This is a genomic window from Candidatus Margulisiibacteriota bacterium (assembly GCA_041658645.1).
Lineage (GTDB): Bacteria > Margulisbacteria > WOR-1 > O2-12-FULL-45-9 > XYB2-FULL-48-7 > JBAZZV01.
The window spans coordinates 1-57,671 of record JBAZZV010000002.1; the positions used below are offsets into that span (position 1 = coordinate 1).

The following is a 57,671-nucleotide window of genomic DNA, read 5'->3' on the forward strand; positions in this document are numbered from 1 at the left end:
GAGGGGGGATTTGACATTATGAGAGAAATATTCTAAAATGGTAACATTATGAGTCGAAAGTGTTTTATCTGCGCTAAAAAACCGATCGTCGGCCACACGGTCTCGCATTCCAACCACAAGACCATCCGGTTGTTCAAGCCTAATCTGCAGTCAATCAACATCCTGGTCGAGGGGAAAAGACGGAAAGAGAACGTCTGCACCAAATGCCTGAAAGCGGGGAAGGTCCAAAAAGCTTTAGCGCGCGGCTAATCTCTTTTCATTACTCTTGATCCCGAACAAAGTGATCGTCTTTGCTTCTTTATCTCCCAGCCAGACAAAACCGCCGCCGGTCGTACGGTAACCCGCCAGGTCGCAACCGCCTGTATCAAGATTAACGGCCGAACCGACGTTGGGCAATTTCGCAACAATGCTCCCCAGCTCGAATAAATCGACATAGGAGTTTACCTGTACAATCCCATACTGCCCCTCTCCACCAGTCAGGAGAACCCGGCGCCGGTCGCGGCTGGGGCTTGATTCCTTATCGGGAACGAGATTCTGGCCGCCGTCGACGATCAGGTTTGTCTGGAACATGGAAACACTGCTTCCCGGCGCCAGTGCGGCACTGATGATCGGCAGAGGCGGTTGAAGCTTGATATTATTTATCTTCGGCCGGCCGTTATCTATCGTTACCAAACCGTGCATTTGCGGCGCCAGGAAAAGATTGCGCGGTTTGCCGTTGACGATCGATAAAGTGGCCGGAATATTATCGACAAAATCGGAGGCATAATTGGCCGAGGAAAACAAAATAAAATCTTTGGTGCTTTCGCCATAGTCATAGCCGGTATAATCCTGCTGATCGTAAACCAGGTAACTGGCGGAAACCGCGGCCTCCGGCGGGACCATCAGGACTTCGCCGATCTTTTCGTTGTTCAAGTGCAAAGCAAAGTTTTCCACGCCGCCGCTCAACCGGTTGCCAGTTGCAGTCAGCTCTACACTGCCCGAAATATACTCCGGCCGATGGCCGCCCTTGCCGACATTTTCCATAATTTTTCCCAGCGCGTGACTGGGATTATAATAAATTTGAGAAGCGATATGGCCAGCTTTTTTTGATCTGGAAATTTTGTTTGGAATATGGATACCTAACGAGGCAGCGGTATCGGCAAATGGCTCCGGGTTTAATTTTTCGTAAATAAACGCGACATATTTGACGGCGGTCAACTGGCACTCCCGGGCCAATGACTGGTCATTCTTCTCGATCGCTTTTTTGAAAATTTCCGCTAAAATCGTTAAATTTTGCCGGGTATTTGACTGGCTGGGCAAAAGATTATTAATTCGGGCGACTTCCGACCGCTCCAGCCGCTCCAGCCGCTCCAGAGCGCCCGAAGGCTCGATTTTGGCTTCCGTACGGGGCTGATTAATACGGTTGTTTACTCGCTCGATTTCAGCCTGAACGTTAACATTGCTGTTGCGGGCGAGAACATAAGCATCTAAAGCTAAAGTTAACAGTGAAAACTGGGTGTCACCCATAGCGCACCTCTACCAATATTATCGATATTGGAGCGCTTTTTCTTGCGTTCCCAACAATTGTTGGGTTATTGGAGGGCGATCTTTATGAAATAAGCGGGGATAGTTGGGTCGCCAAATGATACTTGTTTTTTGCCGTCATTATAATAAATATAAGACGAGGGCCCCCCGTCAAGGTTGAGGGCGTAACTGATATTTCTCACCACTCTGGCAACAATATACTGACTGACGAATAAGGAAACGGGCGTTTTTAATACAACTAGATGAGCGCAACCGGCCCGATCAAGGGCGATGATCGTTCTCGGCTGCCTGTTCAGGTCGTTTCTGACGATGCCGAATCTTGGGCCGGGCTCAACCAGCATTGGTCCATTTTGGACTGCAAAAGAAATGCCGGGATCGGCAATATAATCACCCGACCTTATCATTTGAAACAGCCCGTTTTTGACCATAAATGTCCCGGACATCAAAGCCCGATTGGATAAGGGGGCCCGCTGTCTGCCGCCCTCGATCAACAAGCCGGTCGGCGATCCGTCCGGCTCAAAAAAACCGCCGTTAACGATCAGGCAGGTTTTTTGGCACTGCATATTGCTTTGTAATTGGGGCGATTCAATCACGCTGATTGAAATGTTTACCGGAGAAACTGTAGCGTGCTCATAATTAACGCCCTGTATAGTACCCTCTTCCAGATCCAGCCGGCTAGCGGGGGGCCGGGAGTATTGCCTAAGCAAAGGGGCCGTTAATAATAGGATGTTTTCGATCATAAGCCTGCTGGTTTATTATCTTCTGGTAAGCTTAAAGATTTCAGTCTACTTTCCCGCGCTTAAATCTTTGCGTCGCGATCTCGTCCATGAACTTCGTCTCTAGATCGTTCATGATCTTCTTGTATTCTTCCAACTTTTTTTCCTTGTGCTTCTCCATGATCTTCTTGTCCTTCATCGCCTCGACCAGGTGGACCCGTTGCTCTTCCAGCTTCTTGCTCGCCTCGATCACCCGCTCGACTTGCTGGTCAAGATCGTCTTTCAGCACGTCAAGGTGGGCGCGGCGGCGCATCACCTTGGAAAAATCAGAGATCGGCCCTTTCCGGAAAACGTTGCGCAGGTCCTCTTCCTTGCCGCGCTTCTCAGCCGCCAGTTTGGCCTCCTGCTCTTTCTCCTTGACGTAGGCCTGGTTCTTTTCGGCGAATTTCTCCTGTTCTTTGCGCTCCTTGATCTCGCGCACTTTCAGGACGGCCGTGAGGTCGTATTTAAATTTCTTGCCAGGTTTTGGTTTAGCCATGGGTCATGCTCCTAATGGAAAATTGCCAGCAGGCGATTGACCGTGTCCTCAAAGGGGACTTGTTCAAAGGTCCCCTGCTTCAGGAAATCGTTCACCTGGTCGATCTTGGAGAGGGCATAATCGATCTTCGGATTGCTCCCTTTGACGTAAGCCCCGATATTGATCAGGTCCTCGGCCTCGGCGTAGCGCGCCAGTACTTCGCGCAGTTTGCCGGCCGCCGCCTTTTGCTCGTCGGAAACCAGGTTGGTCATAATTCTGGAGACGCTGGGCGGCACGTCGATCGCCGGATAGTGGTTGCGGGCCGCCAGGTCGCGCGAGAGGATAATATGGCCGTCGAGGATCGACCGGGCATGGTCGGCGATCGGCTCGTTGAAATCGTCCCCTTCGACCAGGATAGTGTAAAAAGCGGTGATGCTCCCCGCTTCCGAAGTGCCGGAGCGTTCCATCAGCCGGGGGAGCAAGGCAAAGACCGACGGGGTATAACCTTTGGTCGTCGGCGGTTCGCCGGCCGCCAGGCCAATGTCGCGCTGGGACATGGCAAAACGGGTGACCGAATCCATCATCAAAATGACGTGTTTGCCGGAGTCGCGGTAGAACTCGGCGATCGCCGTCGCCACAAAGGCCGCCTTCATCCTGATCAGCGGCGGCTGATCGGAGGTTGCCACAATAACCACCGACTTGCGCAAACCTTCCTCGCCCAGCGATTCTTCGATAAAATCGCGCACTTCGCGGCCGCGCTCGCCGACCAGGCAGATCACGTTGACCTGCGCCTCGGCATTGCGGGCGATCATCCCCATAACGGTCGATTTGCCGACACCCGAACCGGCAAAAATACCGATCCGCTGGCCGCGGCCGATCGTCAACAAGCCGTCGATCGCCCGGATACCGACCCGCATCACTTCGGTCACGCGGGGCCGTTTGACCGGATCGGGGGGATTGGCATCGAGCGGATAATCGGTTTCGCCGACCAGCGACCCTTTGCCGTCGATCGGCTCCCCCAGCCCGCCTAAGATCCGGCCCAGCAGGTCCCAGCCGACCCTCACTTTTAAGGGGTGTCCGGCGGGGACGACCTGGGAGCCGGGCGAGATCCCGGAGGTGGAACCGAGCGGCATCAGCAGGACGCGGTTCTCCTTGAAACCGACCACTTCGGCAAAAGAATCGCGGTTTTCTTTTTCGATGCGGATACTGCAGAGGTCGCCAACGGAGACGCCGCCGACCTGCGCCTCGATGATCAGCCCAACCACCTGGACGACCTTGCCGATCACCTTGACCATTTCGGCTTTTTCCACCGCGCGTTGGTATTTACCGAGATCGAGCGCCGGGCTCATGCCGTCTCTTCCGAGTTGACCTTCTGGAGCACTTCTTCGATCGAGCGCAGTTTGGTCGCGATGCGGGCGTCGATAAAGCCGAGGTTGGTCTCAATGACGCAGCCGCCCGGCTCGATGTTGGCATCTTCGATCACGGAAAAACTCTTGACGCCGTCGAGCATCCCGGAGAGGCGGTCCTTGTAGCGCTTGATGTATTCGGCGTCTTCGCGATTGACCCGGACAATGATCTGTTCCCGGTCGGAAACGCGGCTGATCGCTTCGGAAACGATATTGAGCGTCACGTCGCGGTGCATGGAGACCTCGGAGCGGATGATCTGTTCGGCGATCTTGAGGGAGAGGCGGAGAAGCTCGCTCTCCGCGTCTTTGATGATCTTTTTGCGCTCCGTGACCGCGGCATTTAAAGTGGCCAGCGCTTCCTCGATCCGGGAGGCGGCTTCTTCCCGGCCCGCCAGGCGCCCTTCTTCCTTGGCCTGCTCGCGCAGTTCGTTCGCCTCGTTATAAGCATCCTCGATCAGTTTCTGCGCTTCGCTTTTGGCCCTGGGGAGGTCATCAGCCGTGATCCCGGCCAGCGTGGCCGCCACCGGGGCGACGCGGTGCTCCCGCTTGGGAAGCTCAACCGGGGCGCGCTCGATAACGAGCACTCCCCGCTCTTCCAGTTGGTCGCGCTTGATCAGTCCCATAAATTAATTAAAATAATTTCCCCGCGAACATTGACCGCATTCTGGCCTCAAGCTTGGGGCGGAGGGAGGTTTCTTTCAGGTTAAGAATAAGTTCTTCCACTACCTGCCGCTCGCGCGGGATCGCGCCGAGCGCGGCGGGACGCTCTTCGTCCGGGAGCAAGGAGATCAGGAAGGCGGCGACCTGCGGCCGCTCGTACATCAAGACGCCGTATGACCTGACCGGGGCGACCGGCCGCGGCAAAGCTTCAGTGCGCCTCTCCGGCAGGGCGAGAAAAGAGTGGAACTCCCCCATCACCTCCGCCAGCGCTTCCGGCGATGGGGTCGGCAGGTGGTTTATCCCGGAGGCGATCAGGTCGGCCAGCTCGCCCGGCAAATAGCGCAAGATCCGGGAGGAGACATCCGCCCCCAGGATCGAGAGGAAGATCGTCGCTTTTTCCCGGCCGGTCAATACCATATTATTCACTCAACCATTTTTTCATAAGTTCGGCGATCTGTTCAGGATTATTCTCCGCCATGGTCCGCATTTGCTCAAGCTTTCCGCCACGCGGCCCCGGGGCCCCTTCCGGAGCGGCCACGCTCGGCGCGGAAAGCGCCGCTTGGCTGGAAGAACGCCCGCGGCGCCAAGCCGCGGCCAGCCAGACAAAAATGATCAAGACGACCAGGCCGCCGCTCAACCAAACGATCCGGCGAAAGGTCAGGAAAGATAATCCGCGGCCCGGCGCCGCGGGCGTGGCCACCCCGGCCGGCCTGATCGGGTTCTTGATCACGATCTCCGGCGCCGGCGTCGCCAGGTGGAACGGCACCCGCTGGATGATTATCTTGTCGCCGCGTTTCTTGTTATAACCGATGGCGGCCGCGATAGTCGAGAAGGTCGCCATCTTCAAGTTCGCGCTGAAATCGACGCGGTTGTCGATCAGGACGATGGCGTTGACCCGCTTGACTTTCAGCTCTTTCGATTTGAGCTCGTTATCCTTGGCCGGTTTGACGTCGAGGGCCACTTTGACAATGATGCTGTTAATTGGATAGAAACGGTTGACCAGTTCCTGCGCCTTGCCGGAGAGATCCTGTTCCAGTTCTTTCTTGGTCTGGACCTTGAGGATGATCCTTTCTTCGGCCGAGAGGGTCGCCAGTTGGGTCAGTTTCGCCTCCAGCCTGGCCTGCGCTTCGGCGGTAATGTTGACCGGCCCGGTCTTGGCGACCGTGACTTCCGGACTGACCGGCCGGACCTTGGTCAGAATGATCTCCGGCGCGTTGGCCGGTGTTTCCGGGGTGACCATCTCCGCCAGGCTCTCGGCCGGCGGCGGCGCCATGGCGGCCGGCTTGGCGATCGGCACCATCGGGCGGACGGTCAGGATCCGGCCGGTGTCGTCGACCACGGTAACATTCTCCGGTTGGAGGTTCTCCACACTGCTGGCCACCAGGTAAACGATCCCGTTGATCTTTTCCGGCGCCAGGACAAAACCGGGGCGAAGCCGGAGCAAGACCGCCGCGGTCACCGGCGCCGTGGTGGCGGCAAAAAGTTTGGTTTCCGGGATGACCACCTGGACCCGGCAATCATCGACCCCTTTGATCTGGCGGATGGTCCGGCCCAGTTCACCGGAGATCGCCCTGATCAGCTGGATCCGCCGGTCAAAATCGGTCGCGCCGAGCCGCGCCTCATTGAAGATCTCCCAGCCGACAGAGCCGCCGGTCGGCAAGTTCTTCTCGGCCAGGCCCATGCGCGCCAAATCGGCCTTTTCTTTTTGCACGGCAATGGCGCGCCCGTCGTCCCTGATCTCGTACTGGATGTCCAATTCTTTAAGGCGGGTAATAACATTGGCGGCATCTTTTAATTCCAGGTTGGAATAGATGACGGTATAACCGGGTTTTCTCGCCGTCGGCCCGCCGGGGGCGCAGCTGCGAAAAATAAAGAAGAGGACCGAAAAAATGACCACAGCCAACACCCCGGCCGTCAGCAATAATCGGCGCAGGTCAAAACCGCCTGGTTCCGCCATGGTTCATCCTTTCACAATAAGATTAGATCTGCATCTGGGTGATCTCTTTGAGCGTGTTGACGGCCGCATTCACGGTCGTGACCGCCAACTGGGTCGCCACGGTCATCTTGGCCTGGGCGACCATCACATCCTGGAGCTCCGCCTGTCCCCGGGTATACTTGTCGATCAGCTGGTTGGCATAAGCCTCTGTCTTGCTGATATCGTTCAACGAGTCGATCGCCCGGGCCAGCATGTCGTCAAAAGCGTTGCCGCTGAATTCCGTCTTGGTGGCGGCGGGCGGGGCAGCCGGCGTCGGCCAGCCGACCGAGGGTGGCGCCTGGGCCAAAAGGTCACCGTCCCCCAACAATTGGGCCAATCTCAGATCTGCGTTGATCGGGCCGATCGCTTGCACCATTTAACCCCTCCTGACTACTGTAATTGTAACGTGTCCTGCATCATCTTCTTGGTCGCGTTAAAGGCGGTTATGTTCGCCTCGTAAAGTTTTGAGACATAGACCATGTCGACCATTTCGGTCGCCATGTTGACGTTCGGCATCAGCACATTCCCCTGGGGATCGGCGTCGGGATGGCCGGGATTGTAAACCTTCTGGAAAGCAGTCTGGTCCTCGACCACATCCAGCACGGAAACCCCGCCTCCGCTTAGGCCGGGGGCCAGTTTCCCCTCCGCCCGGGCCAGCTCATCCTTGAAGGAGAGCGGTTTCTCCGAGAGAAGGGCGATCCGCCGGCGATAGGGTCCGCCATAGATCGTCCTGGTCGTGCTGATATTAGCTATGTTGGAAGAGATCAATTCCATGGTCCGGCGCTGGGCCTCTACTCCGGAAACGCTGATCTCCAGGGCTTGGTCAAGACCCATGGCTCACTACCTCCTTCCCTGCGTCACGATCGACTTAAGTAGGCCTAACTTCCCCGTCATCATCTTCAGATAGGCCGAATATTTGACCGAGTTTTCCGTCAATAAAGCCATTTCCTGCTCCAGGTTGACCTGCTTCTGGTCCTGCCGCTCGACCGCTTGCATCAACTCCGAGTCAAAATCTTTCGGCCGGTAGCCGGGGGTCTTGGCATTGGCGATATTATCGGCCAGGACGGCCTGCCGCCTGGTCGCGACCGTCATCGCTTTTTCCAGGTTACCGAACGTCTCGTCAAATAAACCGACCGGGTTAACCGTCATTTTACCTTCTTTTTCAATCCTTCGATCGCCTTGGCCAGGACGCGGCAGACCTTGGGCCGGGAAAGGTTCAACTTCTCCGCGATGGTCTTCTGGTTGACCCCTTTATGGAAAAAGAGCTCAACAACCTGGCGCTGCAGCGGCGGCAGGTCGAAGACCGCGCCGCGGATCCGCTCTTTCAGCTCGCTGAAATCGGCTTCCGATTCCGGAGTAACATCACCCGTCACCTGCGGCTCCACCCCGGTCGCCCCCATCTCCTCGATCGACAGTAAGTACATTAGCGCCGAAGCGGAAACGATCTTTTTGATCCGCTTGAGGGCGTGCTTGAACTCTTCTTCTGACAGTTCTTTTTTCGCCAGGAACTCATCGTCCTCCTGGTCTTTGCGGCTGGTGACCGACTTGACCCCTCTTTTGGCCAGATCGCGGACCATCACCTGGACCCGGTACGGCACCGGGTTATAGTTCTTCAAGCCGTCGAGTATCTCGCCTCTGACCCGGTAAGAGGCATAGGTCTCGAACTTAACGCCCCGCTTCGGGTCAAAGTTATCCCAGGCCTTCATCAAGCCGACCGTCCCGTCGGACACCAGGTCATCATACTCGATGTTGGGCGGCAACCCCTTGCCGGAAACCATGGAAGCGATCGAATGGACGAGCGGCAGGTACGCTTCGACCGAACCGTGCGTCGTCACAACTTTTATTGTTTTGGCTGGAGGTTTCGTCACTGGGCAAATCCTTCCCTGGAGGCGGGCCAGGCCTGGCTGGCGATCGCCGTTTTGGCCATCTGTTCGGCCAACTGGTCGATCAGCATATCTTGGTTCAGGTTCGAGGCAAAATTGGTCTGGTCTTCTTCGCTCAGCGGGCTCAAGTTCGGCGTTTTAAAGACTTGTTTCAGCATTTCTTTGTAAAAGATCGCCATGAACTCGTTCTGGGCCCTTGCCCCGGCCGCCGTCCTGGCCGCCGGCAGGAGTTGGGCGTAACTGCTGGCCGAATGGACCAGCGGGTTGATCTGTTCAACCATCAGATGACCTCCAATTCAGCTTTGATCGCCCCGGCTCTTTTCATCGCCTGGATGATGGCGACCAGGTCTTTCGGTGAAGCGCCGATCGCGTTCAAGGCCCGGACCAGTCTGGAGAGGGTCGGTGCCGCCGGGATCACCTTGAGTTGTCCCTCTTTCCTCTTCAACTTCGCCTGGCTGGAAGCATGATAGGTCACATCATCCTGCGGCGCGTCGAAATCGCCCGTCCCCTGGGAAAAGAGCGAGATATTGCTGATGTAGACGTCGATCCCGCCATAGGTCACGGCGACCGGCGCGATCGAGACATTCTCCCCGATGACGATCGTCCCGGTCCGCTCGTTGATCACGATCTTGGCGATGGTATCAGGGGTCACGGTCAGGTTCTCCAGCCGCGAGATCAGGGCGACGGTATCCTCGCCGGCGTAAGGGACGACGATGGTCCCGCCATCCGTGGCGGTCGCGTCCAGTCCGGCCCGCTTGACCGCCGCCACCACCCGGTTGGCCGTGGTAAAGTCGGCGCTGTTGAGGACAATGGTCACGCCCCCCTTGCCGACCAGGGTAACAGGGACTTCTTTTTCGACCAGAGCCCCGCCCGGGATCCGTCCGACCGTGACCTGGCGCTGCTTGGCATAGGGGACGCTGGGCGAACCCGGATCGACCCCGACCAGCAGGCTTCCCTGGGCGACAGAGTAGATCTGGTCATCAGCCCCCTGCAACGGCGTGATCAGCAAGGTCCCCCCTTGCAGTGAGATCGAGTCGCCGACCGAAGAGACGGTGACGTCGAGTTTTTGGCCAGGCTTGGCGAACGGAGGGAGAACTGCCGTCACCATCACGGCCGCCACGTTACGCGACTTGAAATCGATCGATTGCGGCACGACCCCCATGCGGGAAAGCAAGTTGGTCAAAGCCTGCTGGGTAAAGCCGGTCTGGCTCTTGTCGCCGGTATTATTGAGGCCGACGACCAGGCCGAAACCCATCAGCTGGTTCTCTCTCGCCCCCAGGATAAAAGCGATATCTTTAAGCCGGGCCGGCGGCGCCGCGGCAAAAGCCGCGGAAGAACTAACAATTAACAACAAACAACTAACGACCGCCAGTCGCCAGCCATTAGCGAAAAACTCACGCATGTTCATTCCTTTCGTTAGAAAAGCCAATTGAATATCCTGGTCAACCAGCCCGGAGCGCTGGCGTCGCCGACCGCGCCGGTCCCCTTGACCATCAAGTTGGCATTAGCGACCTGATAAGAGTAGATGGTGTTGGCCCCGCTGATATCTTTGGGCCGGACCGTCCCAGTCAGGCCGATCGCCTGCATTTCATCATTGACTTCCACTTTGTGGACACCTTTGATCGCCAGGTTGCCGTTCGGCAGCACCTCGGTCACCCAGGCCGCGATCCGGGCGGTCACATTGCTCCCCCGGCTGGTCGCCCCGTCGCCGGCATAGCGGTTAGAGACCGCGCCGCTCACCTGGGTATTGGCGCCGATGATCGGGGTCAGGCGCTGCAGGGTGTGGGTCAATTTGGCGCTCAAATCATCCTTGACGTTCGACGTGGTCCCCGCCAGGTTCTTCGCGCTCGAGCTTTCCAGGATGATGATGTTGATAATGTCGCCGACCTTGTAAGCTTTTTGGGTCGAATACGGGGACGCGCTGTTCTCGTTCCAGATCGCGTCAGCCAGAACCGCGCCGCTGACGATCAACAGCAGACAGCTTACGGCCAAAAACTTTTTCATTCGACATTCACCTCTACTTCCGCCGCTGAAATGACCTTCCCTTTGAGTACTTTGTTGGCGTCGAGACGTTTGACCTGGATCAGCTCGTCAAGGTAGCCGTCGGACAGGGCCTGGCCTCTCGCCTTGACCGTCAACCCGGCCGCGTTCGCGACCAGTATCACTTCCTGGCCGCCGCGCACCAAGGGCGGCGGGCCGACCATCCACTCAAAAATGGTACTGTTCTCGGGAATAGCGATCTTGGCTTCCAGCGCCTGCAACTGCTCCGGGGCGATAAAATATTTTTGCGGCAGGAGGGCGACATCGCGCTCTACCCAGCTCAAATCAGCGGCCTCGATCTTTTGTCCTTTTTTAATAAGTTTCGCGGCCGCCGCTATCGGCTTGAGGACCTCGACCTTGGCCCGGAGGAGGAACTTGACGCTGCCGGTGACGGAGGTCGCCTGCAAGGGAAAAATAACATTGCCGGCCGGTTTGAATTCGGGATAAGCCTCCAATATCTTGAACTGGGCGTCAGCCGGGAGGTCGGCTAACTGGGCAAAGGTCTTGGCGGCCGTTTTATAGGTCACTTTGATCTCGGTTGGCGACCAGGCCGGATTTTTGGCCAGGATAAACTCCTTGATGACCGCCGTAACCTTGGCTTCCGGGTTATCTAACGCCCTAGCGGCATTAACCTCCAACCTCAAACCTCCAACCTCAAAACAAAAGGCAAGAACCAAAAGGCAAATGACAATAGGTTTGGATATTGTATTTTTAGATTTGGTATTTGTTTGGATGTTTGAAGTTTGAAGTTTGAAGTTGTTCACGTTTATTGTTTCATCTGCTCCAGCTTGGCCAGCATCCCTTCATAGCTCGAGACCGCTTTGGTCACGGTATCAAAGACCCTCTGGACCATGACCATCTTCATCATTTCCGAAATAACGTCGACGTTGCTCTGTTCGACCGAGAACTGGTTGACCGAGCCGTAACCGGATTGGTTCGGCGCACTGATCGCCGGATCACCCGAGGCCTCGGTCGCCGTATATAAATTTTGGCCCAGCGAACGCAAGCCGGCCGGATTGGTGAACCTGGCCAAAGCCAGCTGGCCGACCTCGTTCTGTTCGGTCGCGTTGTCGATCGAGACGAGGATCGTCCCATCCTGCCGGATAACGACCGAGGTCGTCCCCTCCGGTATCTGGATGGCCGGTTCGAGCATCCGGCCGTTCGGGTCAACTATGTTCCGCTCATTGTCCAGATGAAAGTTGCCGGCCCGGCTGTAGGCCATCGTCCCGTCGGCCATTTTCACTTGAAAAAATCCCTCCCCCTGGATGGCCAGGTCAAGGGCATTATTGGTCACCTCGATCGCCCCCTGGGAAAAATCCTTGGGGGTGGCGGCGACGCGAACCCCGGTGCCGTGCTCAACATTGACCGGCGGCTGGTCTATCCCCGACATCGCGTCACTAAGCGTATCCTTGAAACTCTTCTCGACAAAAAAGAGGCTCTCCATCTCCGCGCGCGACTTCTTGAAAGCGACCGTTTTGGCGTTGGCCAGGTTATTGGTAATGTTCAGGATCTCATCCTGCATCGCCGAGAGGCCGGTCGCCGCGACATAAAGCGGTTGGAACATTTTATCCTCCTTTTACCCTAAGCCTAGCGCGGAACTATTGAGTCGGCCGTCCCATCTCCATCGCCCGGGACAGGTTAGCGTCCCGGGTCGAGATGATCTTCGCGTTAACGTTGTAGGTCCGCTCGACCATGATCATCTCCATCATCTGGTCGATGACATTTACATTCGATGACTCAACGTAACCTTGGATGACCCTCGGGTTTTCCACTTCCTGCAGTCCGGAAGCGGCCTCGCTCCGCTTAAATATGGAGCCATTAAGGGGGGTTAAGGCATCCGCTTGCTCCGGATTGATGACCCGCAGTTTATCAACGACGACCCGGTCAACCCGGACCTCGCCGTCCTGGGTTATCTCCACGTCGGCACCCGGGGTCACGACCAGCGGGCCGGACTGCCCCAGCACCGGATAATTGCCGGCGAGAGTGATGATCCGGCCGTCCTTATCGAGTTGAAAGCGGCCGTCGCGGGTATAGCCGTCGCCCCAGGGACCGGAGATAACAAAATATCCGTCGGTGCCCAGGGCGACGTCAAGCTTGCCGCCGGTCTTGACCAGCGCGCCCGGGAGGTTGCTGTAATGGGAACTTTCGACCTGCGGCCGGACCGGACCGAGCCGTTGAGTGGCGGATTCGAGTTCCAGAGGAAAACCACGGATGACCGCTTCCGATTTTTTATAGCCGGGGATATCGGCGTTGACCATGTTGTCCATTAGTTTCCGGACGCGCTGGTCAGTTGACTCTAAGCCGGCACTTCCGATCTCCAAAATGCGGTCGGTCATTGTGAAAAAATTATATTCTTGAATAGCCCCATTGTCAATCGATAAATTAAGAAATTTTTCCGCCGTTCGGCAGTTCTTTATCGATCGTTAGAACAACGACCTGGCTTTTGTCTTCATTGGCGGCCGCTAGCAGCATGCCGCGCGACTCAACCCCCCGGATGGCCCGCGGTTCAAGGTTGGCCAAAACGACGATCTTTTTCCCCAGCAATTCCTCCGGCGCGTAAAAAAGCTTGATCCCGGCGACCAAAGTGCGCGTCTCCTCCCCCAGGTCAACGGTCAGCTTATAGATCTTATCCGCCCCTTCGATCGCTTCGACCGTCTTGATCTCGCCCAGACGCAAGTCGAGTTTCTTAAAATCGTCATAAGTGATGTTGTCCACATTTTCCTCCTCGGTTTATACTGAATTTACATCTGATATTAATTATACAACAGTCGTGATATAATTTCAGCCATGGAAATGATCGCCATCATTCTCTCCGCCCTGACCCTGGCCGTCGTCGCTTTCGTCGTCCTGAAACTGAACGGGTTGAACGGGGCGCCGCAAAACGACCGGGCGATCGACATGATCCAGAAACAGATGGAAGAGATCCGCGGCTCCGTGACCAAACTTTACTCCGATAACCAGACGATCCTGCAGAAGGTCAACACCGATTTCGTCCAGACCATCCAAAACCTCGACAAGAACACCAACGCCCGCCTTGATAACGCCGCCAAGGCGATCAAGGACGTTTACGGACGGCTCGGCGAGGTCCAGGAATCGACCAAGAAAGTGACCGAGCTCGCCCAGAGCATCTCCTCGCTGGAAGAGATCATGAAAGCGCCTAAACTGCGCGGCGGCATGGGGGAGCTCTTTTTAAGCGACCTGTTAAGCCAGATCCTCCCCGCCCCCTATTATGAACTGCAATATCGCTTTAACAGCCGGGAGACGGTCGACGCCATCATTAAGTTAAAGAACCTCATCATCCCGATCGACTCCAAATTCCCGCTGGAGAACTTCAAGAAGATAGTCGAAGCGGAGACCGACAGCGACAAGCTGGCCGCCAAAAAGCAATTTATCCGCGACGTCAAGAAACATATTGACGCGATCAGGAAAAAATATATCCTGCCGGAAGAAGGGACCTCCGATTTCGCCCTGATGTATATCCCCGCCGAGAACGTCTATTACGAGATCATCGTCAAGGACGAGAACATCGACGACGACAAGGGGGTCTTCCGCTACGCGCTGGAGAACAAGATCTACCCGGTCTCACCCAACTCTTTTTACGGCTACCTGCAGACCATCCTGCTCGGCCTGAAAGGGATGAAGGTCGAGGCGCAGGCGCAGGAAATATTGAAAAAGATGTCCCAGCTGGCCGGTGATTACATGAAGGTCCTGGAAGATTTCGAAAAAATGAGGACCCATTTAAAGAACCTATCGGTCAGTTTCGAATCAACCGACAAACGGCTGACCAAGTTCGGCGACAAGCTTGATACGCTCGAGGTTCATTCGGAGACTCCACTTCTCCCTAACCCCTAATTCGCCGCGCTTGGGCAGATCTCCCGATACGGGCAATAACCGCAGGCGCGATAGCCGGGAGTAGCGTGCCAATCGGCCGCGCGGATCCCGTCAGCCACCTGCTTGATCTCCGCCCAAACCTTGGCCAGCGATTTGGCGTTCGGCGTGAGCGAACCGACCAGCCCGCTCTCGATGAAATTCAGCTCCAGTTTCTCCGGCAGCCGCCCATGTTTCTTTTGCCAGGCGAGCGCGTAGATCGCCAACTGCCGGCTTGACTTGACCTTCTTGTCCGCCTGCGCCTGTTCCCTTACTTCAGTCGTCTTAAAATCAACAATGTAAATTCCCCCAGGTACCTGGTCCCTGGCCCCTGGTCCCTGTTCCACTAGATCGTAACGTCCCTTCAACTGGATCTTATCTTCGACTACGGCAAATTCATCCTCGACCGCGATCGGTCGCCGTCCTCGTTTTGGTTCAGTCTTAAAAAAGCGGGTCAAAGCGGCCACGCCGCTGGCGTAACGCTGCGTCTCATGCTCCCGGGAGATAAAACCCTCCGACGACCAATTCCGCTTAAAAACCGCCAGCAACTCTTTGAGGGGCAGCTTCTTCTTGTTCAGTTTCGCGCTGAAATAAGCCTGGACCGCTTGGTGAACGGCTGAACCGAAGATTATCTGGTGGTTGGGGAGAAGCGGCACGCGCAGGACGTGGACATATTTGTATTTCAGCGGACAGGTCAGGTAATCTTCGATCTGGTAGTGGGAAAGCAAGACGACCGCGTCAGGTGACCGCGGCTTGGCCGACGCCGGTAACGGGCCCGCGCCGGAAAAGAGCTCGATCTGGTCGAGAACGGGGCTCTTGAGCATGGTTATGTCCGCCAGCGGCAGGTCGAGCGCTTCCAGGACAAAGCGGGAAACCTTTCTCCCCCGTTTGCCGCCGTAATCGACCGCCGAAGTAAAATATAGTTCCCGCCTGGCCCGCGTCATCCCGACATAGCACAACCGGCGCTCTTCCAATAAATGCACATCACCCGGCGGAACTTCTTCTTTGATCAACTCGTCCGGCAATTCGATCGGCTGGCGGCGGGAACGGACCGGGAATTTATCCCCGACCAGGCAGACCATAAAGACGACCGGAAACTCCAGGCCCTTGGCCTTATGGGCCGTCAGGACATTGACCGCGTCAACGTCGCTATCGGGCTGGGCGGAGGCCGGATCATCCCCCGACTCTTTCAGGATGTTAAGATACTGGACGAACTCGGCCACCCGGTCAACCTCGGCCACCGCTTTGAACTCACGCACTTTCTCGAAAAAGCGGGCCAGGTTCCTGATCCGGTCGTCCTTCTCCTCGCGAGCCAGTTTAGCCAGGTAGCCCGACTGCTTCAGAAAATGATACAGGAGCTCACCGGTACTCTTCCCCCTGGCGAAATCAAGGTAGTGCCGAATATCCTCCATGATCTTGGCGACGGCCGCTAAAGTTCCTTCATTTATGTCCGACAGAACCTGGAACTCGGAACCCGCCACTCGCGACTCCCCCAGATGCGTAAAGGCATGGTGCAAAGTGTAATTGCGCCGCTTGGCAAAGGTGCTGATCTTCTGCAAATCCAACGGACCAAGCCGATAGACTTCGGAGAGGGCCAGTTCATAGAGCGAAACGGAATCGGCCAGGTCGCCGATCACCCGGAGGAACGAGACCGCCATTTTGATCTCCGGAAAAACATACAACCCTCCCCCGCCCGAGAACTGGTGCGGGAGCCCGAGCATATTCAGCGACTGGCGGAACGGCTCGGCGTCGGCGTTTGACCTGACGAGGATGGCAAAGTCGCTTAACTTATATTCTCCCTTGTCGAATTTCTCCTTGATCGTCTTGGCGACCCAGTCGGCCTCCGACTGCACCCGATCGAAGTGCTTGTGGAGCGGCAGAATCTGTTTCGGAACCTGAGACTGAACGTCTCGGTTCCTCAACTTGTTGGAACCGCGAGGTTCACTCGCAGGTTCCAACATTGAAACCAATCTCTTATCAATTCCCGACTTGACTTCCAGCCGCTCCGGATCGTTATGCCGGATCAGGCGGCGGGCGGCATCGAGGATCGCCTGGGTCGAGCGGTAGTTATCGGTCAAGACGACTTTAGAACATTTTTTGTAGATCTTCTCAAAATTAAGGATATTGGAGATCGCGGCGCCCCTAAATTTATAGATCGACTGGTCATCGTCGCCAACGACCGTAATATTGGCCCGCTTTCCCGCTAAAAGCTTCAACAGCTCGAACTGGGCGTAATTCGTATCCTGGAACTCGTCGACCAGGATGAACTTGTAACGTCCCTGGTACTCTTTCCGGATCGCCGGGTTATCGCGAAAAAGTTTTAAAACAAGATTGACCTGGTCGCCAAAATCAACCAACCCGTGCTTCAGCTTCAACTCCTGATACTTTTTATAAACTTTGGCAACTTCCAATTGCTCTCTCCGGCCACTGATACCTGGTACCTGGTACCTGGTACCCTTCTTCTTCGCCCAGCGCAGATACTCCTCCGGACCAATATCTTCATCCTTAGCCCGGCTAATGACCCCGAGCAAAGCTTCGACATGTTTGGTCGGGTCGGACAACGACTTGTAATGTTTGAGCGGGAACTCAAAAATGTGTTCGCGGAAGAAAATGACCTGCTCCGCCTGGGAGAGGACCCGGTAATCGGGGCTCAAGCCAAGGTCGATAGCGTGATCGCGCAAGACCCGGTCGCCAAAAGCGTGGAAGGTCGCGATATTAACGTCGATATAACCGTAGGGGACCAGCAGATCGACCCGCGACTCCATCTCCTCGGCCGCTTTATCGGTAAAGGTCAGCGCGAGTATCTCTCCGGGGTTAGCCAGTTTTTGCTCGATCAGCCAAGCGATCCGCCGGGAAATTACGGTCGTTTTGCCGGTGCCGGCCCCGGCAATTATTAAAAGAGGACCTTTTTTATGGGTAACGGCCTGAAGTTGATCGGAATTCAAACCAGAGAGGATGTCGGTGCTTGGCATGGGGGTATTATACCACCTCACCTTCCGTAGCCCATAACTCACCCCCGCTATAGCTAGGCAAGCCCCCCCCTCTCTTACTAAGAGAGGGGGGACGGGGGGGGTGAGTTCGGACACAAGTTTTACCCCTCATTCCCCGATAATATAGATGAGAGTCGTCTATATGACCTTTCAGTTTGCCTGTTCCTGATCGTGTCATTTTTATCATAAATAAGCCCGAAAAAAACAGGTCCGCCGAAGGCGGATTTTTTGTTGATAGGAGGAGAAAAAATGGCAAATCAGATCCAGTCTGATTCATTAAAATATGTGAAATCAAATATGGCTCTTGTCCAGAAGTTCAAAGAGATGGATAAGAATGGCGACGGCAAGATCGATAGAGCCGAAGCCCAAAAAGCCGGAATGGCAAAAGAATTCGACGCCGTCGCGGCCAAAGATGGTAACAGCGACAGCATTTCTCTTTTCGATCTTGAGTCGACAATAAACAAAGACTCGGTTTCGATCTCAAAACCAAAAATATTTACTACCGCAGAGCTCGCCTCCGCCCAGAACTTGACCCCCGAAGGGACCAGGAATTTTCTGCGCAACGCCAAAGTCAATCCGGACGGCTCCATTACTGTGAACGGCAAACAATATAATCAGGAAGGATTGCAATTATATGCCAATGGTCAGGTTAAAAGCGGTTTCCTCGCCAAAGATACCAAGATCGACGGCATCAATTACGCCGTCGACTACGAAGTTTCATATCATCCCAACGGCAAGGTTGAGAAGGGATATACGGGTGACGAGTCAGTTAAGTTTGGGAAAGGCAAGCTTGAGCTTAACGGAATTGCGGAGATCACGCGCGATGAAGCAAGTAAAGTCGTAACGGTAAGTTCCAAGGCCCCGTTTGAAGCTCTAATGCGCAAACAACCCGTGCAGGTAACCGAGTTCCATTTAACTCCGGGCGGTTACTATGAATATACCCTGGCCGCCGCGACAGAAATTGAATTAGGGGGCCAAAAGATCACCCTGCCCGAAGGGGCAAAAGTATCGGCCATCCCCGGTGATGACGGCACCGACCGGCGGCCGATCGGCCGTATCGATATTCCGGACAAGAAAATCGTCTCGATCAACGGCGTTGATTATAAGCAAGGCGTCGCTTTATACGACAACGGTCAAGTGTTGCGTGGCCGGCTGGCTGCTGATACAACTATCAACGGCGAACCTTTAATGGCGGGTTCGGTTATTGAATATAACAAGGGCAGCAATCAGCTGGCAAAAGTTACAACGCCCGAAGGCCGCATTTTAAAATCCTATGATTTTCGCCATAACGAGCCGGCGGTAGTCGCTGCTGCCAAACCAAAACCTGTTACTTCGGTCACAGCCAAGCTGGTCGAACCCACCGACGAAGAAATCAAAATGGTTGAACTCCGGAACGATTCAGCGGAAAATCCTGTCGTTGCCGAACCGGTATTAAATCCGGAGATCAGGGTCTCTACCGATCCAAAGCGCACCAGCTTGATCAGGGAAACAAACGAAAATAAAGCTATTAAAACAGCCGAAAACAAACCGTCAACGGCTGTTGATGAAGGGGCCAAGCTTCCTTCGTCCCCGGCAAGAATGGCGGAAGCGCCAAAGCTGGCGCCGCAAAATGCGCAGCCGAAAAATCAGGTCAAGCCAAACAGTGTAGCCAAGGCACAGCCAAAGGACAAAAAGGACGAGTTTTCTAATAATCCTTATTTCCATCAGGACGGACCTCTGGCCCGCTGGGGGAACAGCCCACTACCGGCAGCCTCACAATCATCGAAGACTTATGTTGCTTCAAATAACTGGGATTGGGCCAGGCCAGTTAAGCCGGCAGTGAAACAACCTGTTCAACCAACAAATATCGCTCAGCAAAAGCCCAAAGCCGCTCCTCCGTCAAACCTGACAGTGGCGGGGGCTAAAACCGCCGGCCAGGCAATTCAAACACCCGACTGGAAAGACGGCCGTCTAACCTTCAGAAATATTGCGGGTCAAACCGACGCGATACCAAAAGATAATATTAGTTTGGACGAAATCAATCAAAAGTTTGGCGACGGAATGGATAAGAAATTTGACGGTTTTATTTCGACCAATATTTGGCCGTCGGACTTCGGCGCAACGCGCGGCTCCCTCCGGATCAGTGAGATTGTTGTCAGCGGCAACAACTGCACCATTAAATTTTCCGACAAAATTAAAGTGGCCGGTTATGGCGATGGACCGATAGACAATCCAAGCGCAACGTTCTCATTATCCACCGGCAATACTATCGGCCTGACTAATGGACATGGCGAGAAAATAGAAACCGCATCAGGAACACGTGCCGGCACCGGTCTAGCCGGGATTGGCAATACGGGCGGAGGAGAACTCAGCTCGATAGAAATTACTCCCCCGCAGGTTACTGTTCCGGTCGGCGGGTCTGGATCTGGTCCGCAAAGCGCTTACCGCACCATCGCCGCCAAAACCGAACAATGGAGAACGACCGGGACGAATTTTAATCGTCTTCTGGGCCTTGCCCCCAACAATAAAATCAATATCAAGGTAACTATTATCTCGAACGCCAGCGAGATCGCCGGCAACAAAGATCAGCTTACGGTCAGAGAGGCCAGAATCTCTTTTCTTGACGATCGCGGTCGGCCGATCAATTCTCCTCAAGCCGCGACTCTCGGCCGTGAACTAGGCTCTCACTTATTGAAAGAAGTTGGCCCGACCCTGAAAGTTGATTCATTCACAAAAGAATCTGGATCAGGCAGCAACAAAATAACCAACATCGATAATGGCTTGGTTTGCACTGTCACCTACAACATCACCAGAAAATAATTATTTACTGAAATTCTTAACTATTAACTGCGACAACTAAACGGCGAATTTAACTTGCCGTTTATGTTTAAAACAACCAGAATACTACCGTTATTGCTGACACTTTCCCAAGTCGCCTGTTCTCAAACGAACAGGCCGTCAAAACTAATCCCTGCCGCTGCCGAAATCAACCCCGGCCCCGTCATTTCTCATCACGCCAATATCGCCGCGGCCTTTCGCCCGCTAATGGCGCGGCTGGCGGCGGAAAGCCGGCGCAAACCATTTGTTCTGGCGATTGGCGGCGCGCACGGCGAAACTCGCGCTGGACATTCGACCAACCAGCACATCGCCCGGGAAATATTGCCGGGGCTGGCCGAATTCAACAGCCGCATAATTGTCTGGGAATATCTGCAGTTTGGTAATGAAGCCCATCAATCTATTGAGACATATAAGAAAACCGGACGGTATGATGAACAGCTCGCAAAATGGTTGAACATTTTTTCTGAAAATCAAGGCCTGGATGAATTCATGGCGTCAGTCCGGCAATACGGGTTTATCCTGTTCGGCTCAAATCTTATTGATCAGGCCGAGAAGGATGCCTATCCCTATGTGGCAAGCCGTGGTCCTCTGATCAATCAGCGCTCACGCGACACGATCGACCGCCTGGTCGCCCGCGGCCTTAGCGTCGTAGCGATCAACGGCTACATTCATAATGACACTGCTCCGCTGGCTGGCTGGGAACCATATAATTATGGGGCCGAATTTTCACGAAGAGCTGACATAAATTATCTTGAGCTGGACATCATTATTCCGGAATTCTTCGACGACTTTACGGACGAGATCGTTAGGGTGAACAACTGGAAAACTTACGTGCCGAAGGACGGCGTAACTCAAGTTCATTATCCCCGGGAAAACCGATACGTCTTCATCCTGCCCCGCCAATAGGCTGAAATTTCTCCGCCAACGCTCCGACAACTAAACGTGACCATAACAAGACTAGTTAGACGTTATTTTCCTTTAGCAGCCATTCCGATTGCCATAAAATTGGCCGGCTGTTTGACGGCCGACAGGCCCGTAGTGATAAATCGGCCAGAGCCGGTGAATGTTCCGGAAGAAAAAAACATTGTAACGGCTTTCCCCATACTGCATTATAGCGACCTCCAATCAGCCATTCTGCCGATCATGGCCAACTGCCCAAAATGTGTTCTGGCTGTCGGCGAAATTCACAAAAAAGATCCGTCGACCCTCGTTTCGACCGCCGAAATTTTCGCGGCCAAAGTCATTCCTATCCTGCCGGCGTTTGGCCGCACCACCCTTTTGACCGAATTACTCCCCTACGGCTCACGGGAGCAGATCAACCAGTTCAATCAAACGGGCAAAATTGAGCCGAATTCCCTGCTCGACCGCTGGCTGACCAATGTCATGTCTATCGATTATTGCGGGACGATAAAATTCCTGCAAATAGCCAGGGACTCGGGGGTCATGCTCTACGGCACGAATGTCAGCACGCCGGAGGAGTACGTGATTAAAAGGACGGCCGGCAAAAATGATGAGGAACTCTCCCGGATCGTTAAGGAAAATACCCTGAAAGCTCTGCGAGAACTGACCATTGAATCAAGAACCAAAGATATTCCGCTTACAGCTTATAACGGCGCGCGGCAAAATAATGTTACTCCTTTGCCCGGCGAAGAAGAACACAGCTTTGGCCAACTCTTTTCCCCTTCGGAATATTTGGAAGTAGACATCTATCACGGGAATCTGCTTGAAAAAATTGAGGATAAGAGATATATCGGCCTCGACGATTACGGCAGCTACGTTCCCACTAAAGGCGTCAATGTCGTTAAGGTTGACAACCGCGTCATAATAATTTTACCGCCGTCCCAGCAACCGATCAGCTATTCCGCCGAACAAAGGCCCAACTGTCCTTAGTTTACTTGTTTTTTTGGCTTTATACCAACAAATATACGCGCTTATTTCCACTCATATTATCCATAAATCATGCAAGTTTTATCTTCCCCCATACGATTATATAAGTGATAGGTAATTGACTCCGTTAAGCGGAATCACTTCGATGGTCGATCGGGGTTTTTTGCCGGAAAGAATAGATAAGAAGTCAGCATTCAGAATATCAGGAGGTAAAATAATATGGGAGATCCAGCCGGAAAAGTTCCAGTCAATTGTATTCAGTCATATGTCGGGTTAGGTTCGATTAGGAAAGGCGCGCCTCGAAATTTCGTGTGCGATGATGTTGAACAAACATCAAACGCTCCCCGACAGGGAACTACAGAGAAATTAGACAAAAGCGACTCAAGTGATCAAGTCTGGGCATACAATACAACTGCTGATGAGGCGAGAATAAGCAAAGCTGCCAAGCAGGAATGCACCACTGCGATCCAGATGGTTGAAAGCGACGAAGGGTTAATAACTTCCACCACTGTTTCAACTTGCGGTTCTGAAAAAAATAAGGTGGTGGTTGATCCTCTGCGCGCTCAAGAATTGTATACAGACGCCGCATTAAAAGGCAACGGTAGACCAGCGACGGCAGGAGTGATCGATCCGAAGCGCGAGGCAAAATCCAACGCGGCTCTTGCCCAGGCCACAGTTCAACTGCCTAAAAAGCCGGAAGATGCAAATCATAAACCCGTTAAAACCTCATCGGGATTAGCCTCTGTGGGAAATCTTCAAGGAGAAGAAGCGAGTGCTGGTAAAGCTACTGTGGTTCATGGGCCAGTCGCCAATTCAACTGGACCGTTAGTTCCCGAGACGTCGCATCGATCCGCAATAGGAGAACAGCAAGCCGCAAAAAATGCTCACATAGTTAACACTACCAAGTAATTAAAAGGTAGGTCGAAAAATAAGCAAAGCCCCCCGAATTATCGGGGGGCTTTTGTTTTCCCGGTGAGCCACAAAATAGACTGAAATTTTACCTCCCCTCCCCCGAAAAACAATTAGCAATGATTACAGGAATTCCACTGCTTATGGACCCGATCGTCCGATCGTCGCCTGTGCCGAAGGATTTTTGCAATCCGAACACAGACTGCGATCCGGCCGAGGTCGTCGCCAACATATTAAATAAATACCACCCCCGCCTCATCGCCTTCGGCGAGATCCACATGCCCTGCGGCAGCAACAAGCTGCCGGGCGCCAGATCAACAATGGAGATATTTGCCGAATCCATCATGCCCGAGCTGGCAAAACACCACATCAATGACCTAGTCATCGAATTTATCGTCAGCGATCAATTCATTGAAACGGAACTCAATTACTTTTACTCGCCAAATGGCTCCCTTGACGAGCAAAATACACCCTATCTTTTCGCCCTGTCAAACATCTGCATCTTCCAGGGAATAAGAGAACTCCTGACAAAAAGCAAAGCGCTGGGTATCCGTGTCCACGGCGGCGGGCCGACCTATGCTGAAATAAATAATCCGGAAATTCAGCATGAGGTGATGAGGTATGAACTGGGGCTCAGCAGCTTAACCCCAAAACTCGACAGACTGATAACAAAAAAACTTGAAGAAAAGATCAGGCAGGTAATGGCCCTTCCAGGAAAAAACGTGGCCAGCTATGGCGGGGCGCTCCACAATGATATTGACCCCGGACAAAATCCTCAAGTCACTTTTGGCTGGAAATTCCAACGAAACCTCGGCAGCCGCTATGTGGAGGTCGATCTGGCTTTAAGGAACAACTTGACCAGCGCTCTCAAAGATTCTTCCCATCCTGACCTCCAGCTCTTTAAACGGCACTCTGAACCCTTCAGAAATACCTGCTGGCAGCGCGCTTCTTTCCTGGCCCATTTCGTGATCTCTCTAAAAGACGTGATCGATCCGGCTCAACTCTTAGCAGAAGTCCCTAAAACAATATTCATCACACCAGGCCCGGTGAGAACCACCTTGATCAGAAACAGACCCGACCAGTGGCCGCAATAACTATTTAATAACTACCCTGTCCACTCCGTCGATCTCCATGACCTCCACCCGGACATTCTCTTTCTTAGCCGTTGGGATGACCTTCCCCGTAAAATCGGGATGGATGGGGAGTTCGCGGTGGCCGCGGTCGATCAAAGCGGCCAGCTGGACCTTGGCGGCCCGGCCGTAATCCTTGAGCCCGTCGAGCGCCGCCCGGATGGTGCGTCCGGCAAAGATAACGTCGTCAACCAGGACCACGACCTTCTCATCGACCGAGAACGGGATGTCGGATTTCCTGACCTCGATGTATTTCCCTTTTTTAGCCAGGTCATCGCGGTAGAGAGAGACGTCGAGCGATCCGACCTGGACCTTATTCCCTTCCTGGGCTTCGATGATCTGGGCGATCCGTTTGGCCAGGGGGACACCGCGCTGCATGATCCCGACCAGGATCACATCATCGATCCCTTTGTTCGCTTCTATGATCTGGTGGGCGATCCGGCGCAAGACCCGGTTCATCTCCACCTCATCCATCATTATTTTTAGGGAACTGTCTTTTTTCAGTTTTTTAGCCATGATGATCATCTCCTTATAGGAATTATAGCACAACTTTGGCCGCGGCCATCTCCACCAGCAACGCCCCTGCCAGCAAAGCATTCCCGTTGAGGTCGGACGGGGACAACCCTTTTTCCTTGGACGCATAGGCTATGATCTTAGGCAGGATCTCTCCTTCGGCGTGAAAAACGCCCTGTTTATCGACCAGCCCTATCCGCTCGCCGCTCGGACAGAGCGCCAAACCTAACGTCGCGCCAATTTCTTGGACCTTGGCCTGCAATTCCGCCAGGTTTGCCCCGACCGGGACCGGGTCACGGCCGCCAAAAAGGACATCCCGGCGGTCGTGGATCGCCTCAACCTGACAACCAAGTTCTTGGAGAAACCGGTCAAAATAACCGCGGGCCGACCCAAACATCGGATCAACGACGACTTTCAAGCCAGCTCGCCTGATCAATTCTCCGTCAACTTGGGAGTGAAGATATTTTAAATAGCGCTCCCGCGGCTCGAACCTCGATTCCGACCCCTGGGGGACGCCACGCGGGTGACTAACATTTTCCTGGGAGAGAGACCTGTCTATCTCCTTGGCCTCTTCCGGAGTCAGTGGCCGGCCGCCCGCCGCGATCAAGCGGAGGCCGTTCTGCTCGATCGGCAAACAGGAGCCGGTAATGACCAGCCCGCCGGCCGCCTTGCGGTCCAGGACCTCCCAGGCGATGACCGGGACCGGCGTCTCACGCTCAACCAACAAGCAATTGATCCCGCCGCCGGTCAGCACTTTGACCGCCGCTTCAGCGAATTTGTCCGAAAGGAACCGGGTGTCATAGCCAACGACCAAGGGTTGGGTTTGGAGGCGGCGGCGGACCAGGAAGCTGGCTGCCGCCCGGGCGGCTTTGGCGACGTTATCCAGGGTGAAATCGCCGGAAATGACCGCGTACCACCCGTCAGTTCCATATTTTAACATGAGAGAATTATAACATAAGATACGGAGAGGGGAGGATTCGAACCCCCGTTACCATTTCTGGTAAAATCGCTTTCGAGGCGATCGCCTTCAGCCACTCGGCCACCTCTCCACGGAACGGAAGGGGTGGGATTCGAACCCACGGTACCTTGCGGTACACACGCTTTCCAAGCGAGCTCCTTAAACCACTCGGACACCCTTCCATGAAAAAATGCGCCTAAGGCGATTCGAACGCCTGACCCCTTCCTTCGCAGGGAAGTACTCTATCCAGCTGAGCTATAGGCGCAAATATCAAACTACGCTATTTCATAATATCACATCACGTATAAATATGGTATACTGACTTGCATCATGATCATCGGCATTGACCTCGGCGGGACCAAGATCGCCGCCGCTCTGGCAAACGACCGGGGCAAGATCAAAACCGACGTCAACATCCCGACCGAAGCCGGCAAAGGGCAACGGGCGGTCATCGACAATGTCATCAAAGCGGTCGCCGCCCTGATGAGCAGCTCCAAGAAAAAGGTCCACTGCCTCGGCATCGGCGTCCCCGGCCCGATCCTCTACGAAACGGGGATCGTCATCGAGCCGCCCAACCTCCCCGGCTGGAAAAAGGTCAACCTCAAGAAGATCCTGGAAAAAAGGTTCCGGCTCCCCGTCCAGCTGGACAACGACGCCAATTGCGCCGCTCTGGCCGAGGCAAAGTTCGGGGCCGGGCGCGACGCCAAGGATTTTATCTATGTGACCGTTTCGACCGGCATCGGCGGCGGGATCATCATCGACCGCAAACTCTATCGCGGAGCGATCGGCGCGGCCGGTGAGTTCGGCCACATGATCATCGACCCCCACGGCCCTATCTGCGGCTGTGGTAATTACGGCTGTTTCGAGGCCCTCGCTTCCGGCACGGCGATTAAGAAACGGGCCGGCCTGGACGCGATCTCGGTCGAATTGGCCGCCCGCCAGGGAGACGAAAAAGCGCTGCGGGTCATCAGGGAGACCGCCCATTACCTGGCGATCGGTTTTGCCAACCTGGTCAATGTCTTCAACCCGGAGCTGATCGTCGTCGGCGGCGGGGTTTCCAAGATGCGCGAGCTCCTCTTCACCCCGATCCGTGAGGAGTTCAAAAAATACGCCCTCACCCTCCCGGCCAAGAACGTCAAGATCGTCCGGGCCAAGCTCGGCGATGAAGTTGGCGTCCTGGGGGCGATCGCCCTATGCCTGTAGCGATCATCGATTACGGCGCGGGGAACCTGCGCAGCGTCCAGAAAGCCTTCCAGGCGGCCGGCGTCCCGGCCGAGATCACCAGGGACAAAACCACGATTAGAACCGCCAGCGGCGTCGTCCTCCCCGGGGTGGGTTCCTTTGATTCCGCGATCTCAGAACTCCGGACCCTTTCGCTCGAAACTGTCATCGAAGAAGCGGTCGCCCTCGGCAAGCCGTTCCTCGGCATCTGCCTCGGTATGCAACACCTCTTCGACTCTTCGGAAGAAGGGCAAAAGTCCGGTCTCGGCATTTTTTCGGGGACGGTCCAGCGGTTCGCTTTCGCCGGCACCCCCTGGAGCGGGCAAAGCATCCCGCATATGGGCTGGAACCGACTGTTGATCAAGCGTCCCGCCCCGCTCTTTGCCGGGCTCGAGAGCGGGAGCATGATGTACTTCGCCCACTCCTATCACGCCGTCCCGGCGGATGAGGGGATAGTTGCCAGCCGGACCGATTATGGGGTAGAATTTGTCTCGGCGGTCTGGAAGGACAATATTTTCGGCCTCCAGTTCCATCCGGAAAAAAGCGGCGAAAAAGGCTTGAGGATATTGCAGAACTTCGGCAAGTTATGTAAATAAACTCACCCCCCCCTTCCCCCCTCTCTTAATAAGAGAGGGGGGAGCGAAGATTTGTCGCAGCTAGGGGGGTGAGTTAGAGTGGAGGAAAAAGTGGCTTTCGAAATAATACCGGCGATCGACATACTCGGCGGAAAATGCGTCCGGCTCAAGCAGGGCCGCTACGACGCCGTGACTATTTATAATAACGACCCGGTCGCGGTAGCCATTGAGTTCGCGGCCGCCGGCGCCAAACGGCTGCACGTGGTCGACCTCGATGGTGCCCGGACCGGCACGCCGGAGAACATCGAAACTATCAAAGATTTGATCAAGGCAGTCGATATCCCGGTCCAGATCGGCGGCGGCATGCGCAACTTCATAGTCATCTCCGACCTGGTCAAGTTCGGCGCCGACCGGCTGATCCTCGGCACCACCGCCATCAAGAACCCAAATTTACTATCGAGCGCCTGCGAGAAGTTCGGCGCCAAGATCGCCGTAGCTATTGACGCCAAAGGTGAAGTCGCCGCCGGCGAAGGTTGGATGTACGTCACCAAGAAGAACATCTTCACCTTTGCCAAGGAAGCGGTCTCGCTCGGGGTCGGCCGCTTTGTCTATACCGATATCTCCCGCGACGGGATGCTGGAAGGGCCGAATGTCGATGGGATCAAGAAATTCGTCGCCGAGATCCGGGTCCCCGTTATTGCCTCGGGCGGCGTCACCACCAAGGAAGATATTGAGCGGCTGAAAGAGACCGGGGCCGAGGGTTGTATCGTTGGCAAAGCGCTCTATGACGGCAAGATAAAACTCGCAGAAGTCATTTAACCCGCCCCCTTATCCCCTTATTCAAAATCGTTATAAAGTGAAATTCTTGGCGTAATTTGACGATAAATATCCGGAAGAAATATGCCAAACCAACTGAAAAGAATTGAAGTGACGCATCTGTCCGCGGCCATCGCCGCCCGGCTGAAAATTTCGCTCCACTCTTCTTTGTCAACCTTGCGCCGGAACCTGGAAACCCTGGGCCGACAGCAGCACCTCTCATTGAGAGAACAGCATCTGTTATCGAGGATAATCCGCCTCGAAATCTTATTGAGAGAAGCCGGGGTCGAGGGCCTGACCCGCCTGCCCAAAACGCAGATCTTACAGCAAATTCATGAGTTTAGAGAGATCCTGAAAGCCGCCCGTAAGAACGCCGCTCCGGAAATGGCGAGATTGATCGCACAGGTAGAAAAAGCCGCCGATCAATTCGAAGCCATAACCAAGGCCTCTCCAAAAGTCGATGGCGCTGAAATAAAAAGCATTACTTTTGACCGCGATCTAATTCGACTGCAAATTGAAATGAATCCTGTCCATGAAGGATCGGCTTCCGAATCTTTCCGCGTAGAGATCGCTGTGCCAAGGGAAGTTATCGAACAGGAAGTTGTCCGCGACAAGACCCTTCCGGGGCTCCCTCGGGAATTAATGCGGATCGAAGGAAATTCCGAACTGGCGGAAATAATGGGGCGGATCGCGGCCTCCGAGCTGGGCGAAAAGATCGTCAGAGAGATCGTTCGCGAAGCTAAGGGAACAGGACAGTTAAGCCGGGAGACCATTGAACGGGCCGTCGCCAGGGGTGCAGAAGAAACTTCGGCGTCCGTCCGGGTTATCGTCAATGAACGACCGACCGAAAAAGGGCCCCGTGTCGAAAGCTTGAGGATCGAGATAAAAGATCGGGCCGATAAGACCAGAATTATTGAAGAGATTCGCAGCAAACCCGCCGAAAAAATTAATGAGATCATCGAAGCCGCTATTAAGATCGCGGCCAGAGAACCCGAAAGAACCCCGGCGTTAGCCGGTGCCGTGGCCGCGGTTTTAAGAGAAGCCCTGGGAGAAGCTCCCAAACCAATAGCTTCGGCCATAGCCGCCAAACCTGCCAATGACAGCCCAAAGGCAGTGACGCAAAATATTGTCGCCGAAGCCAAAAAGCCGGCGATCCGACCGGCCGCCGAGGCGATCAAGGTCTTAACTGCCGCCTACTTGACTGCGGTTAAAGCGGGGAACGCTCCGGCCAGAGCTTTTCTGGAGACCGTAATTCTCAATTTCGTGGCCACCCCGGCCGGCCAACAGCTGGCCATTAAATCGGTTATCGACCCAAAGACCGCCAAAGAGCTGTCGCTGGCTATCCCGGAGATTAACGACAAAGTTATTGTTGAGGTTGCCAAATCCCTGCTTAGTCAAAAGAGTTCTGAAGTGATAGACGGCAAAGTTATCAAGCAGGCGCTGACCGGCGCCGACAAAGCTGCCCGTCTGCAGGTCATCAGCCGGCTGATCGCCGCGGAAAACAATGTTAAGGTTGCCGCTGCCTTACCGGTCGCGACAGCCAAAAAGCTCGTTGAGCTGACGGCCAGGGTCCAGCAAATATTCGAACTCGTTCGTGAGGCCCGAAGATCGTCAAAACTGTCCCGCCGGAATAACTTGGGGACCTCGGCTGTTGCCCCTGCCGCCAGCCGGTTTGCCAGCCATGCGTCTTCCAAACCTTCAATTCAAGGGAATATTCGATCGGTCAAGCAGATAACCGAGATCGCTAAATCGATCAAGGCGCTGTCAACATTTACTAAAGAAGCCGAATACATCCTGCCGAAAAGCTTGATGGCCGAGATCCAGGCGGCTTTATCCGTCAATAACCTGATCCCGGCTCAGCCCGTCACCCCCGGAACCTTTACGCCGGCCTATAAGCCGGTTTCCAACCGCCTGAATTATTACGTCCAGGCACTGGAAAGCCAGCTGGCTAATGTCCAGGCGGTTTCCAGGGCCGCGGCCAGGTCGGACGAGAAACTGGCCGCCCTTTCGACCCAGGTCTTGCTTTACGGCACCCTGATGCGGCTGGTCAGCGGCGAAGTCGGCACTATCGACGCCCTGATCAAGGAATTAAAGAAAATGGCAGGTTTTGACGAAATAATCGAAGAGCTGGAAAAAGATCCGGATATCGTCGAAGCCCTCAATAAACCGGTTCTTGTCCACCGCCTCAAAAAGTTTCAAACAGCGGCGTAATTTCATCTTTTTGGCAACTCCTTGTCCGGATGCAAGTTTTTACCTTTCCATCCCGATAATTATAACGAAGGCTCGAATTTTCGGATATTAGAGTATTCGTGCTAGATTCGTAAATTCGGGTTGTACGATGCAAGTTATTCGCCAGTTGGTCCGATAATATAAGTGAAGAGGATGAAACCTTCGGTTGCCTGTACCGGTGGTTTCGACGAGAAAAGAGTTTTTGAGCTCGCTTTTAACACAGGCGGGCTTTAGTTTTATAAGGGGGAAAAATGACGGACGGAATCTGCAAGGTAACATACACAAATGGAACAAGTAAAAATGTTCCTGTAAAAGATCAAGAAGCGTGCAATAACATTTACACGAAGTCTGGTGTGTCCACGACAGATTTTTATGAGACTTCTGCCCCCGCTTCCCCAAAAGCTACTAATGGTGGTACAGCTACTCCAGCCACCGCCTCCCCCCAGGCCACCCGCCCCACCGCTTATCAATTCGATCCTGCGGTTCGCAGCGGCCCCTACTCCGGTTCGATAGGAAAATGGCTGACTGCTTTTTCAATTTCGCCCAAGGCTATATTCATTATTAAAGTAGGTAATGACATATACGCGATCAGGATAGAAGGCGGGAAAGCGGTACTTTATAAAAAGAACGCTCAAGGTCAATTCGAAGTGTCTAATGAAAAAATCCAGGATGTGCTGGAAAAAGCCATCGGTAAAGATAATCCTCCTAATGTTTTAAGCGCTATTATGGTCCAGCTTATGGAATTGGCCAAAAATGGCGGCCTGAACGAAAAATCGATTGATCTTACCGCCTTGGTCAACAGAGTCAAAGCCGGCGCCGGTGATAAGCCGAACCAGGCAACAATTGATAAAAAAGCAAAAGAAATTGTTGCCGTGAATAGCCTTAACCCCGACTTGGCGAGTCTAAGTGCCGATCTTGATAAACTATCCGCTGATGCCGGGAAAGCTAATACACCCTTTGATGTCAAAGCACCCCTTGAACAGCGTAAAGCCGCGCTTGATGACAGGAAAAAGATCGTTAACGGCCGGCCAGCGGATAAGGCCGAGTCGGTGGCGACCGCCGGCGATTCCCAGGGTCTAAACGTTCGATTGAGCTCGTTGGAAGCGAGATATAGAGATGCTTATGGCGGCAAGGAACTGCCCAAAGAAATCCAGGATAAGATCAATGGCGTTCGCATTAATATTGATGAAACACAGAAAAAAGTTGATGCAGAAGACAAATTTCTATCAGCTAGTGTTCGAAAACAAACTGCCAAAACAGCCGCCGAAGATAATCTTAGAGCGTTAATTGACCGGCTTGAAGGCAAAGGGGTTTTCAATACCGATGATCAAGCTATTCTTGATGGTTTGCGTAATAAAAACAATCCCAATCTGGAGATTTTGAAAGCGTCGCTTCACCCGAATGAAAGAATTATTTCTTTCTCCCAGAATGGCAGGGCAAATTATCTTGTTGTTGAAAAAGGGAAAGACGATCAATGGCACATTCTCACTCCTGGATATAACGCTTGTTATATTGAGCAGCGAGATGACGGGGAACCGTTGAACATTAAAGAAACACGCCGCCTCTCCACGCCGCTTGGCTCGGTTGATTGGCTGGTTAAAGACTCAATACGCACGGCTGTTATTGTTGTTGAGCCGAGCCAGGCCGAGCGGAAGCCGAGAGAGTTCAAGAATGATAGTGAACGCCAGGCCTGGAAGATACTGTCAAACCTTGGCGTTACCAATTATGAAGCTTTTCATGCCGTCTGGAAAGACGAGAAAATCGATCGCGAGGAAGCGGCCCGGCTCGGCATCGGTGCCACCTATCATAGTTTCATCGACCGCAATTCCGATCCCAATCGCGTCAGTGAAGGGGATGGATATGTTGACCTGGCCGAATTAAATATGGCCTTAGATGTTGTCAAAACTTATGCCGCCTGGGGTAAAGCCGAAGGTCAGACGCCAACCGATGAAGATATTAAAAAGGCCGCGGAATCTTTTAAAACTGCCCGGGGTTATCAGGTTATTGCCAAAGATACTCTCGAAGAGATTGAAAATAAAGGCGTCCGCAAAAATGTTGCCGGGATTAAAGGATTAGATCTCAAGGATGCCAGAAAAAAACTCGAGGAAAAATATAAGGAAAATCCGGCGCTGATCGAGCATCTGCTTGAGAATTGGGAGAAATTAAAAAACAATGAGAACGTTGAAGCGGAAATTGCCCACCGGGCTATCCAGTTCCTCCTCGCTTCCTACACCGGTGATACACAACAAATTTTCGGCGTTGATCCAAAGGTGCTTGCCCGGGTTGACCGCTTCAATCCGCGAACTTTCAACGCGGAAAATGCCAATGAGTGGCTCGAGACCGGCAAATTGGAAGATGGCGGGGTCGGTGGTGGCGGGACAGACGACGCGGAGGGCGTCAGGAAAGCTTTCAGCGACAATCTTAGCAAAAACCGTTTAACCCAAGCTACAAACGCCGCCAACAAGATGCCTAAGGCCAGGGGATTAACGGTTGACGATAAAGATCGCGCCCTTGGGGAGATCGTTGGTAAATATCTTGAACAGAAAAATCCGGACGCAGCTTTCAAGGTTGCCGAGGGCATTACCAATACCCAGGGTAAAACTGAAATGTTCAAGAAAATCTTCGAACATAATAAGAATAATAATTCAGATTATAAAAGGGCGCTGGATGCCGCCAAACAAATAGCGGACCCGGAAGAAAAGAAAAAGGCCCTGGCCCAGCTTGCCCACCATATTTACACCAATAGAGAAAAAGAAGGTGACAATGGCTTAATCATGGATGCTTTAGCCGCTATCAGGGCAACCAATCCGGAAACTTCCGATGCTCAAATATTCTTCCCGTGGGGAAATGAGGGGACCCCCTCGCTTAGAAAAGTCAGAGAAATGATCGAACCGCGCGTTTGGGTCAGGGAAGAGATTGCTGCAATAGAATCAAAACTTTTAAAACCTATCAATGATGAAGAACTTAAGCGCGCCAGCCCCAGCGAACTAATTGTCATGGTCCAGAACTATGATCATCCCGACGCGCAGACCAAGTTGGACAAGTTGAACGAATTAACAAGAAACGAGCAATTGCCGCCACAGCAGAAAGCCTATGCCTACCTTGTGCGCGGCCGGCTCCTTTATGCTTTAGCAAAAAGCAATGCCACTCTCCCCGGTGGATTTACTAAGCAGCAGCTTTATCGGGAAGCGGCCTGGCACTTCCGACAGGCCTTTGAACTGGCAAAATCAGCTCCACCAGACGGAATGTTCACAGCCCAGCGCCAGACGGAACTTAAGCAGGATGCGGTCAATGCACTATCGTATGCGCTTGCCGATATAAAACATGGCGGCAAGGGGCGGGGTTTTGACTCGGATAATTTCGCTAAAGAAATTGCGGATTATCTCCCGACCGTCAAGGAAACTGACCCTGACAACTTCCAGATAACATACTTCAGCGGGAGCAGTAAATCATGGGCATCATACACTATTTATCAGGCGCGCCACAGCAACCCCGGTTATGACGCCACCGCCGGCTCCTACACCACATATAATGATGCCAGCAAGCCGACTGGCAAGGATCATCTTAAACTGGCCCAACAAAGCTTTAAATCTAGCGGCGCCGTTGCCGGTTCACCGCCAGCAACACCCCAAGCCCCGGTAGCCAGCGCAAACAAGAATAATACGCCTCCTGTTACTCCATCAAAAAAGGACCCAGTTGCTGATAACGATGCCTTTTAAACAAAACAATATTTGTTGATATTATTACAAATATCAATGCAAGTTTTACCCCCTTTATTTCGATATATATATATAGAAGCACAACGTGATGATTGGCCAATAGATTGCCTGTTTCTAAGAGCTGATCTGGGACGTTCATTTTTGCAATGTCTCATTAACAGGCTGTTCCGCCGAAAGGCAGACGGCCTTTTTTATTAAGGGGAATTATGAGCAACAGCTGTGTAATAAATAATCAATCGTTTTCTTATGACCCGGCTAAGTGCCGCGAACTGGGCGGAGTTTCATTTAATGGAGATGCCGGCATTAACGGAGATACCGGCACGTATTTGCCCTCAGCCAATCCGGCCAATATTCCGGTCCCCCCGCCTCTCTCAATCAGCCAATCGTCCGATGTCCTGACTTTTTCGCTGACCTATGATGAATTTAGCCAATTGGATAAACGAAAGATTGCCTTCACGCCGATCTCCGCAAGATATTTCGAAGACCCGGCCAATAAAATTACTGCCGATTCGGTCGGTAAAAAGTTTAATCTTTCTCCCGAAAAAATCGAAAAAGTCGACAGCTTGAATAAACGGTCTATAACCGTCACTATTTCCCAAGACACACTGGCTCAACTAACTTTCGCCGGTTTTAAACTAGCGCCCTTAGAAGAGCCAAAAGTTCCCAGCGAACGCCGCGCCGCTCTTAATGCCGCCGGCATCACCGACCCGGACAACCTCCCCGGCACGATCTACCTGCGCTTCTCTTATGAAGAAAACAGCAACCGGGTCAAGGATTATTTTATCTACTGGCTCTCACGGAACAGTGACGGCACCACCTCGACCGCCCTGTTAGCCAAACGCGTCAAAGGCGAAGAAACGCTCACTCGCCTCGATCAATTGCCCGAAGGGGCTAAAGCTTACGTCCGGTCACTGCAAAGATTGCTCCAGTTAAAAGGTATCCTGCCGGAGAAAAAAAATCTTGATCTGTTTGACCTGCAAAGCCTGCAGTTGACCTATTCCTATCTGGCCAATAATCGGGAACTGCTGCGCCCCTCACTGCCGGAGCAAAAAGATATTTTGAAGTCCTTGCAAAATAGTTACCTTAAAAAACATCAGACCTATCGGGCGATCCTGGCCGATAAAAAACTTGATAAAGAAGTCAAAACCCGACTGCTGCGCGAACTGGCAATGGAATTGCTGGAGGTCAGCAACCAGATCTATCAGCAAGCCAAACAAATGAACGAACTATTCCCTAACGGAACCATTACCAATCTTCGCACCAACCAGGAACAGCCAATCAATGAGTTTCTTACCCGTATTCTAAACTATATCCCTTTCATGCTAGATAGCGTCCTCGGAAAATCGGGTGACAAAGAAAAATCGTTCTTTGAGTCGACTTATATCGTTCCCGCCGAAAGAAAACTGGAAAATTACCTTAAAGGCAAAAAGGCCAACAACAAAGAGAAAGAAGAAGAACTGCGCGGCGATCTCCAGGAGCTCCGCCAGGATTATATCAGGCTGTATACCCAGCTGTACGAATATGAATCGGCGCGGATGTTTGCCACCGTCCCGGGAGTGGCGTCAAGAAGCCGTGAGATCAGAGCCGATATCATCAAGCGGCTTGACCGTCTGGTCGCCGCCTACCCGGCGCAGAGCTCCGACGTTCAAGACCTCAAAACCGAATTGACCAAGATCGATCAGCGGGAAACCGCCCGGCTTCCCCACGAAACCGAACGACTGAATATCCTGTATGAATCGGCTCATCGTTTCGGCTCGGACAAGGATAAAAACCTCCAGTTGCCGGACACCGCTCTCCTGGTACGCTATCACTACGAAAAAGCCAACCATCTTTTAACCAGAGTATTAGAAGATAGTCCCCTCCGTCCGCTGATGATCGCACTCGTCAACGATATAACCACCCGTACTGATACGCCGCTCGGCCAGATTCTGGAGCAATTCGGCCGGCTCGTCCATGACCTGAAAGAAAATGACCTCAACGCTCTCGGCGAATATTTCTTTATGAGGAACCACTACTCTTCGCTGGGTTACGCCGAGACCGAGATCGAGTCGAAGACTGCGGCGCTCAAAGGCCGGGCCCAGGTCGCGATCAAAAAGATCGAAGATATCTGCAAACGACCGAAAGACCGGTCATTGCAAAACAAACTGACGAATTCGCTCCAGAATTTTGTCAGCCATTTCTATAATCTTCAAAGATCGTATAACATCTATGCCGCCAACAACAACAAATCAACCATCAACTTTACCGCGGCGAATGACCTTATGCAGAAGATCAATCAAGCTCTGCCGCCTACCAACAAAGACAGCAAAGAGGTTTTCAGTATTCTGGCCGAATTGCCAGAAGATTATGAGCTTGCCAAGGTTGAACTAAGCAAAAAAGCGGCGAAAGAAAACACCAAAGCGATCGAAGCCGACCCAAGTAATCTTTCCGGCGTCAATGCCAGTCAGTTTGATCGGCGCGCCCAGGAAGTGATGTTAACTCCCAGAATGCTCGGTTTTCTCGCCGACCAGGTTGGGAGCAGCATCGGCCAAAAGTTTACCGCGGCCGACCTGAAAATTAAATACCCCGAACAAGACAAAAAGACCCCGTTTGAGGCGAGCGGGGTTTATCTGGTCAGCCATGACCCGGCGACCAACGACCCAATCTTTACCAGAGTCAACGTTGAGCCACCTGCCCTTGAAGAGCGGAATTTTTCGGGCACCGCGATCAGGCGCGACCTGCCCGACCTGGTTGACCATGACGGCGCCGCGCTTTTCAATATCGCGACCGCCGGCCGTTCGCATGCCGCTGGTACATTATCGCTGACCAGTTCGCAAGATCGCTGCGCGGTGGACGGCGTAACCGATGAAACGATCACCGGTTTGCTTGATTTTGCCAGCCAGGGAGATGCCTATGAGCTCCAGGGCGGGCTCGAATTTACCAGTTATGAACAGCCCGTTCTAACCAGCGTCGCTAAATATCAGGGAGATAACGGCCTGACCGCGCCGGAACAAGCGCTCCTGATCCGGTTGACAGAACCCGAAGCGCGTTTCAAGCCCGAGGAAGCGGCCAGACTTCGTCAATTAGCGGCCAGAATAACTTCTATTGCTCCCACTAACCTGACCGTGCCGGAAGACAAGGCGGCCTTTGCCAGCCTGGCGGGAACAATTCAGAGGCGGGTAACCAATTATCTGGAACGCAAACCCGGCCTGACCGGACCGGAACAGGCAACCCTGACGCAAATGCGGGAATATATCAAACAGCATAAGTTCGTCATTCAGGGCCGGACATTTGAACACGGGCCGACCGACGAAATACTGGCCCTGATACCGGCAGGCGAACGGGCCGACTTTACCGCCTGCTGGCAAAAAACCATGACCATCTTCAAGCGCCTGATGTTCCAACTGCAAAAGATGTCGGTCCAGTCGATGCCGGAGAACGACGTCCCGGATGTCGATTCCGCCTGGTACGCGTATCTCTGGCAGTTGGGCAAATCGTTCGGTTACGGCACGGCCGACGGTTTCCATGAACTGACCTCGCCGCAAAAGATCCAGAATATGCAGCAAACCGGTTTGCCGCCGGCCATGACCATGGGCGTTAAGATGCAAATGTATCAGGATCGCTATAGCCGGTGGACCGCTAACGCCGCTTTTTACAGCCGGTTGGAAATATTAAGCGATCCCAACGTCAAAGAAACACCCGCCTTTACCTCGCCAGAAATGGATCAGCTGCGGGCCTATTTCAAGGTGACCGATGATCAGCAACTGACCAGCGTCTTTGCCGAAATAAAAGCGACCGCAAAAATCGCCAATGATTTCGCCGCTTCTCTGGCCAACCTGCAGGAGCAGAAAAACCGGCTTACCGCGCTGCTTGAAGGCCGGCCAATCAACCGCCAGGATTTGGACGCGATCAAGCCGGGACTGTTCGACACCTTAAAAGCCGCCGGCTATCTCAACGCCGACGGCAAAGTCCAGTCAAAGTTTGTTGACTCGATCAATGTCAATCTGGCGCTGACCGACACCGAGAAAAAACAAACGGTCTCTCTCTTGACCCAATACCAGGGGTTAGAAACCCGCTTGCATAATATTCAGGCAAGACTGAAAGATCTTAAGCCAGCGGACGATGCCTCCGATGATAATCTCGCCGCGCTGAAGGGAGTTGGTGATGCCGGGGAAAAAGATTACAAAGAAGTCGCTCGAAAATTAACAGCTCTCACGCAGATCAGAGATAAAATCAGCGAGCTGGTCCGGCTCTCTGAAAGCTATGCCAAAGATCCGATACAGGTTGTCGCCAGGGTCGACCGGATCAAACAGCAGATCGCCGACCTGGCCGGCAGTGATAACCTGCGCAAACTCAACGCCAATAACACCTTTGAAAACGACCTGCTAAGCGGCTTAAGGACCGGCTTAAGCGTCGCGGAAACCCAGGCCGAAAAGCTAACCGGGGCCAGGACCAAATACATGTTCTATCTTGAGTTAAAACAAAAAACGCAAATCAGCGTCTCGACCGAAGGAACTTTTTTCTCCGGCGACCGTTTTGACATCAATGATTATGAAGCTCTGCAGGGCAGCGGGTTCAGCCGCCTGCTCGACGATCGTAGTTTTATCGGCGAGATCACCGCCAGTCTGTTCTCACAGCAGGATTCAAAAATCTTCGGCTACCACGGCCGCGACACTTTTAAAACGCCGCGCCAGCTTTTGAACGCTTTCTTTTTCGGCACGGTTGACCGAACCATGGTCAGCCCCGCCGGCTGGAACGCGTTAGTCAAATTAGGGCTCATCGATGAACAGGGAATTCTTGTTTCCCGCTTTAACGTCGAGCGGCAATATTTTACTCTAAATGAAGTGTCAGAAGCGGACGCCGGCCAAGCCTACTCGGCAATGGCCGCCGCCTCCCATCAGGGCCAGGAGGGATTCCGGTTAGCCACGACTAACACCGAATTCGGAGAAACAAACGAGAGAACCTTGGCCAAACTGGCGATCACCAAAGTTTTTGAAAGGATCCCCCAGCCCGGCCAGGCCAATTTCCTGATGCCGTTACTGCTCTATTCGTTCGGCAAACATCATAATTTACACGGGGTCGCGAGCTTGCCCCGTGAATTAACGACCGCTTTGGGCGGCGTTACCGGGCTGGGTGATCATGCCTATGGACCGGAAACAACTGCCGAACAGATTGAGCTATTAAATAGCACTGCCGGCCAGGTCTATTATAATTTTGTTTCTTCACTGGCCATGGAATCAAGCCAGATGTCGCCCTACGCTCACCTGGCCGACCAGTTACATTTTTACATGATCTATAACAGTCCGAACAGCAGTAATTATCTGCGCAGCCTGGTCCAGCCCGGCGGCGATATTAGAACACAGCTCCGCCTGATCAACCGGAGCCAGGTTGCTGACTTCGGTCAGGAAGTCCAAACGATGATCGATACCATCAGGCGCAATCCCTTATTACTTAAGGATTTAAACTTGTTAATGGGCGGCCAATCGGGCCAGATCAAAAGCGCCTTGATGCGCCGGGTCATTAAAGACGCCAATCTCGATCATGCTTTAATGGGCACAGTGGATCCCGCCGGCGTCACTGCCATTTTCGACAACGATAACAGCTGGAAACATTTCTTTGAAAATCCCGATAGCCCCAACCACGGCCGGATCAAATTCAAACTCGATTTCCTCCAGCTGATCCAAATCGCCCAGCTTGATGAAACCAAGAGAGCACAACTTAGAACACTGTTCGGTAAGTCGTTTGTTTTGCCCCCGCGTGATTATAAAGAACAAATCGACCGTTTGTGGCCCGCTGGCCGGACGGAACCATTTAGTAATTTCACCGATCCGACCAACGCGCCGGCGGAGCTCGTTGCCCTGTCCCAGGTATTTGAAGACTTGACCAAGCTTTCTCCCACGGTCAATCGCTCCCGGAACACCGATGACCCGAAACGCCGGGCGCTCTCTTCTCTTAGCCTTTCAGAACGTTTGATCGAATGGGGCGCGCTGAAGGAAACCGGCGGTAAAACCCCAAAAAATATGTGTGTGCTGGAAAATGTGGAATATAACCCGAATGGCGGCACGATCAACCGGCCGACTGTCAACTTCGCTTCACGCTACTATCGGGACACCAAGACTTGGCTCGGCGAAACCTACGGACCGCAATTTGTCCAGGACGTCTATCAAACCTTTACCGACAAAGAAGCGGCTATCAGGGTCCTGACCCAGTTCCGCAACCATCTGCTGACGCAAGCCGTTAATTATGGTTGGAAAATGCCGCGCAGTATTGCCACCGGATTAAGCGCTATTATTGGCGGTTTGATTGAGGCGTATAAAACCGACAGCCCGACCGAGAGGGCCCAAATCCTGGCCAAAGTTTTCGAGCAAGCCGGTTCCACCGGCGCTTCATTTTCCGGCTACGAAGTTTTCAGCGAAATCTTCTGGGGCAGTTTAAAGGACCACGCGGAACAGGGCAATATCGGGGCGCTGGCCGCGGAAGCGATCTTGATCCCCGTTATGTTCAGCGCTACCGGATTTACCTCAAAAACCATTTTAGCCTGGGGCAAGAACCAAAAGGTCCGGCTCTGGGATAGAGCGATCAAAAATCGAATGACCCCGCTGGAAAGGGGCTACGCGATGAGGAATTTGTCGCATATCCTTGAAGGGACCGGCGTAAAAATCCTGACCGCGCTGCCCAGATATGGCCTCGTTGAACCTGTTCGCCGCGGTATCAGAGCAGCTAAAGCAGGTGGTACCGGTCCCATCGACCCCCGCCGTCCTCTCCAAATCGAGATCGGCCGGTCAATTGAGATCGGTGTCGGTAATGATTCCGGCGCCCACGTTACTTCGACCGCCTGGAACCGGGCTAATTATTATGGACGAGGTGTCTGGTGGGGCAATGACGCTGTTACCGGCGGGATCAGCCACGGTTATCACGCTGCCGGCGACCTGGTTACCTCACTGCCGGGATTTCTCGGTCGATCGGCCCTCACCGCTGTCACAAAACTGGACGATAAAGCGAAGGTGAAAGATCTATCCGCCGCTGGTGAAATGATCGACCGGCTGCGGAACATCCGCTCCAATCCTGACGGCTTCACACCGATCAACATCACCAGAGAACGGCCGGAATTCGCTAAAGAAAGAAGCCTGCTGGAACAGAAAATTAAAGCGGGCCAGCCTTTGACCGGCCAGGAACAAGCCCGTCTTCAGCAACTCACCAGCGCGGTGAAAAAAGGGAAAGTCTACGTGAAGAACTCCGACCTGTGGCGCTGGATCGAAAACAGCAAGGTTGACGGACTGGCCAACCTGCGCGGTAAATTCCCGGCTGGCAGCCGCCAGGAATGGAACACCGAAATAGGGCAAATGCGCAAATTCGTTGAACAAAACCGCGCGGCAATCGACGTTCCGGTCGACAACGGGAACGTGACCAACGGGGTTAAACTGCTGACCGATCTGGCGCAAAATCCTGACGCTTTAACCCGCGAATATTCCTTCCCGGTCGAAGAGGCCGAAGGCAAAATAGTTATCAGAAAATTAAGAGGCGATCAGGTGGCCAGACTGGTGGCAACCGCCGGACAGAACAAGCCAACCCCTTTTGTCGAAGAATTCGGCCTGACCGAGCCGGCGGCCGCCCAGATCGTCGGGCAAATCCAAGGTGAATTTCAAGCGGTTGGCCAACCGGCAAGAATGGTCAAACTGGCCGAATCAGCCAACCGGATGACTTTTCAAAATCCGATCGAAGCGGAATTCCGAAAGATGGGTCTCAGCCACGCCAAGATCAATGATGGGGCCTTCTTAGATGTCGCGCCCGAAGATATTGAAGCGTTCAAAGAAGCGGCTAGAAAAGCTAAAGACAACGGCCTGACCAGCATCGAGATCGAAAGCGGAGTCAGGTTCGGCGGAGAAGGCAGGCCTGCTCTTCTCGAGCTCATTAAAACACTTAATAACAACCCGCTCAAAAAGATCAATGTTGCCCAGAAACGCAATGGCTACTTTCTTAATGAAACAACTCCTCTCTCACAACCCAGCGTTGTCGACGCTGCGGAAATCGCTGACCAAGTCAAAGCCGCGCGCCGCGACCTGGAATTGGCCAGGGATAAAGCTTTAGCCAGAATTGATGCCCAGAATATCACGGCTGACCGCAAAGCGCAGATGAAAACCGAAGCCCTGCACACCTGGGAACGGGAAATGTTCGGTCTGGAAAAGGCGATAGTTGAAAAACGGGCGCTTGAAGCGGAAATTAAAACAGAGCAAGCCGCCGCCCGCCAGCTTTATGGTGAGATCACAACTTTACGAAAACAATTAAAAACTGTTGATAAAAATCCCGCCGAAACCGCCCGTCTCAAGTCGCTGATCGGAGCTAAGACTGCCCAGCTCGAAGGGATCAGACAGCCGCTGGGCATTAAGGTCCGCGCTTTCACGCGTGCTCACGGCCCCATGATCGCCCTGATCCTCGGCCTTGACATCGCCATGAACTGGCATGAGATTAAAACCGGCGGGGCCGGCCAGGCAGCCGCCACCGGCGCCGCCGCGCTCGGCGGTTATCTTGCTTTCGCGGCCGGTGAAGAAGCTTTTGTTAATCTCTTTAAGGTCGGCAAAGGAGCGGCCGGACCGTTGACCGGCGCCGCACTCGGGGTGACCGTTGCCACCCTGCGGCACAAAGAAACTTTGATGGGTGGTGATCGGTCCGCTAAAGCGGCCGCGCTGGCCGACATCGTTAAAGAAGGAGTCGCCGGTTATCTGGCGGTCAAAGCTGGCGCATTGGCCGCCGCTCCGCTGGCCGAAAACCCGCTTTTAGCCGGAGCCGTGGGACTTGGGGTTGGCGCCCTGGTTTACGGCGGTATCGAATGGGGTGGCGAAGCGCTCGGCTATAAGCAATGGATCGACAGGACGGTCACCAAAGGCCATCTGGTCGATTCGTTCAAAGAAAAAGACAAATTCGGCATCTCTCTCAAAGTCAATAATAATAGCGCCAATCTCCCCTATTTCAACGAACAGAACGAAACCGTGACAGTTGATGGGCAAGCCGTTAAGATCTCGAAAGCCCAGCAATTCCTGGGGGTCATACAGGCGGCGGTTAATTTCAATAAAATGCGCCCGGCCGAGCGCGCAGAATTCATCAGGCAAAACGGCGAATTCGGCCGCCTGCTGGGCCGTTACATGAGGACGATCAACCAGATCAACCAGCTTGAAGTCAACGGGTACGCCGACCTGACCGACGAAACGCTCGACCGGGCCAACTCGGCCATTGAACAATATCGCGAGGAACACGGCCTGCGGGATTCTGACGACGGCAATATCAAACACCGTTTTGATATTAAAGTTAACCGGCGTTTCACGCCGGTCAACGACCCGATCACCGGCCAAACGGTTGGACAGCAAGTGCTCTATGACATTGAAGTTACCGGCGCCAGGGTCAGCCGCGGTTTTGGCCAGGCCGGGATCGATCAACTTTATGAAACAAAAACTTATTCCGGCAACGGGGTTGAAGGAAATCTTGACCGGCTTCTGCAGTCCTCTATCATCCTGCAAACAGCCGATCCCGAAGCTCCTAATCAATACAATATCGGTCTGAATGAGTTAGCCGCGCATAATATTGCCCTGCCCTTAACCCAGCTCGATCGCTTCCCGGTCGCCCGGCAGGAATTGGCTTCCCGCCTTAGCCACCTCGGTTATCGAGTAACTGACGACCAGGATCAAATGACGGCCGGCAGTTTAATGGCGGCCTATCTTGAATTTACAAATGATCAGGGCAATCCGACAACTCCAACAACTATCGCGCTCCCCGGCGGCGCCCAGCCGGTTGGTCCGGAGCCGGTTTTCATTAACCTTTCCGGCTACCAGCTTGACCCGGCTCTGATCAATGCCGCCCGAAGCCAAGTGAAGCCGCAGGCGCTGTCGCTTAAAACCAATCCGTTTGTGACTGCCGATAGACGGTCGGTCGCCAGTCCCAAACTTGAGCCAACCGTTTTGCGTAATTTGTTGGGTGAAGATCTCCCGATAACTGCGGATTTGAACGTAGCTGGATGATAAGGGGATATTAATGGGCGGGTACAGCGGAAAACAGGCCCGTTGTGGCCCGCCCTTTAATGATCGCCTTCGCTTTATTCTCTTCTATTTGACTCGATAGGCCCTCATACCTCGCCAGCCCTTTTTAAAAGTATGTTATAATATTTTATGGCTAAAAAGAAAACTAATTTTATTAACGGGTTTGAGATCGAACTAACCAACCATTGCAACGCTAATTGTGTCTTTTGTCCCAGAAAAGCCTTGACCAGATCGAAAGGTTTTATGAGTTGGGATGTTTTCAAGAAAATCATCGAAAGGATCCCCGAGTTTGGCGCGGAATTTATTATCTTTTCTGGTTTTGGCGAACCGCTCATGCATCCTGACTGCCTTGACTACATTAAATATTTGCATGATAACCAGCCGAAAGTCAGAATTGAATTGATAACTAATGGGACTTTTTTGACCCCGGAAAGAACGGATAAGCTCAAAAATATTACGATTGATGAATTAACCATCAGTTTTTCCTGCGAAAGCAAAGCCGCATATGAGAAAACCATGAGAAATATTCCTTCGGACCAGATTATCAATAATTTATCTTATCTGTCTAAAAATGGCGGAGACCTGCTTAATAAAACAATGATCAGGCCCGTGCTAACCAAAATATTTGATTATCCTCAATGGACAGCAATGCAAAACATTCTGGCTCACCTGGGTTTTAGGCCGAAAAACTTCGATAAAGCGGTACTTTGTATTAACCGAGGCGGTTATTTGCCGCCCGGCGAAGTATGGGATGAACAATTTCTCAAAGAAAAGGGAGTGGAATTCTATCCGCCGGAAAATATCTCCTGTTTGATGTGGGCTAATACATTGCAGCTCGCCTGGAATGGGGATGTTCTGCTTTGTTGTTGCGATATTAACAAAAACACCGACATTGGGAATATCACGACATCAAAGATAGATGATCTTCTGGCAAAGATATTATACTATCGTCATTATAAGTATAAACCGGAAATCTGCTATCGATGCAATGCCCCTTTTGTTTTCAACGGATTTAAAAAATACGATTAAGTGGCGGACTCCGCGCTAAAGCCGATAGGGATTATACTTTCAACTCGCCTTCCTATAAACAACACCAAAATCCTGGGCGCAACGGATATCCCTGAATTTCTCAAATATTGTGGCAAAAATACCGAGTTTTATGTCCGCGATAAATGCCACATATCGATTTTTCATCAGCATTTTTACCATCAAAGCCAGAAATTTAACTACTGGATATTTTTTTTGATAGCCTTCCCCGTAAAATCTCAAGAAATCATAAAGCGGCACAAACAGATCATAGATCAATTCAACTTTTTCCTCTTTTAGGCCGAGCGCGCGGAAACGATTGAGCGTTTCAGCGGCTCTTTCCAGCCCAAAATGACCGCTTATCTCGATTACGAAATATTTATGAAAAAGGTCCTTGTCCCTCTTGGCAAAATTGTAGAATAAATTATTCGCATCGGCCTCAATGACATGGGCCATAATCCCGCCTGGCTTAAGCACCCGACACATCTCTTTTAATAGCTGGTCTTTTTCAGCGGCCGGAATATGGCCGATCATGTCAGTGCTGACGACAAAGTCAAAAATATTGTCCTGAAACGGCAAATTAAGAACATCCGCCTGGGCGACCAGCGGGTATATTTTCCTCGAATCCTTGAGGGCGCTCATGGCGATGTCAACGCCGATCACCGGCCCGATCTGGCGATAAAAGCTTCTTCCCGCGCCGCAGCCAACATCTAAAACAAAGCCCTTTTTGCCGTTTAACGCCTTTTTCAGGAACTTTTCGCGGCGCAAGCTCAAGCCAAGTCTTTCCGAAAGATAATACATTATTTTATCGATGAAAGGCGCGCGAGCCGATAGTTCGAGATGCATTTTGTAGGTCCATTCTTCGTAGAACTGGCTGGGCGGGTTTGGCGCAAAAATCGGGATGTCTTCGTGGATATTGAAAACGTGACTGTTCTTGCAAACTAGTTGGTTCTGCCCGGCCAGTGAAATCTCGGCTTTACAAACCGGACAGATAAACAGATTGGTCAATGAATCAAATTTGTTGGCCATTGGACGGCATTATAACTCTTTTTGCGCTTCTCAGGCAAATGATGATTAATGAGGCAGTAGTTGAATCTAGACCCCGGCTTCCACCAGGTCATCGACTTCTAAGAATCCATTGGCGGGGCGTGCTTCTTTCTTCTTTTCGTCACGGCCGCGGCCGCTGTCACCGAAGACGCGCGCCGCGATCGGGTTTTCCGGCCTTACGGCCGGCACCTGGCGGTTGGTTGACGGGGCCTCGGCTTTTTTCTCTTTGGTTTCACGTTTGACGGCGGGAACGTTTGTCTCGGCCGCCTGCACTTCGACTTTGGCCAGGACCACCGGAGCCGGCTGTTTGATAATTGGAGCCGGGGCTGGCGCTATTATCGGTTGAGCATCTTTCACTACCGTATCAACATTTCTGCCGACCTGGGAATGAGGCGTTCGGTCAGCGATAGCTGCGTTGGTGGTTTTGAGAACATGCGCCTGGACCGGCGCTTCCTCACGCGCCCTATCGATCAACAGCCGGTACTCATTGATCTCTTTAAGCTCGGCTTTGGCCGAGCGGTTTTCGAGCTCGCTCACCAGGGTGCCGATCTGCCGCGACAGCTCTTTCCTCTCCGCCTTGATCGCTTCCTGCCTGGCTCGCAGAACGGCGATCTGTTGATTGATATCTTTGATCTCTTCGACACAGGTAGCCCCGCCCTTCGCTTTCTGAAGGCCATTGATTTTCGCCGTTAACTCGCTTTCTTCTTTGTTCAATTTTTCTCTTTCATGCAGCTTAACGATAACGGCATCCTTGATCTGAGATGAAGTTAATTTCTTGATGTCATGAACGCCGTTCAGATCGATCGCCGCGGTCCTGACAAAATTATCGCCCTTAGCCTGTACCGTCCGTTCCAGTTTAGCGATTTGTTGTAATAACGGCTGGGTCGCTCTTTCCGGCGCCTGCTGCCCCGGCGGCTGAATCGGAGCGGCACTGGGATTATTATTCACAGCCGGTGAAGGCACATATTTATCAACCGGCGGTTTCTGCTCCGTATCAGTGAGCTGTGCGGTCCGCGGCGGCTCATTGGCGCTTTTCGCCCGCTTAACAGCGAAATCTTTTATGATCAGCTTTTCACCCGGCTTTTTCTTCTTATCAAATTCTTTGGCGATCAAGCCTGATATTTTTTCATAAGCTTTTATCTCATTCTTGAGCTGTGAGTTTCTTGTTCCTAAGTCAGCGCTCCTGCTTTCCAAATTCACTTGGTTCGTTTTGATCTCTTGTTTAACCTCATCAGGCAGGCCGACAATTTTTAAGCTTTTCGCATTATCCGCCAGTTGCAATTTGATTTGTCCCAGCTCAACATTGTTTTCGTTGATCTCGGCACTGCGCGGCGTCCAGTCTTCCCGGCGCAGTTTGTCATAAGCCGCCTGAAGCTGTGTAGTATTCATATCCTTGATTGGTATACCGCCAGCCGATTTGACGACTGATTGCTCCATCTGCTTTTCTGCTAAAGAAAGCGTAGCTGATTCTTGTATCTTCTCGGTCTCATTAATATTGGTAGACTTAGCCGCAATTGATTTTTCTATTTCGTTGGCACGGTCAAGATCGCCTTTGCTGTTTTTTGTCGCCGGCTTGTTAGCCGCCGCCTCATTTAATAAAGATGCCGCCTGCGGGAGATTGCCGTTCATAGCCGCCGCCACAACCGCACTGGCGGCTGCCTGCGCCTGTTTCAACATTTCCGGATCAATTTGCGTTTGGTCTAACGGTATTCTATCGATCGTCGGCATGATAGTATCCGCCACTGCGGTCGGCGGCTGTACTGATGGCGCCGGCTGATTGGCGTTGCTCTCGACTGGCAGTGGCGGAGGTGTGCTTTTTGCCATATCTCTCCCCCAACCAAGCGCATTGACACTGTCATTGATCAGGCCGATAACGAATTTGTTGAAGTCGGCCGCTATCTTGCGCGCCGCTTCCAACTCGTCCATGCTCAATTCATTTTCGGCCGTAACTTGCTGAAAGCTCGCCTTCTCATTCTCTATTTTGTTGAGCGAGTTTACGGTACTATTATTCGTGTTTTCATCGTATTTTACCGGCTGGACCTGTTTGGCGTTATCGCCTTTATTGCTGTTGGCCGCGTCGTAGGCCTTTTCAATTATGAACGACAGCATATTGTTGGAAACAAGGACTTTGGTCAGGATCGCGGCAATATCTCCGTAACCGATCTTGCCGTCCCAGTTCTCACCGAAGATATTGGCGACTTTCGCGTCTTTGATCACTTCGATCGGCTTGGCGTTAGAACTGCCGCCCGCCTTTTCCACCAGCTTATCAACCTTTTCTTTGATAAAGTTATAAACAGGTTTCATAAGTTTGCCGTCACTATATTGATTCAGCGCCATGAATGTGCTCAAGGCCGAAGTCCCGATCGTGACATACATTTTTTTCGTCAGGTCGTTCAGCTCGTTCATCCGGTGGGCCAGCTCCTTCACCCGCTGGAAGAGGAGTTTTAAAGTATTGAGAGAGGCGTCGCGCTTATCGTACATCGCCTGGCTAAGCGGGTCCTGGGCCAGTGAAGTATTGCCAAGCTTGGCAAAGATCCGGTTCTGCGCCTGTTTGACGATGGCCAGAGCCAGATAAATGTTATAGAGATTGCTGATCTTGGTCTGCATGGCGTAATAAACTCCGGCATTAGGCGCCACGTAGCCGCCGCCGACCCCCTGAAGCATCCCCCGGTTCATCTGCTGGAGGGCGTCGCGCTCGCTAGCGGTGATCTGGCTGTCAAACTGGTTAGAGGTGTTCTTGTAAACATTGTCGAGCATCAGCTCAAGATCGCGCTGGCTATCGAGACCGCCAAGCCCCTGGTGTTGATCATAGATCGCAAAGGCGAGATTGGTACCGATATGTCCGAGTTTTGTCCCCAGCTGGGCTAAGCTGAAAGCACTGTGGAGGGCGGTTCCGGCTTTGGTCGCCGCGCCGCCGCCCGCGCTGGCCGCTTCCAAGGCGCCGAAAGCCACATCCACCCAGCCGCGCTCGATCGCTTTATCCTGCTCCCGCTTCCGGTTATGGACCTGGATCCGGTCGGAAATATAATCTTGTTTGTCGTTAAGAGTGCGGACTTTGACCCGGTGCTGTTCGCTGAACGAGTTGTGCAAGATCTGCATGTTCGGGTCGTTCAGCCCGACGCCGCTGAAGTTGGCCAGCTGGTTCTGATACTCGGCCAGCATCGCTTCGTAAACCATCAGGAGCGCCATCTCGACAAATCTTAGTTTGGTCAAGTTATCCCGGGCGGCCGCTAGCGAAGCGACATCGGTGCCCCATTTGCCGTCACCCGCGCTGACGTGGTTGTTTTCGTTCAGCCCATCAATGATCTCCTGTCTTTCGCGGTCGATCTTATCAAATACAGTTTTGCCGGTCGTCTTATTAGGATAGAAAGTGTCTTCACCGGGCAGTCTCTTGTCGTCAACCGGGTGGCCTTGCTCATACGCCAAACTGCCGACCCCGGCGCCCAGGGTCGCCATTCCGCCGGCGAAACCGATAATGACCAACGGCGTGGCCGCGCCCCAGGTCGCGATAATAGCTATAGCGGCGATCGCCAGACCGATCGTGGTTCCCCAGGCCTTATAAGCCATTGATTCCAATTCCCGATTCCAGGCATTCAGGCGGTTATGCTCCCTCACTTTATTCTCTATCCCGGACAGTTTGAGCTCAAACCCGAGTTCCTGGGAACGGAAGGTTTCTTCCGCCGCTTCAACGTGGGAGCTGTCGATCGTCATCAGCGGTTTTTCCAGCCACATGGAGAGGATGTACTTTACCGTCCTGATCTGGGAGAGACCGACCATGGCGATCGCCCGCATCAGGTTATGGAGACCTTCGAGCCGGGCCCGAATGTCGGCCACCCCTTTTTCATTCAGGTGCTGGAAGCCGTCGTCTTTATTGATGATGATACCGTCATTCAAGCCGCTGGCGACCAATTCCCAGCCGAGCTCTTCCGCCTTCTGCATGGCCATGCTCGCCTGTATGTTCGGGTCGCCGCCGGAGACCATGTACTGGGCATTGCCAACGTGATCTTGGCCCATTTGCCGCAAGATCGCGTAAACGTTATCCATATTCACCTGGGTCGGGGCATAAGTCCGGGAAAGCTTGGAATCAAGCATACAGCCGGTAAAGTAATCGTTGAGCGCGGTAAAGGGATAAGCGAGGAGAAAGCCGCCGCTAATAGTGCCGGCATAAACCGAAGTCAGCATCGCCTCCGCTTTCTGCGCTTCCACGAACGCGTCAACCATAGTATTGTGCGAGCTGACCATCCCCACCATGGAATTGATCATGATCGAGAAAAGTTCAAGCTCGAATTTTTGGAGATCGGCCAGCATCTGGTCAAAAAGCTTGAAGTAACCTTCCCCGACCTTGACCCCGGTCATTATATAAAGAATATCGTTTTTCGCCTGTTCGATCGCTTCTTTGACAATGTAATAAGCCCGCTCAATGTTATTGAGGCCGACCAGGCGCATCCGGGCCGCCAGGATCTTGTCGCGGTCGATGTCCCACTTCGGCGGCGGGTCGCCCCCCCCGCCTCCGTTAAGGCCGAAGGCGCCGCCGATACTGGCGGCTTCAGGCGAAAGGGCGATCGCGACGATATTGTCGCCGTTAACGCCGTTGGCGCCCGCGTAGGCGAGCGCTGAATTAGGAGCAAAGATCGAACCCAGGATATAGGCACCCGCCCCGGTTCCACCCTCCCCGTCTGACTCGATGTCGGTCTGCACCATATTTCCGCTGTTGATGCCGCCCCAGCCGGTTGACGTATCGCCGAACCAAAGCTTCTTCTTGCCATCAGCCACCGGACTGCCCGCGTTCTCTTCTTCTTGAATATGCTTGATTATTTTGAGGATGGCTTCTTCCAGGATCCGTTCTCTTGCCGCGTCAAAATCCGCCTTCTCCCTTTCGATGTTCGCCTGGCGTTCTTTTAAATTCGCGTCATATTCCCGCTTGCTGATCTCACCGCCGCTAAAGACATCGCCCAAACCATCGAAGGCAAATTCTTTGAAGACGGTCTTGAAGCCGAACCATTCGCCGCTCAGCTCATTGAAGCCCGCTTTCATCTGGTCCCAGTCACCGGTAAACATCCCTTCAAAAAAGTCGCCCGCCCCTTCAACGAAGTTCTCAACCGAATTAGTAAAAGAATCCCACCAACCCGATTCTTCTTCCGCCCTTCTCTTGGCTTCCGCCACTTTGGCCCTATAAACAGCGTTATTAAAGTCTTCGATCTTTTCCCTCAATTGCATTTCGATCAACTGGACCTTCTGCAAAGCGGTCTGCCGCATTGACGTCACCAATTCGGCCAGCGACAGGTCGGAATCCCGGCTCGTAAGATCATTATCGTAAAGCATCTGGTACATCGCGCGCCAAACGTTCCGTTTGCCTTCGGCGACCGTCGCCAAAGCGGTCATGATGTTCCAGAGCTTCATCAGTTCCTCATAGTCCTTTTGCAGGTCCGGCGACTCGCCGGCATAACTGCTGTTATAGGTCGGATCATTGATGTTCCCGTCAACATAGCCGCCGTGGTCGATCTTGTCTTGTATCTCTTTCTGTTTGGCTTCGATCATCGCGTCAACCGAATAGGCGGCGTCAACCGTCGGATCGCCGGAACCGGTGCCGCCGGGCGTGGCCGGAATATGATCATCTTCAGTCCCGTCACCCGGAGGCGGTGGTGGTGGCGGCGGCTCGTCCGGCGTCGGCGGCGGCGCATCCGGAGCCGGCGCGGTTAAAGTTGAGAATATCTGGTTGCATTTGGCGGTGAGGTTGTCGATATAAAAGTTGGTATATAAACTGGTCGTGGTCATATTCGACGGGGCGAACAGCCGGTCGACTTCCGCCAATATATAATTACCTTTGTCTTTTTTGGCTTCGATCACCGTCGACTGAATTGCCGATGCCTGCTGTTTGAAAGAGTTGTTGATCGAGGCATTGATCCCGAACGATTCCTGCGGCTTGAAGGAAATATCGTCGACCAGCAAAAACTCGGAAACCGCGTTCGGATTGATATCCTCGCGGATCTCCTCTGAATGGATTTTTGGCTGATTGTTTATCTGGGTAATATTGCTTTGCATCTCTATATATCTATCGTGGTTTGGGGTCAAAAACTTGCATGGAGGGAGGCCTATTTTTAGTGGGTATGAAGCCAAAAATATGATATTTTCGAATGCTATCAACCAGGGAGGATGGACGTCAGCTAATTAAGGCCTGTATTAATAAACCACGGAGGCTAGATTTTTACGTCAGCGGTTTAAGCCTAGTTCTCTGGCTCGCTTAAAACACCTTTCAGCTTCGTCTGCTTTTCCTTGCTTTTTAAATACATTCCCCTTACCATTCCAGGCATCGGCTTCATTAGGATTAATCTCTATGGCTTTATTATAAGCCATAATTGCTTCATCTAATTTCCCCTGGCCGGCAAAAACATCTCCTTTATGAAACCAGGCACGAGCAAGATTAGGATCAATGTCCAATGCTTTATTAAGAGCTTCAAGTGCTTCAGTTAATTTCCCTTGCTTTTTAAGCACAGCTCCTTTGTTGCCCCAGGCATTAGCATAATTAGGATTAATTTGTAATGCTCTATTGCAGGAGTCAAGTGCTTCAGACATTTTCCCTTGCTTATAAAGTGCAACTCCTTTATTGCTCCAGGCATTAGCATTGTTGGGATTAATTTGCAATGCTTTATTGTAAGCTTCAAGCGCCTCATTTAATTTCCCTTGGTCAGCAAGCACAGCACCTTTATTATTCCAGGCACTATCATTATTAGGATTAATTTGCAATGCTTTATTGTAAGCTTCAAGTGCTTCAGACATTTTTCCTTGTTTATAAAGCACAACTCCTTTACTATTCCAAACAACATCAAGATTAGGATTAATTATTAGGGCTTTATCGTAAGCCATAAGTGCTTCAGTTAATTTACCTTGATTTTCAAGCACAACTCCCTTATTGCTCCAAATAACCGCATCGTGAGGATTAATTTCCAAAGCCCTGTTGTAAGCCTCAAGCGCTTCAGTTAATTTCCCCTGTCTGGCAAGTACAGTTCCTTTACCTTGCCAAGCGATCGCATAATTAGGATTAATTTCTAAAGCTTTGTTGTAAGCTCCTAGTGCTTCATTTAAGTTCCCTTGATTACGAAGCGCAGCTCCTTTATTGTTCCAGGCGACAGCATAATTTGGATTAATTTGCAGTGCTTTATTATAAGCTTCAAGTGCCTCATTTAATTTCCCTTGGCCATAAAGCACCTCTCCTTTACCGACCCAAGCAACAGCATAATTGGAATTAATCTCTAGAGCATTATCGTAGGCCGCAAGCGCCCCATCCAATCCCCCTTGTTTGTAAAGTACATCTCCAATATTCTTCCAGATGACAGGATCACCAGGATTGATTCCCCATGCCCGCTTATAAGCTTCAAGCGCTTTATCTAATTTTCCTTGTTTTTCAAACACCATTCCTTTACCGTTCCAGGCATTATCATTTTGGGGCCTAATTTGCAATTCCCTATTGTAGGCATCAAGCGCTTCATCTAATCTCCCTAAAGCATAAAGCACATCTCCCTTCCTTTGCCAGGGAGTAGGACTATCGGGAGAATTAAATTCCGGCCAAGGGGTAACAAAAAAAGGGTAAAGTTCCAATGCTGTATTGTAAGCCGCAAGTGCTTCATCTAATCTCCCTAAAGCATGAAGCACATTTCCTTTATGCTCCCAAGCCATTGCATGATTGTCATTCCAGTTAGGATTATTTTTTAAGGCGTAAATTTTCAGCGCTCTATTATAAGCTTCAAGTGCTTCATCTAATTTCTCTTGTTTCTTAAGTACAACACCTATATTGCTCCAGATGTCAGGATCATCAGGATTGATCTTTAATGCCTGCTTATAAGCTTCAAGCGCCTCATTAAATTTCCCCTGCTGTGAAAGTGCATTACCTCTATTGTTCCAGGCATTAATACTGGGAGAGCACCCACTCCCAAGACTTAAAACTCCCAAAGAAAAAACTGCGGCTCGTGCGGCTGTGCGCACCTGTTTTGGCAACATTCTTACTCCTAATATTCCTCGTATCATTTTATTTACCTCCCATTTTTTTATCGGTTACTGTCAGTTTCCTCGCACCTTTCATCGGTTTGGAAACCGTCCGCCTCAGGCGGACAGGTTTCCAAACCCCTATTCAACTTTCTCTCACAAGTGATTATCATTGGCTTCTGTGGTAAATTTCACGTGATTTTTTTAAATGCGGGCAAATGGGGTTTGATTGGAAGAAAGCGGTAACGCTTATTCAAAAACTGGATCAGACCGTTTTTACCCTCCCGCTTGCTAACTCACCCCCAACTGTGGCTATCAGGAAATCAGAGGATCAGCAAAAAGGATTTCAGGGTAACAGAAATCACACCTATTTTAACTATCTATTTTTTTTCATCAACGTTCTGGCCCAAGCTGCCTGTGGGAGGGACAAAAGGCTTCCCCGTAGTTCCTGGAGCTGCTCCCTTTGCCGGAGGTTGATCTGTCCCCGGAGTCCCGCTTGGCTGTTTTGGAGGATTGGCCTCTAACGCCGGCAACGGCCCTTCCCCCGGTTTAGGAGCAAAATGACTGCCAATTGCCCCAGCTAACTGTCCCATGCCGGTGCGAATATCTTGTTGTGCGCCCGTAATATTCTGTCCCCTTGATTGCCCTGCCTGGGCTCTAAAATTCTTTCCGCCGGTATCACCTAAAGTCGTATAAAGCATTTAAAACATCTCCTTATCTTTAGCATTACCCTTTGGGATTGGAAGGGGTGTATCTGTCTGGTTGGTCAGCCGGTTTTTCATCCGACTGTGTCGGTAGCATCCTGCCTTTCTCTTTCCCGCTAGCCTTGTTCCCAACATAACCGGCCAGCCGCTGGGCGGCTGGATCATCAAAAAACGCCGTAGTAAGTTGTTTACCAGGACCGGCCGCGGCCGGTGTCCACGAGCCGCCGATATAAGTATCTGTATTAATTCCTGCCGCGTATCCCATTACTTATTTGCCTCCTGCGGTACCTCTTGTTTAGGTGACTGGGTAACGGTGTTGACTACCGGGGGCTGTTGTACCCCATCCGGAGCCGCCATTCCACCATTATTAATCGAGTGCGGCCAGAATCCACCCCTCATCACATAGCCATAATCAAAAGTTCCGTATTGTTTTAACAGACTAAGTTGATTGTTATATCTCTCTAATGCATCTTTGCCTCTTTTTCCGGGTTTTCCTAATTCCTGAAGCATTTCATTGATCACTTCGGTTTTATCTTTGTCTTTACCCGGCTGGATTTTTGCGATCATCCTTGGAATCACAAAGATCGACATCAGCATTGCCCACTTTTGGTCCTTGGTTAGATTTTTATCCTCCTGAATTTCCTGCATCTTAGCGCTAATTTTATGATCATAATGATTACTGGACTCATTGCCATATTCTGTTTTGATCCAAATGCAAGCCTGCTCAAGGGTACCAAAAACTGATTTTCCAGCTTCAATTTGGTCAGCTGAACTGACATAGATAAATCCATGAGTATTATGAACATATTGATTAAAAGCGTCGCTAAAGTTATCCACTCTGTTGGAGTAGCCGCTGTCCCGCTGGTGATTAAAAGCTATTTGAGTGTTATGCATCCGATTTATTGCTCTGTCAAGGTCCGTAACAAGACATTCCGCCGGGCCATCTTTCCTGCCAAGGACTACGGCTTGAAAATTATCTTCACTATCAAATTCGAAACCACGTAAACCATTCTTTTCCATAACTTTGTTCCAATATTTCATGGTAATTATGCCGCCAGGCGCATTTCTTAAGTCCCGATTGACCTGACCTGCTTTTTCCCGACTACAACCAAGCAAAGCGGCCATTTTTCGATCAGGATCATATATTGATCGTGTTGATTGGTCAGTACCAATCGGAGCAGTAATCTTCTCATTATTTTTAACCGGTACCGTTGTACCGTTAGCAGCTGACGCTGATGCTGGATTTACTGGCATTTCTTGTCCCTCCCCTAAAATTCATCGTCATGATCCCTGCGAGATCATGTTTAACAGCGCCCTCAACCTTATCCAGCCGAGCGGAGATCGAATCGAGATTTTGCGCCTGGCTGTTTAACTGGGAACCGGCGTCGTCGGAAGTAGAGCTGTCGCCGCCACCGGCCGGTGCCAGGCTCTTCACCGTTGCTAACATCTGCCCCATCTCGACCGCCTTCCCCTCTACCTGCCCGATCTTCCTGTCCAGCTCACTGGTATCGAGTCCAAGACGTTCGGCGCCGGCTTTGATCGCTTTTAAGTCGCCAACGATCTGGCCGGTTTTCGCGATCGCTTGTTTCAGCCGGGCGCGCAGTTCGTTCTGTTTTTGCTCCACCCGGTGCTGAAGATATTTTTCATCCAACCGTTTCTCTTCTTTCTTGTGCTCAACCTCTTCTTTCCCGGCTTTGGTTGACGGCTTGCCCATCACCGCGTCGTTGATCCGGCGTTGGGCGGCTAAAATATCGTTTAACAGCTGTTCGGTCAAGGTCGACAGATCGCCCCGCGGAGCAAACTCACCGCTTAAAGCCGAGCTACCCTCACTCTCGTCGGTTTGCGTGGACTGGACCGCTGCCATATAGTTGCCGACCAGCTGGTCAAAGTCATCCTGGTCCATCTTGCCCTGCGCGTATTTGAGCAGGTCTTCTTCATTCATTTTATTGGGGTCTTTGGTCTCACCGACATAACTGGAAAGGAGGTCCCCTTTGCCCATCTTCAACAGCGCCTGCCCGGTCCGGCCCAAAAGCCGGAAGTTCGGGTTACTAAGATTCAGCTTAACGCTGACGTCTAATTGGACTGATACATCACCCATTGGTTGTTCTCCTACCCATATTATCGGAACTAACGGCTAAAAACTTGCATTAATTTATCAGTTTCGTCTCACCCAGGATCCTCTGCATCAGCTTCTTGAGCAGGCCTTCTTTTTTGTCCAGGGCCGGATTCTTCCCATTGGTTTTCGCCTGTTTGACCTCAACTAGTTCCTTCCTGGCCAGGGAGAAGACCCGGGCGTTGGCTTGGTCGCGCAGGCGGACAAAATCGGCATCGGAAACCGGCAGGTCCAACCGTTTCAGGTTCTTCAGGAGTCCCTTGAGCCTAGTTTCCACCATCTGGTGGGCGGGGCCGGAAAGGTCATACAGAGTCGCTCTCTCCAACAGGGCTTCATTAAGCATCTCCACCGTCCGCTGTTTGGCCAGCTCCTGGGCTTCGCCTTTAATTTGCTCGTCCAGCTGGTCGGTAAAGATACCGAGGCGGAAGATGCCGTTTTTCAG

At 52.4% G+C, this 57,671-nt stretch carries 42 protein-coding genes and 3 tRNA genes (1 of these 45 running past the window's edge); 14 read left to right on the forward strand and 31 right to left on the reverse strand.

Translation table 11 applies throughout. The features are described from left to right. Positions 1-48: 48 nt before the first annotated feature. A complete protein-coding gene (rpmB, locus tag WC903_01630; GenBank protein ID MFA5892658.1) occupies positions 49-249 on the forward strand; it encodes a 50S ribosomal protein L28 in 201 nt (66 codons plus the stop codon). On the opposite strand, the gene WC903_01635 is transcribed toward rpmB, so the two are convergent. The 18 genes from WC903_01635 to metG form a co-directional block, all read right to left on the reverse strand. Beyond that, complete coding sequence (locus WC903_01635; protein MFA5892659.1) at positions 235-1,506, reverse strand: hypothetical protein; 1,272 nt, start codon at positions 1,504-1,506, stop codon at positions 235-237. The two genes, rpmB and WC903_01635, sit on opposite strands and share 15 nt — an antisense overlap. Before the next feature lie 65 nt (positions 1,507-1,571). Beyond that, positions 1,572-2,087 (reverse strand): phosphodiester glycosidase family protein, encoded by a 516-nt coding sequence (locus WC903_01640; GenBank protein MFA5892660.1) that lies wholly within the window; start codon positions 2,085-2,087, stop codon positions 1,572-1,574. Positions 2,088-2,304: 217 nt separating this feature from the next. Continuing rightward, on the reverse strand, positions 2,305-2,778 hold the full coding sequence (gene fliJ, locus WC903_01645) for a flagellar export protein FliJ (protein MFA5892661.1): 474 nt from the start codon (positions 2,776-2,778) through the stop codon (positions 2,305-2,307). An 11-nt stretch (positions 2,779-2,789) separates the two neighbouring features. Beyond that, on the reverse strand, positions 2,790-4,106 hold the full coding sequence (fliI, locus tag WC903_01650) for a flagellar protein export ATPase FliI (protein MFA5892662.1): 1,317 nt from the start codon (positions 4,104-4,106) through the stop codon (positions 2,790-2,792). Beyond that, positions 4,103-4,786 carry a FliH/SctL family protein gene (locus tag WC903_01655; GenBank protein ID MFA5892663.1) on the reverse strand — a complete coding sequence of 228 codons (684 nt, stop codon included), beginning with the start codon at positions 4,784-4,786 and terminating at the stop codon, positions 4,103-4,105. The genes fliI and WC903_01655 overlap by 4 nt, the downstream gene beginning before the upstream one ends. 7 nt (positions 4,787-4,793) lie before the next feature. Continuing rightward, positions 4,794-5,240: a hypothetical protein gene (locus WC903_01660; GenBank protein ID MFA5892664.1), complete on the reverse strand. Its 447-nt coding sequence runs from the start codon at positions 5,238-5,240 to the stop codon at positions 4,794-4,796. A 1-nt stretch (position 5,241) separates the two neighbouring features. Beyond that, positions 5,242-6,780, reverse strand: coding sequence for a flagellar basal-body MS-ring/collar protein FliF (gene fliF, locus WC903_01665; GenBank protein MFA5892665.1), 1,539 nt, complete (start codon positions 6,778-6,780; stop codon positions 5,242-5,244). 22 nt (positions 6,781-6,802) lie between these two features. Then, complete coding sequence (locus WC903_01670; GenBank protein ID MFA5892666.1) at positions 6,803-7,174, reverse strand: flagellar hook-basal body complex protein FliE; 372 nt, start codon at positions 7,172-7,174, stop codon at positions 6,803-6,805. Between the two features lie 14 nt (positions 7,175-7,188). Continuing rightward, positions 7,189-7,632 carry a flagellar basal body rod protein FlgC gene (gene flgC, locus WC903_01675; GenBank protein ID MFA5892667.1) on the reverse strand — a complete coding sequence of 148 codons (444 nt, stop codon included), beginning with the start codon at positions 7,630-7,632 and terminating at the stop codon, positions 7,189-7,191. 6 nt (positions 7,633-7,638) lie between these two features. Beyond that, on the reverse strand, positions 7,639-7,947 hold the full coding sequence (locus tag WC903_01680) for a flagellar basal body protein (protein ID MFA5892668.1): 309 nt from the start codon (positions 7,945-7,947) through the stop codon (positions 7,639-7,641). Then, positions 7,944-8,666 (reverse strand): sigma-70 family RNA polymerase sigma factor, encoded by a 723-nt coding sequence (locus tag WC903_01685; protein MFA5892669.1) that lies wholly within the window; start codon positions 8,664-8,666, stop codon positions 7,944-7,946. The genes WC903_01680 and WC903_01685 overlap by 4 nt, the downstream gene beginning before the upstream one ends. After that, on the reverse strand, positions 8,663-8,962 hold the full coding sequence (locus WC903_01690) for a hypothetical protein (GenBank protein ID MFA5892670.1): 300 nt from the start codon (positions 8,960-8,962) through the stop codon (positions 8,663-8,665). Before WC903_01690 ends, WC903_01685 begins: the two co-directional genes overlap by 4 nt. Further along, the gene (locus tag WC903_01695; GenBank protein ID MFA5892671.1) at positions 8,962-10,083 is read right to left on the reverse strand and encodes a flagellar basal body P-ring protein FlgI; all 1,122 of its coding nucleotides are present in this window, start codon (positions 10,081-10,083) and stop codon (positions 8,962-8,964) included. Before WC903_01695 ends, WC903_01690 begins: the two co-directional genes overlap by 1 nt. Before the next feature lie 14 nt (positions 10,084-10,097). Next, a complete protein-coding gene (locus WC903_01700; GenBank protein MFA5892672.1) occupies positions 10,098-10,685 on the reverse strand; it encodes a flagellar basal body L-ring protein FlgH in 588 nt (195 codons plus the stop codon). Further along, the gene (gene flgA / locus WC903_01705) at positions 10,682-11,365 is read right to left on the reverse strand and encodes a flagellar basal body P-ring formation chaperone FlgA (GenBank protein MFA5892673.1); all 684 of its coding nucleotides are present in this window, start codon (positions 11,363-11,365) and stop codon (positions 10,682-10,684) included. Before flgA ends, WC903_01700 begins: the two co-directional genes overlap by 4 nt. Before the next feature lie 122 nt (positions 11,366-11,487). Further along, positions 11,488-12,285 (reverse strand): flagellar basal-body rod protein FlgG, encoded by a 798-nt coding sequence (flgG, locus tag WC903_01710; protein ID MFA5892674.1) that lies wholly within the window; start codon positions 12,283-12,285, stop codon positions 11,488-11,490. 34 nt (positions 12,286-12,319) lie between these two features. Continuing rightward, complete coding sequence (locus WC903_01715) at positions 12,320-13,057, reverse strand: flagellar hook basal-body protein (protein ID MFA5892675.1); 738 nt, start codon at positions 13,055-13,057, stop codon at positions 12,320-12,322. Positions 13,058-13,103: 46 nt separating this feature from the next. Next, complete coding sequence (gene metG / locus WC903_01720; GenBank protein ID MFA5892676.1) at positions 13,104-13,436, reverse strand: methionine--tRNA ligase subunit beta; 333 nt, start codon at positions 13,434-13,436, stop codon at positions 13,104-13,106. Positions 13,437-13,508: 72 nt separating this feature from the next. On the opposite strand from metG, the gene WC903_01725 reads away from it, so the two are divergent. After that, positions 13,509-14,573 carry a DNA recombination protein RmuC gene (locus WC903_01725; GenBank protein MFA5892677.1) on the forward strand — a complete coding sequence of 355 codons (1,065 nt, stop codon included), beginning with the start codon at positions 13,509-13,511 and terminating at the stop codon, positions 14,571-14,573. Here WC903_01725 and WC903_01730 read toward each other — a convergent pair. After that, positions 14,570-17,560, reverse strand: coding sequence for an ATP-dependent DNA helicase (locus WC903_01730; GenBank protein ID MFA5892678.1), 2,991 nt, complete (start codon positions 17,558-17,560; stop codon positions 14,570-14,572). The two genes, WC903_01725 and WC903_01730, sit on opposite strands and share 4 nt — an antisense overlap. A 267-nt stretch (positions 17,561-17,827) precedes the next feature. Between WC903_01730 and WC903_01735 the strand changes: the two genes are divergently transcribed. The 5 genes from WC903_01735 (at position 17,828) to WC903_01755 (ending at position 24,285) form a co-directional block, all read left to right on the forward strand. Beyond that, the gene (locus tag WC903_01735; GenBank protein ID MFA5892679.1) at positions 17,828-20,377 is read left to right on the forward strand and encodes an EF-hand domain-containing protein; all 2,550 of its coding nucleotides are present in this window, start codon (positions 17,828-17,830) and stop codon (positions 20,375-20,377) included. A 63-nt stretch (positions 20,378-20,440) separates the two neighbouring features. Beyond that, positions 20,441-21,301: a hypothetical protein gene (locus tag WC903_01740; GenBank protein ID MFA5892680.1), complete on the forward strand. Its 861-nt coding sequence runs from the start codon at positions 20,441-20,443 to the stop codon at positions 21,299-21,301. 132 nt (positions 21,302-21,433) lie between these two features. Beyond that, positions 21,434-22,285 carry a hypothetical protein gene (locus tag WC903_01745; protein MFA5892681.1) on the forward strand — a complete coding sequence of 284 codons (852 nt, stop codon included), beginning with the start codon at positions 21,434-21,436 and terminating at the stop codon, positions 22,283-22,285. Between the two features lie 216 nt (positions 22,286-22,501). Further along, positions 22,502-23,191 (forward strand): hypothetical protein, encoded by a 690-nt coding sequence (locus WC903_01750; GenBank protein ID MFA5892682.1) that lies wholly within the window; start codon positions 22,502-22,504, stop codon positions 23,189-23,191. 143 nt (positions 23,192-23,334) lie between these two features. Further along, the gene (locus tag WC903_01755) at positions 23,335-24,285 is read left to right on the forward strand and encodes a hypothetical protein (protein MFA5892683.1); all 951 of its coding nucleotides are present in this window, start codon (positions 23,335-23,337) and stop codon (positions 24,283-24,285) included. Here WC903_01755 and pyrR read toward each other — a convergent pair whose 3' ends face one another. The 5 genes from pyrR to WC903_01780 form a co-directional block, all read right to left on the reverse strand. Then, entirely contained in the window at positions 24,286-24,837 is a 552-nt protein-coding gene (gene pyrR, locus WC903_01760) for a bifunctional pyr operon transcriptional regulator/uracil phosphoribosyltransferase PyrR (GenBank protein MFA5892684.1), read from the reverse strand. 22 nt (positions 24,838-24,859) lie between these two features. Then, on the reverse strand, positions 24,860-25,774 hold the full coding sequence (locus WC903_01765; GenBank protein ID MFA5892685.1) for a hypothetical protein: 915 nt from the start codon (positions 25,772-25,774) through the stop codon (positions 24,860-24,862). 22 nt (positions 25,775-25,796) lie between these two features. Beyond that, positions 25,797-25,883 (reverse strand) — tRNA-Ser (locus WC903_01770). A 6-nt stretch (positions 25,884-25,889) separates the two neighbouring features. Beyond that, positions 25,890-25,974 (reverse strand) — tRNA-Ser (locus tag WC903_01775). A gap of 9 nt (positions 25,975-25,983) precedes the next feature. After that, a tRNA-Arg gene (locus WC903_01780) sits at positions 25,984-26,057 on the reverse strand. Positions 26,058-26,122: 65 nt separating this feature from the next. Between WC903_01780 and WC903_01785 the strand changes: the two genes are divergently transcribed. The 7 genes from WC903_01785 to WC903_01815 all read left to right on the forward strand — a co-directional run bounded on the left by WC903_01785 (position 26,123) and on the right by WC903_01815 (position 45,388). After that, positions 26,123-26,995 carry an ROK family protein gene (locus tag WC903_01785; protein ID MFA5892686.1) on the forward strand — a complete coding sequence of 291 codons (873 nt, stop codon included), beginning with the start codon at positions 26,123-26,125 and terminating at the stop codon, positions 26,993-26,995. Then, positions 26,986-27,609, forward strand: coding sequence for an imidazole glycerol phosphate synthase subunit HisH (gene hisH, locus WC903_01790; protein MFA5892687.1), 624 nt, complete (start codon positions 26,986-26,988; stop codon positions 27,607-27,609). The genes WC903_01785 and hisH overlap by 10 nt, the downstream gene beginning before the upstream one ends. 90 nt (positions 27,610-27,699) lie before the next feature. Further along, positions 27,700-28,407, forward strand: a complete 708-nt coding sequence (gene hisA / locus WC903_01795; protein ID MFA5892688.1) for a 1-(5-phosphoribosyl)-5-[(5-phosphoribosylamino)methylideneamino]imidazole-4-carboxamide isomerase — start codon at positions 27,700-27,702, stop codon at positions 28,405-28,407. An 81-nt stretch (positions 28,408-28,488) separates the two neighbouring features. Beyond that, a complete protein-coding gene (locus WC903_01800) occupies positions 28,489-30,615 on the forward strand; it encodes a hypothetical protein (protein ID MFA5892689.1) in 2,127 nt (708 codons plus the stop codon). Positions 30,616-30,884: 269 nt separating this feature from the next. Beyond that, complete coding sequence (locus WC903_01805) at positions 30,885-34,352, forward strand: hypothetical protein (GenBank protein ID MFA5892690.1); 3,468 nt, start codon at positions 30,885-30,887, stop codon at positions 34,350-34,352. Positions 34,353-34,558: 206 nt separating this feature from the next. Further along, positions 34,559-44,341: a hypothetical protein gene (locus WC903_01810; GenBank protein MFA5892691.1), complete on the forward strand. Its 9,783-nt coding sequence runs from the start codon at positions 34,559-34,561 to the stop codon at positions 44,339-44,341. A gap of 147 nt (positions 44,342-44,488) precedes the next feature. Continuing rightward, complete coding sequence (locus WC903_01815) at positions 44,489-45,388, forward strand: radical SAM protein (GenBank protein MFA5892692.1); 900 nt, start codon at positions 44,489-44,491, stop codon at positions 45,386-45,388. 39 nt (positions 45,389-45,427) lie between these two features. On the opposite strand, the gene WC903_01820 is transcribed toward WC903_01815, so the two are convergent. The 7 genes from WC903_01820 to WC903_01850 all read right to left on the reverse strand — a co-directional run. Then, the gene (locus WC903_01820; protein ID MFA5892693.1) at positions 45,428-46,414 is read right to left on the reverse strand and encodes a class I SAM-dependent methyltransferase; all 987 of its coding nucleotides are present in this window, start codon (positions 46,412-46,414) and stop codon (positions 45,428-45,430) included. 66 nt (positions 46,415-46,480) lie between these two features. Then, on the reverse strand, positions 46,481-52,474 hold the full coding sequence (locus WC903_01825) for a hypothetical protein (protein ID MFA5892694.1): 5,994 nt from the start codon (positions 52,472-52,474) through the stop codon (positions 46,481-46,483). A gap of 168 nt (positions 52,475-52,642) precedes the next feature. Continuing rightward, the gene (locus WC903_01830) at positions 52,643-54,454 is read right to left on the reverse strand and encodes a tetratricopeptide repeat protein (protein ID MFA5892695.1); all 1,812 of its coding nucleotides are present in this window, start codon (positions 54,452-54,454) and stop codon (positions 52,643-52,645) included. A gap of 684 nt (positions 54,455-55,138) precedes the next feature. Next, complete coding sequence (locus WC903_01835; GenBank protein ID MFA5892696.1) at positions 55,139-55,381, reverse strand: hypothetical protein; 243 nt, start codon at positions 55,379-55,381, stop codon at positions 55,139-55,141. After that, complete coding sequence (locus tag WC903_01840; protein MFA5892697.1) at positions 55,381-56,370, reverse strand: hypothetical protein; 990 nt, start codon at positions 56,368-56,370, stop codon at positions 55,381-55,383. Before WC903_01840 ends, WC903_01835 begins: the two co-directional genes overlap by 1 nt. Next, positions 56,336-57,214: a hypothetical protein gene (locus tag WC903_01845; GenBank protein MFA5892698.1), complete on the reverse strand. Its 879-nt coding sequence runs from the start codon at positions 57,212-57,214 to the stop codon at positions 56,336-56,338. The genes WC903_01840 and WC903_01845 overlap by 35 nt, the downstream gene beginning before the upstream one ends. Before the next feature lie 49 nt (positions 57,215-57,263). After that, on the reverse strand, positions 57,264-57,671 hold the final stretch of the coding sequence (locus WC903_01850) for a hypothetical protein (GenBank protein ID MFA5892699.1). It continues 1,203 nt past the right edge of the window; the window shows 408 of its 1,611 coding nt (coding positions 1,204-1,611); its start codon lies off the right edge, out of view — the gene reads right to left on this strand; the stop codon is at positions 57,264-57,266.

Coding starts and splice junctions, on each gene's coding strand:
- WC903_01820 (MFA5892693.1), bottom strand. CDS start 46,414: ATGGCCAACAAATTTGATTCATTGACCAATCTGTTTATCTGTCCGGTT.
- WC903_01725 (MFA5892677.1), top strand. CDS start 13,509: ATGGAAATGATCGCCATCATTCTCTCCGCCCTGACCCTGGCCGTCGTC.
- flgC (MFA5892667.1), bottom strand. CDS start 7,632: ATGGGTCTTGACCAAGCCCTGGAGATCAGCGTTTCCGGAGTAGAGGCC.
- WC903_01810 (MFA5892691.1), top strand. CDS start 34,559: ATGAGCAACAGCTGTGTAATAAATAATCAATCGTTTTCTTATGACCCG.
- WC903_01715 (MFA5892675.1), bottom strand. CDS start 13,057: ATGACCGACCGCATTTTGGAGATCGGAAGTGCCGGCTTAGAGTCAACT.
- WC903_01740 (MFA5892680.1), top strand. CDS start 20,441: ATGTTTAAAACAACCAGAATACTACCGTTATTGCTGACACTTTCCCAA.
- fliI (MFA5892662.1), bottom strand. CDS start 4,106: ATGAGCCCGGCGCTCGATCTCGGTAAATACCAACGCGCGGTGGAAAAA.
- WC903_01815 (MFA5892692.1), top strand. CDS start 44,489: ATGGCTAAAAAGAAAACTAATTTTATTAACGGGTTTGAGATCGAACTA.
- WC903_01670 (MFA5892666.1), bottom strand. CDS start 7,174: ATGGTGCAAGCGATCGGCCCGATCAACGCAGATCTGAGATTGGCCCAA.
- WC903_01755 (MFA5892683.1), top strand. CDS start 23,335: ATGGACCCGATCGTCCGATCGTCGCCTGTGCCGAAGGATTTTTGCAAT.
- WC903_01840 (MFA5892697.1), bottom strand. CDS start 56,370: ATGCCAGTAAATCCAGCATCAGCGTCAGCTGCTAACGGTACAACGGTA.
- WC903_01785 (MFA5892686.1), top strand. CDS start 26,123: ATGATCATCGGCATTGACCTCGGCGGGACCAAGATCGCCGCCGCTCTG.
- WC903_01835 (MFA5892696.1), bottom strand. CDS start 55,381: ATGGGATACGCGGCAGGAATTAATACAGATACTTATATCGGCGGCTCG.
- hisH (MFA5892687.1), top strand. CDS start 26,986: ATGCCTGTAGCGATCATCGATTACGGCGCGGGGAACCTGCGCAGCGTC.
- fliJ (MFA5892661.1), bottom strand. CDS start 2,778: ATGGCTAAACCAAAACCTGGCAAGAAATTTAAATACGACCTCACGGCC.
- WC903_01750 (MFA5892682.1), top strand. CDS start 22,502: ATGGGAGATCCAGCCGGAAAAGTTCCAGTCAATTGTATTCAGTCATAT.
- WC903_01660 (MFA5892664.1), bottom strand. CDS start 5,240: ATGGTATTGACCGGCCGGGAAAAAGCGACGATCTTCCTCTCGATCCTG.
- WC903_01825 (MFA5892694.1), bottom strand. CDS start 52,474: ATGCAAAGCAATATTACCCAGATAAACAATCAGCCAAAAATCCATTCA.
- WC903_01730 (MFA5892678.1), bottom strand. CDS start 17,560: ATGCCAAGCACCGACATCCTCTCTGGTTTGAATTCCGATCAACTTCAG.
- WC903_01765 (MFA5892685.1), bottom strand. CDS start 25,774: ATGTTAAAATATGGAACTGACGGGTGGTACGCGGTCATTTCCGGCGAT.
- WC903_01805 (MFA5892690.1), top strand. CDS start 30,885: ATGACGGACGGAATCTGCAAGGTAACATACACAAATGGAACAAGTAAA.
- rpmB (MFA5892658.1), top strand. CDS start 49: ATGAGTCGAAAGTGTTTTATCTGCGCTAAAAAACCGATCGTCGGCCAC.
- flgG (MFA5892674.1), bottom strand. CDS start 12,285: ATGTTCCAACCGCTTTATGTCGCGGCGACCGGCCTCTCGGCGATGCAG.
- WC903_01830 (MFA5892695.1), bottom strand. CDS start 54,454: ATGATACGAGGAATATTAGGAGTAAGAATGTTGCCAAAACAGGTGCGC.
- WC903_01800 (MFA5892689.1), top strand. CDS start 28,489: ATGCCAAACCAACTGAAAAGAATTGAAGTGACGCATCTGTCCGCGGCC.
- pyrR (MFA5892684.1), bottom strand. CDS start 24,837: ATGGCTAAAAAACTGAAAAAAGACAGTTCCCTAAAAATAATGATGGAT.
- WC903_01635 (MFA5892659.1), bottom strand. CDS start 1,506: ATGGGTGACACCCAGTTTTCACTGTTAACTTTAGCTTTAGATGCTTAT.
- WC903_01695 (MFA5892671.1), bottom strand. CDS start 10,083: ATGCGTGAGTTTTTCGCTAATGGCTGGCGACTGGCGGTCGTTAGTTGT.
- WC903_01690 (MFA5892670.1), bottom strand. CDS start 8,962: ATGGTTGAACAGATCAACCCGCTGGTCCATTCGGCCAGCAGTTACGCC.
- WC903_01655 (MFA5892663.1), bottom strand. CDS start 4,786: ATGGGACTGATCAAGCGCGACCAACTGGAAGAGCGGGGAGTGCTCGTT.
- fliF (MFA5892665.1), bottom strand. CDS start 6,780: ATGGCGGAACCAGGCGGTTTTGACCTGCGCCGATTATTGCTGACGGCC.
- WC903_01680 (MFA5892668.1), bottom strand. CDS start 7,947: ATGACGGTTAACCCGGTCGGTTTATTTGACGAGACGTTCGGTAACCTG.
- WC903_01845 (MFA5892698.1), bottom strand. CDS start 57,214: ATGGGTGATGTATCAGTCCAATTAGACGTCAGCGTTAAGCTGAATCTT.
- WC903_01735 (MFA5892679.1), top strand. CDS start 17,828: ATGGCAAATCAGATCCAGTCTGATTCATTAAAATATGTGAAATCAAAT.
- WC903_01640 (MFA5892660.1), bottom strand. CDS start 2,087: ATGCAGTGCCAAAAAACCTGCCTGATCGTTAACGGCGGTTTTTTTGAG.
- WC903_01700 (MFA5892672.1), bottom strand. CDS start 10,685: ATGAAAAAGTTTTTGGCCGTAAGCTGTCTGCTGTTGATCGTCAGCGGC.